We start from the raw sequence: 56,591 nt of genomic DNA, 5'->3' as shown, positions 1-56,591 counted from the left end.
TCACCGTCATCTGCAAGCCGGGCGCCCTGCCCGGCTTTTTTCATGCAGCGCGCATGAGCCTGCGCGCAACGGTACAATGGGCATCACTTCGCTGACGATGCTCTGCCATGACCGCTCCCCTTCGCCTCTCCAAACGCCTGATCGAACTCACCGGCTGCTCGCGCCGCGAGGCTGAACTGTACATCGAGGGCGGCTGGGTCACGGTTGACGGTGTGGTCGTTGACGAACCGCAGCGCAAGGTCACCGACGAAACCGTCGCCCTGCTGCCAGATGCCGTTGCCGAGCCACTGCTGCCGGTTACCCTGCTGCTGCACATTCCCAGCGGACGCTTTCCCGAACGCGCCGCCGAGGAGATCGGCCCGGACAGCCGCTGGCCGGATGATCGCGCCGAGCAACGTACCCTCAAAGGACACTTTGACCGCCTGACGCCCTGCATCCCCCTGCAGGCGGGCGCCGACGGCCTGCACGTGCTTACACAGGACTGGCGCACCGAGCGCAAGCTGCGCGAGGACCTGGCCAAGCTCGAGCAGGAGTACGTGGTAGAGGTCAGCGGCGAGCTGTCGGAACGCGACCTCAAGCGCCTCAACCATGGCCTGGTGTTCAACGGCACTCCCCTGGCGCCCTGCAAGGTCAGCTGGCAAAACGAAACCCGCCTGCGCTTCGCCCTCAAGAACCCGCTGCCCGGCCAATTGGTGTTCATGTGCAACAGCGTCGGCCTCAAGGTGCTGGGCCTCAAGCGCATCCGCATCGGCGGCGTGCCCATGGGCAAGGTTCCAGCAGGTCAATGGCGCTACCTGGGCGCCAAGGAACGTTTCTGAGCCACGCCCCTCCCTTTCACAGGGTTGCGCCAGGCTGGCGCGCCCGTCATCAGGAATACCCATGATCAACAACGATGTATTGCGCAGCCTGCGCTACATGCTCGACATCAGCGACGAACAACTGGCCGAGATCGTCGAGCTCGGCGGCTACGCGGTGAGCGAGGAGCAGATCGCCGCCGTGCTGAAAAAGGACGACGAGCAAGGCTTCCAGCCATGCAGCGATGAACTGCTGGCCCATGCTCTCGATGGCCTGGTGTACTTCAAGCGCGGCAAGGACGATAGCCGCGCGGCGCCCGCCCTGGAGTTGCCGGTGAGCAACAATCAGGTGCTGAAGAAACTGCGCGTGGCCTTCGAGCTGAAGGAAGACGACATCCACGCCATCATGCGCAGCGTCGATTTCGTGGTGTCGAAGCCGGAAATGAGCGCGCTGTTCCGCAAGGCCGGCACCAGCAACTACCGCCCCTGCGGCGATCAGTTCCTGCGCAACTTCCTCAAGGGCCTGACCCAGCGCCTGCGCGGCTGAGCAGCATGAACCATCAGGTTTCGCCCATTGGCTACGTGCGCTCCTGTTTCAAGGAGAAGTTCGCCATCCCCCGCCAGCCACAACTGGCGCCCGCTGCCCGTGGCGTGCTGGAGCTGTGCCCGCCATTCGACAGCGGCGACGCCGTTCAGGGCCTGGAGCAGGTCAGCCATGTGTGGCTGCTGTTCCTGTTTCACCAGGCGCTGGAAGACAAGCCACGCCTGAAAGTGCGCCCGCCGCGCCTCGGCGGCAATCGCGCCATCGGCGTGTTCGCCACCCGGGCGACCCACCGCCCCAACGGCATCGGCCAATCGGTGGTGAAGGTGGACAAGGTCGACAAGGATCGTCTGTGGCTGTCAGGCATCGACCTGCTCGATGGCACCCCGGTGCTCGACATCAAACCCTACGTGCCTTACGCCGACGGTGTGCCTGGCGCCTATAACCAGATCGCCACCGATGCCCCGCCGCAGATTGCCGTGCACTGGCAGGACGACGCCCTGGCCAGCGCCCGACACCACGCCCAGCGCCTGGGCGAGCCGCTGGTGGAATTGATCGAACAGTGCCTGGCCCAGGACCCGCGCCCGGCTTATCAGCAGCCTGCGCCGGAACGCCGCTACGGGGTACGTTTGTGGGACGTGGATGTGCACTGGCATTACCCGCAGCCGGGCTGTATTCGCGTGCTGGATGTGCAGGCGGAGTAGCTCACCGAGCCTCTCGCACCTGAAATATCCGCACGACCGCCCCGGGTATCGCTTCGCTCAACCACGGGCTACCCCCGTGGCCTGGCGTTGAGCGAAGCGATACCCAGGAAAATCCTGCAGACAACCGCGGCAACGGCCAGCGCTTCTTTTTAGCAGACGAAAAAAATCCGCAGCCATCGCTGGCTGCGGACTCTCGTTCGTCAGTCGATCAGGCGCCGGCTTTCTGCACGGCATCCTTGATCAGGGTCTGCAACTCACCCTTTTCGTACATTTCCAGCAGAATGTCGCTGCCGCCGACCAGCTCACCGGCTACCCACAGTTGCGGGAAAGTCGGCCAGTTGGCGTACTTGGGCAGGTTGGCGCGGATTTCCGGGTTCTGCAGGATGTCGACGTAGGCGAACTTCTCGCCGCAGCCCATCAGCGCCTGGGAGGCGCGAGCGGAGAAACCGCACTGCGGCGCATTCGGCGAGCCTTTCATGTACAGCAGAACGGTGTTGTTGGCGATCTGCTCTTTGATGGTTTCGATGATATCCATTAGGCACCTCAGAACTGGACTATCCGACTCGTGAGTCGATACGGTGCGCGCATTGTAACCAAAAGCCGAGCGCAATGCTCAGCCATGCTGCACGCGCATCGTGCCCTGCGATCAGGCCGCCACCACCTCCACGGGAACGCCATTGAGCGCGGCATTGCCGGACAGCGCATCGAGCAAACGCTCATCCGTCAGGTCATTGGCGCTCGCCCCTGGCGTCGCCTGGGCGATGCTCATCTGCACGCCCGGGCGACCATGGCCCCAGCCATGGGGCAGGCTGACCACCCCAGGCATCATCTCGGCGCTACCAAGTACCTCGACCTCCAGCATGCCGACCCGCGAACGCACGCTGACCCGCTGGCCATCGCTGAGCCCGCGTTGCGCCAAATCCTGGGGGTTCATCAGCAACTGATGGCGCGGCTTGCCTTTCACCAGCCGGTGATAGTTGTGCATCCAGGAATTGTTGCTGCGTACATGACGGCGGCCGATCAGCAACAGTTGGCCCTCGACCAATGCCGGCTGCGCCGCGAAACGCTGCAAGTCTTCCAGCAACAACGCCGGCGCGATCTGCACCTGGCCGTCAGGCGTTTTCAGACGCGCCGCCAAGTTGGGCTTGAGCGGGCCGATATCCAGGCCATGGGGATGATCCAACAGCGACTGCAGCGACAGGTTGAGCGGCGAGCACTCGCCGTACGGCCCCATCCGCAGGCCGAAGTCGATCATCTGCGCTGGCGGCTGCGTCGGTTTGAGGGTCGCGCCGGTCTGTGCGGCAAAGGCCTGCGCCAGGCCGACGAAGATCTCCCAGTCATCCAGTGCGCCATCGGGTTTGGGTAGCACGGCCGAGTTGAAGCGGGTGACGTTGCGCACCGCGAACAGGTTGAAGGTGGTGTCGTAGTGATCGTGCTCCAGCGGCGCGGTGGATGGCAGGATCAGGTCGGCGTAGCGAGTGGTTTCGTTGACGTACAGGTCCACGCTGAGCATGAAATCCAGCCCTTCGAGCCCGCGCTCCAGCTGGCGGCCGTTGGGCGTGGAGAGCACCGGGTTGCCCGCCACGGTGATCAGCGCCCGCACCTGCCCCTCACCGTCGGTGAGCATTTCCTCGGCCAGGGCGCTGACCGGCAGCTCGCCGCCGTACTCCGGCAGGCCAGATACGCGGCTCTGCCAACGATCGAAGTGCCCGCCGGACGTTGCCCCCACCAGGTCCACCGCCGGCTCGGTGCAAAGCGCCCCGCCCTCGCGATCCAGATTGCCGGTCACCAAATTGATCACCTGCACCAGCCATTGGCACAGGGTGCCGAATACCTGGGTCGAAACCCCCATGCGCCCGTAACAAACGGCGCGCTCGGCCGCGGCAAAGTCACGGGCCAGTTGCCGGATCGTTCCTGCCGGCACACCGCAGCGCGCGGCCATGCGGTCAGCGCCGAACGGGGCAACCGCGCCGCGCACCTCATCCAGCCCGGCGATTGGCAAATGACTGACACGCCCGAGGTTTTCCTCGAACAGCGTATTGAGCATGCCCAGCAACAAGGCGGCATCCTGCCCAGGGCGAATGAACAGATGCTGGTCGGCGATGGCTGCGGTTTCGGTATGCCGCGGATCGACCACGACCAGCTTGCCGCCACGAGCCTGGATGGCCTTGAGGCGCTTCTCCACATCCGGCACGGTCATCAGGCTGCCGTTGGATGCCAACGGGTTGCCCCCCAGGATCAGCATGAAATCGGTATGGTCGATGTCGGGGATGGGGATCAGAAAACCGTGGCCGTACATCAGGTGGCAGGTCAGGTGATGGGGCAACTGATCGACCGACGTGGCCGAGTAGCGATTGCGCGTTTTCAGCAGGCCCAGGAAGTAGTTGCTATGGGTCATCAGTCCGTAGTTGTGCACGCTAGGGTTGCCCTGGTAGACCGCCACGGCGTTCTGCCCATGGGCTGCCTGCACGGCAGCCAGGCGGCTGGCCGCGAACTCGAAGGCCTCCTGCCAAGTGATGGCTTCCCAGCGATCGCCGCTACGGCGCATGGGCTGGCGCAGGCGGTCCGGGTCATTCTGGATATCCTGCAGGGCCACGGCCTTCGGGCAGATATGGCCGCGGCTGAACGGATCGTCGCGGTCGCCCTTGATCGAGCGCACCTGGGGCGGCCCATCGGCAACCTGCTCGACTTCCAGCGTCAGCCCACAAATGGCTTCGCACAGGTGGCACGCACGGTGATGGAGGGTCGTGGTCATGGCCAGCCTCACTTTATTCTTGAGAGCCCATCATGGGCGCCGGCGCGGCCTCCTGCCAGCAGCTTCGATGCCGTGAATCGCGGGCCATCAGGGCCATGCATCAGGCCGGCGTAAAGGCCGGAAAGGCGCGTCACATCTGGCAATCCGGGCAAATTTGCGCCTAGGCGTCATTTACTTATAAGATCGGCGGCTTCCCGTTTCGTCGCACTGTGCGGCCCCCAGCCGCAGGTTCTCCCGTTTTTCCTCGAAAAAACAACCTGCGCCCTGTATGTCAAAAGGTAGTTAACGATGAGCGCAAGACACTTTCTCTCGCTGAAGGACTGCACACCGGATGAACTGGTGGGCCTGATCCGACGCGGCATGGAGCTGAAAGGCTTGCGCAACAGCGGCGTGCTCTTCGAACCCCTGCGCAATCGCGTGCTGGGCATGATCTTCGAGAAAGCCTCGACCCGTACCCGCGTATCGTTCGAAGCCGGCATGATCCAGCTCGGCGGCCAGGCCATCTTTCTGTCGCCGCGCGACACCCAGCTAGGCCGTGGCGAGCCGGTCGCCGATTCGGCCATCGTCATGTCGCGCATGCTCGATGCGATCATGATCCGCACCTTCGCCCATAGCACCCTGACCGAGTTCGCCGCCAACTCCCGCGTGCCGGTGATCAACGGTTTGTCGGACGATCTGCACCCCTGCCAGCTGCTGGCCGACATGCAGACCTTCCACGAGCACCGCGGCAGTATCGTCGGCAAGACCGCAGCCTGGATCGGCGACGGCAACAACATGTGCAACTCCTATATAGAAGCGGCCATGCAGTTCGACTTCACTCTGCATGTCGCCTGCCCGGAAGGCTACGAGCCGAGCGCCGCCCTGCTGGCCGAGGCCGGTGAGCGCGTGAAGATTTTCCGCGACCCACGCGAGGCCGTAGCCGGTGCGCACCTGGTAACTACCGATGTGTGGGCCTCCATGGGCCAGGAAGAGGAAATCGCCGAGCGCCACAAGCTGTTCGCGCCCTATCAGGTGAACCGCGCGCTGCTCGACGCGGCCGATGAGAACGTACTGTTCCTGCATTGCCTGCCGGCGCACCGTGGCGAGGAAATCAGCGTCGACCTGCTCGACGATCCACGCTCGGCCGCCTGGGATCAAGCGGAGAACCGCCTGCATGCGCAGAAAGCGCTGCTCGAATTCCTGGTCGAACCGGCGTATCACCACGCATGAGCCAGCCGATGCTGTTGAGCCTGCGCAATCTGGGTTGCGGCTACGGTGACCAGCGCATCGTGCAGCAGTTGAACCTGCACCTCAACGCAGGGGAAATCGGTTGCCTGCTCGGCCCATCCGGCTGCGGCAAGACCACCACGCTGCGCGCCATCGCTGGTTTCGAGCCAGTGCTCGAAGGCGAAATCGCCCTGGCCGGCGAGGTCATCTCCCGCCCAGGCTTCACCCTGGCGCCCGAGAAGCGCCGTATCGGCATGGTGTTTCAGGATTACGCCCTGTTCCCGCACCTGAGCGTGGCGCAGAACGTGTCCTTCGGCATTCGCAAGCAGCCCGACTGCGAGCAGGTGACCCGCGAATTGCTGGAGCTGGTCAAGCTCGACCACCTGAGCAAGCGCCACCCGAACGAGCTGTCTGGCGGGCAACAGCAGCGCGTCGCCCTGGCCCGCGCGCTGGCTACCAACCCGCAATTGCTGCTACTCGACGAGCCGTTTTCCAACCTCGACGGCGAGCTGCGCCGGCGCCTGAGCCATGAGGTGCGCGATATTCTCAAGGCCCGTGGCACCAGCGCGATTCTGGTCACCCACGATCAGGAAGAAGCCTTCGCCGTCAGCGACCAGGTGGGCGTGTTCAAGGCCGGGCACCTGGAGCAATGGGACACACCGTTCAACCTCTACCACGAGCCGCAGACGCCCTTCGTCGCCAGCTTCATCGGCCAGGGCTACTTCATTCGCGGCCAGTTGCTTGCGCCCGATGAGGTGCAAACCGAGCTGGGCCTGATTCGTGGCAACCGCGCCTATTCATGGCCAGTCGGCAGTGCGGTGGATGTGCTGCTGCGCCCGGACGATATCGTCCACGACCCCGAGAGCGCGCAGAAGGCCAAGATCGTCGGCAAGAGCTTTCTCGGCGCAGCCACCCTGTATCGCCTGCAATTGCCCACCGGCAGCCAGCTCGAGGCCCTGTTCCCCAGCCATGCAGATCATCAGCCCGGTGAGCAGGTAGGCATCCGCATCGCCGCCGACCACCTGGTGGCCTTCGCCGCGCCAGGCAGCGTGGCGGCGCCCTCGACGCTGGAACGGGCGGATTAGAGATATAGCTGGCCGCTGCTCACCACCCGGGCCTGCCCAGCGATCTCTACCCGCTCACCCTTCAGGCGGCACCACAGGAAACCACCCCGGACGCCGCCCTGGTAGGCGCTCAGTTCCGGCTTGCCCAGTTGCTGCGTCCAGTACGGCGTGAGGATGCAGTGCGCCGAGCCGGTGACCGGATCCTCGTCGATGCCCACCGCCGGCGCGAAGTTGCGTGACACGAAATCCACCGCCTCGCCTCTCGCGGTCACGATCACCGCCGGCCAGGGCAGCTGCGCCAACGCCCGTAAGTCGGGGTTGCAGGCGCGCACGGCCGCTTCGGACTCGAGCACCACCAGCAGTTGTGGGGCGTCGAGCACGGCAGCGGGCGTCTGCCCGAGGATTTGCGCCAGGCCGTCGGGCTCGGCGATTGGCGTCGGCGCATTGCACGGGAAATCCAGCACCAGACGACCGCCCTCGCGGCGCACCGACAGGCTGCCATTCACGTAGTTGAAATTGATGCGCTCACCCGGCTCGCCATGGCACTCGAACAGGGCATGGGCGCTGGCCAAGGTGGCGTGCCCGCACAGTGGGACTTCGGTGGTCGGCGTGAACCAGCGGATACGCCAGGCCGCGCCCTCTTTGACCACGAAGGCGGTTTCTGCCAGGTTGTGCTCGGCGGCGATCTGCTGCATCAACGCAGCGTCTAGCCAACGGTCAAGGCGATAAACCACCGCCGGGTTGCCTGCAAAGGGCTTGTCGCTGAAGGCGTCGATCTGGTGAAACGGCAGGGACATCGGAATTTCCTTGAAGATGACGGATGGCTCAGCATGCCTCTATCGCGCCGCCTGGCTGCGATACAGCGCGGCGCCAATACGGCGCAACAGCGCGATCAGGGCTGAGTATGGATGCCGTAGCGTTGCAGCAGGGCGTCGAGGCGACCGTCCTGCCGATAGCGCCGCACGCCTTCGTCGAAGATATCGCGATAGCGGGCACTGGAGGACAGCACGGGGGAAAAGGCGATGTAGATCGGCACGTCCGGCACCCGACAGCCAACCTGGACCAGATCATCGTGATTGCCGTGCTGGTCTTGGTACATGGCCATGATCCAGGTGTTCTCCAGCAGCGCGTCCAGGCGCCCCAGCTCGACCTTGCGCACGTTGAGTGCCAGCGCCTGCTCACCGGCAGCAAGCTGTAGCCGGTCGTGCTCCTTCTGGTAGCGGCGGATGTAGTCGTCCAGTTCCTGGCCGTAGCTGTAGCCGTTGATCACCCCCAGGCGAACCTTGGCGAGCGAATCCAGCCCGGTATAACGCCAGGTGCTGTCGGCCCGGGCGTAGAAACAGTTGCGGGAAATACCCGGCGCCGATTTGCCGAAGAGAAAGTCCGGCGCGTCGCGCACGCCGGCACCGACCAGCGCGTTGGCGCGCCCGCTGCGCACGTCCTGCACGGCACGTGCCCAGTTGGTGACGCGGTAGTCGACCTCAATGTCGGCCTCGGCGAAGATCTGCGTGGCCAACTCGACGAAGATGCCGGGGCGCTCGGCGTCCTGCGCGCAGTTGACCGGGCACCAGACGTCGGCCTCCATGATCAGGGTTTCCGCCCGGGCGCAGGCGCTGCTCAGCATCACAGCCGCCAACAGGCTTCTTGCCACCCAACCGACACCGTTCACCGTTTGCCTAGCCTCCTGCTATCAATGCGGCGCCAGTGTCGCCACGTCCTTTGTTACATCGCGCCGGCCCTGGCAGGCAGAGGCGACAACGATGCCGACAGTGCCAGTCTCTGGCCGGCGCTTCAAGCCTGTTGCGCAGCCGGTGGTCAAACTCCGGCCCATGGCCCCGAGCAGATCAGCGGCCGATATCGGCGAACTGTGCCTGGGTATGCTCGGCCAGAACCTCGGCGCTCAGTTCGACCTCCAGCCCACGCCGCCCGGCGCTCACGTAAACGGTGGAGAAATCGCGCGCACTGCCATCGATGAAGGTACGCAGGCGCTTCTTCTGGCCCAGAGGGCTGATGCCGCCGACCAGGTAGCCGGTCGCGCGCTGCGCGGCATCGACCGCCGCCATGTCCACTTTCTTCACGCCGGCAGCCTGTGCCAAGGCCTTGAGGTCGAGGCTGCCAACCACCGGCACCACCGCCACGAGCAGCTCACCCTTTTCACTGGCCGCCAGCAACGTCTTGAACACCTGAGCCGGCTCAAGCTCTAGCTTCTCGGCGGCTTCCAGCCCGTATGAAGCCGCCTTGGGATCATGTTCATAGCTGTGAATTCGATGCACAGCGCCAGCCTTCTTCAAGAGATTCAATGCGGGTGTCATGAAGGCTCCGACTGCAGGAAGACGACGTGCCGATTCTAGCGCTGCTGCCAGCGAAACGCTGCGCCAATCTGCGGCCGCCAAGGAAACTTGTTTCACAACGGAACCTATTACTCGCCAAACTGACCTATTGAACTGTACGCGCGATTGATATCGAAAATATGGAGCGTTTATACGGTTCGATTTTTGACAATGCGCTAAAACCGCATCTACTTTTTTCGATTACGAACATCCAGAGACCCTTATCCGATGGCAGTGGTGCAAAGGTCGCCCTATCCAGCAGTGGGCCGCCGTACCTGACACCAGCGCCAACAACAACAAAAATGAGGCTTCCCCATGACTATCGCGCTACAACAACCCTCGCTATCGGGCCAATGTATGGCCGAGTTTCTGGGCACGGCCCTGCTGATCTTCTTCGGCACCGGCTGCGTTGCCGCCCTCAAGGTCGCAGGCGCCAGTTTCGGCCTGTGGGAAATCAGCATCATCTGGGGCGTAGGCGTCAGCATGGCTATCTACCTGACCGCGGGCGTGTCCGGCGCGCACCTCAATCCGGCGGTGAGCATCGCACTCTGGCTGTTCGCCGGTTTCGAAAAGCGCAAGCTGCCGTTCTACATCCTCGCCCAGATTGCCGGCGCATTCTGTGGTGCACTACTGGTGTACACGCTGTACAGCGGGTTGTTCACCGAATTCGAACAGGCCAATCAGATGATCCGTGGCTCCCAGGCCAGCCTGGAATTGGCCTCGGTGTTCTCTACCTTTCCCAATCCGGTGTTATCTACCGGGCAGGCATTCATGGTCGAAGTGGTGATCACCGCGATTCTGATGGGCGTGATCATGTCCCTGACCGATGACAACAATGGCCTGCCGCGCGGCCCCATGGCACCGCTGCTGATCGGCCTGCTGATCGCCGTGATCGGCAGCGCCATGGGCCCTTTGACCGGCTTCGCGATGAACCCGGCGCGCGACTTCGGGCCAAAGCTGATGACCTTCATCATGGGCTGGGGCGAGATTTCCCTGACCGGCGGCCGCGACATTCCCTACTTCCTGGTACCGATCTTCGCGCCGATCCTGGGCGCCTGCATCGGCGCCGCGGCGTATCGCACCCTGGTCGCGCGGCATCTGCCCAGCGCGGTCGAAGCACCGGTGGCAGAACGCGCCGCCGACCGCGACATCAAAGCTTCCTGATTTCAACGGCGTGCCGATCGGCTCGCAACGCACGCCCATTTCGTTCGCTCACCTCAAGGCAATCGACATGACCGACAAGAACTACATCATTGCCCTCGACCAGGGTACTACCAGCTCCCGCGCGATCATTTTCGACCGCGACGCCAACGTGGTATGCATCGCCCAGCGCGAGTTCACCCAGCACTACCCGCAAAGCGGCTGGGTCGAACATGACCCCATGGAAATCTTCGCCACCCAGAGCGCGGTGATGGTCGAGGCCCTGGCCCAGGCCGGCCTGCACCATGATCAGGTAGCTGCCATCGGCATCACCAACCAGCGTGAAACCACCGTGGTGTGGGACAAGAACACCGGTCGACCGATCCACAACGCCGTCGTCTGGCAGTGCCGCCGCAGCACCGAGATCTGCCAGCAGCTCAAGCGCGACGGCCTGGAGCCGTACATCAAGGAGACTACCGGCCTGGTCACCGACCCCTACTTCTCGGGCACCAAGCTGAAGTGGATTCTCGACCACGTAGAAGGCAGCCGCGAGCGCGCCCGCAAGGGTGAACTGCTGTTCGGCACCATCGATAGCTGGCTGATCTGGAAGTTCACCGGTGGCAAGGTGCACGTCACCGACTACACCAACGCCTCGCGCACCCTGCTGTTCAACATCCACACTCGCGAGTGGGATGCGAAGATGCTGGAGGCGCTGGATATTCCCCGCGAGATGCTGCCGGAGGTCAAATCCTCATCCGAGGTCTATGGCCACACCAAGAGCGGTATCGCCATCGCCGGTATCGCTGGCGACCAGCAAGCCGCCCTGTTCGGTCAGATGTGCGTGGAGCCGGGCCAGGCCAAGAACACTTACGGTACCGGCTGCTTCCTGCTGATGAACACCGGCAACAAGGCGGTCCACTCCCAGCACGGCATGCTCACCACCATTGCCTGCGGCCCGCGCGGCGAGCCGGCCTATGCGCTGGAAGGCGCGATCTTCAACGCCGGCTCCACCATCCAGTGGCTGCGCGATGAGCTCAAGGTGGTCAACGACGCCTACGACACCGAATACTTCGCTGGCAAGGTCAAGGACAGCAACGGCGTATACCTGGTGCCAGCCTTCACCGGCCTCGGCGCGCCCTACTGGGATCCCTACGCTCGCGGTGGCCTGCTTGGCCTGACTCGCGGCGTGAAGATTGACCACATCATCCGCGCCGCCCTGGAATCCATCGCCTACCAGACCCGCGACGTGCTCGACGCCATGCAGCAGGACTCGGGCGAGCGCCTCAAGTCCCTGCGCGTGGACGGCGGCGCGGTGGCCAACAACTTCCTGATGCAGTTCCAGGCCGACATTCTCGGCACTCATGTGGAGCGCCCGGAAATGCGCGAGACCACGGCCCAGGGCGCGGCCTACCTGGCAGGCCTGGCCACCGGGTTCTGGAGCAGCCTGGACGAGCTGCGCGGCAAGGCGGTGATCGAGCGCGAGTTCGAGCCGCAACTGGCCGATGCGGACAAGGAGAAGTTCTACGAGGGCTGGAAAAAGGCCGTGGGCCGCACCCGCGACTGGCAGCCCCACGAAGAACAGAAGTGAGCCACAGCCCCGGCTGTCGCTGGCAGTGAGCAGGTTCGTGCGGCATCATGGTGCAATTCCGTGCGGCCCGAAGGACATTCAATGAATCTGCCCCCTCGCCAGCAGCAAATCCTCGATCTGATCCGCGAACGCGGCTACGTCAGCATCGAGGAGTTGGCCACCCAGTTCGTCGTTACTCCGCAAACCATCCGCCGCGATATCAATCAGCTGGCGGATGCCAACCTGCTGCGCCGCTACCATGGCGGCGCAGCCTACGACTCCAGCGTCGAGAACACCGCCTACGCGATGCGCGCCGACCAGATGCGCCAGGAAAAACAGCGCATCGGTGAAGCGGTTGCCGCACAGATTCCCGATCATGCCTCGCTGTTCATCAACATCGGCACCACCACCGAAGCAATCGCCCGCGCGCTGCTCAACCACAGCCACCTGAAGATCATCACCAACAACCTCAACGTCGCCTCGATGCTCGCCGCCAAGGACGACTTCGACGTGCTGCTCACCGGTGGCAACGTGCGCCGCGACGGCGGCCTGGTGGGCCAGGCGAGCGTGGACTTCATCAGCCAGTTCAAGGTCGACTTCGCCCTGGTCGGTATCAGCGGCATCGACGAAGACGGCAGCCTGCTGGATTTCGATTATCAGGAAGTGCGGGTTTCCCAGGCGATCATCGCCAACGCCCGCAAGGTGATTCTCGCCGCCGACTCCAGCAAGTTCGGCCGCAATGCGATGATCCGCCTGGGCCCGATCAGCCTGATCGACTGCCTGGTAACCGACCAGCAGCCAGTCGCCGGCCTTTGCCAATTGCTCGACCAACACAAGATTCGCCTCGAAGTCGTCTGACCCCCTCCTCTCCACCCGAGCCCCGGGCAACACGCCCAGGGCTCGGGTGCGTGTCATTTTTTATTCCTATTCGAACATCGGGCGAACCTTCCAGGCCCCCGAGCATCCTAATTATGTTCGTGAATTTTCATTCCAGCGCATTCCAGGGCGTTTTTTGATCGAACACCACTGGATGCGCCTCTAATCATGCGCTAGTATTTTCGAAAATGAACATTCATGTTCGATTTGAAAATGAAAACGCTATACGAGGCCCCGACGATGTCCACATCCAGCCTGTCCAACAGCCCGCTGTCCGAGGTTTACGATATTGCCGTCGTGGGCGGCGGCATCAATGGCGCAGGTATCGCCTGTGATGCGGCGGGTCGCGGCCTGTCGGTATTCCTATGCGAAAAGGACGACCTCGCCCGTCACACCTCGTCGGCGAGCAGCAAGCTGATCCATGGTGGCCTGCGCTACCTGGAGCACCACGAATTCCGCCTGGTACGCGAAGCACTGGCCGAACGTGAAGTGCTGCTGGCCAAGGCGCCGCACATCGTCAGCCCGATGCGCTTTATCCTGCCCCACCGCCCGCACCTGCGCCCGGCCTGGATGATCCGTGCCGGCCTGTTCCTGTATGACAATCTGGGCAAGCGCAAGGCGCTGCCACGTTCGCGAGGCCTCAGCTTCGGCGCCAACAGCCCGCTCAAGGCCGAGATCAGCAAGGGCTTCGAATACTCCGATTGCTGGGTCGACGACGCCCGCCTGGTGGTGCTAAATGCCATGGCCGCCCGCGAGCACGGCGCCCATGTGCATACCCACACGCGCTGCGTGAGCGCACGCCGCAGCAAGGGCGCCTGGGAGGTCGATCTGGAACGCGCCGATGGCAGCCGCTTCTCGATCCGCGCCAAGGCGCTGGTCAATGCCGCTGGCCCCTGGGTGGCGCGCTTTATCCGTGACGACCTGCAGCAGAAGTCGCCGTACGGCATCCGTCTGATTCAGGGCAGCCATATCGTCGTACCGCGCCTGTTCGAGGGCAAGGAAGCCTACATCCTGCAGAACGAAGACCGCCGCATCGTGTTCGCCATCCCGTATCTGGATCGCTTCACCCTGATCGGCACCACCGATCGCGAGTACCAGGGTGACCCGGCTACCGTAAGCATCAGCGAGGAAGAAACCACGTACCTGCTGAAAGTGGTCAACGATCACTTCCGCAAATCGCTCAGCCGTGACGACATCCTCCACAGCTACGCCGGTGTGCGCCCGCTGTGCGACGACGAGTCCGACGAGCCCTCAGCCATCACCCGCGACTACACCCTGTCGCTGTCGGCCCAGGGCGGCGAGCCTCCGCTGTTGTCGGTGTTTGGCGGCAAGCTGACCACCTACCGCAAGCTCGCGGAATCGGCACTGGCCCAGCTGGCGCCGTTCTTCCCGAATATGAAGGCGCGCTGGACGGCCGATGCCCCGCTGCCTGGCGGCGAGAACATGCAAAGCCGTGAAAGCCTGATCGAAGCCCTGCGCGCCCGCCACGGCTGGCTGAGCGCCGAGCTGGCGAGCCGCTGGGCCATCACCTACGGCAGCCGAACCTGGCAATTGCTCGACAAGGTGCAGAGCGAGAGCGACCTGGGCGAACACTTCGGCCACGACCTGTACGCCCGCGAAGTGGACTACCTGCGCGAGCAGGAATGGGCCACCGAGGTGGACGATATCCTCTGGCGCCGTAGCAAGCTGGGCCTGTTCCTGTCCGCTGCCGAGCGCAGCCGACTGGAAGCCTACCTGGCCCCCGCCGCACCTACGCTGCTTACATCTGCACCAGTTGCACATCCAGCCGATGCGCTTGCAGATGCGGCAGCACCGCGGCAAGCAACGGCGCCTTGAAACGCTCCTGAAAGCGGTGGGCCAGCCCGGGAATCAGGCGCAGCTCGCTACCGCGAATATGTGCAGCCACGTGCACGCCGTGCATCACTGGCAACAGCGGGTCGGCGGTGCCATGCACCACCAGAGTCGGCACCTGCAAACGATTGAGCAGGTCGACCCGGCTGCGTTCGGCGAGAATCGCCAGTAGCTGGCGCTCCACGCCCGCCGGGTTGAAGGCGCGGTCATAGGCGAGCTCAGCCTGGTGCAGCAACATGGCGCGGTCATCCACCACGGCAGGGCTGCCGAGCGCCGCCAACAGGTCGGCCTGCTGCTCCAGCGCCACTTCACGGCTCGGCGCCTCGCGGCGCGCCAGCAGGCGCAGCAACGCCGGGCTGGGAGCCGGCAATCCTTGAGCCCCCGAACTGGTCATCAACAGCGTCAGGCTACGCACCCGCTGGGGTGCCATGTCGGCGACATGTTGGGCGATCATCCCGCCCATGCTGGCGCCAAGTAGATGAAAATCCTCGATGCCCAGCGCATCCATCAAACCCAAGGCGTCGCCGGCCATATCGCGTAGCCGATAAGGCGCGCCAACCGACAGCCCGAGCCGGTAGCGCAGCACCTCGAAGGCCAGATTGGCCTCGGGTGCCTGAGTGTTCCAGCGACTCAGCCCTACGTCGCGATTATCGAAACGGATCACCCGAAAGCCCTGCTCGCAGAGTTGCTCGACGACGTCATCCGGCCAGTGAATCAACTGCCCACCGAGGCCCATGACCAACAGCAGGGCCGGATCGCTGCTACGCCCGATGCTCTGGTACGCAAGGCTCACATCGCCCAGCGCCACGCGCTCGACGTCCGTGCCGACCTTGCATGTTTCGGCCGCCAGAGACGACAGGCTGCCCAGCAGGGCAGCCAGAAAGATAACGATGCGCATGATGAATTCCACGAGCGAAAGGGCGAGTAGCAGGCAAGTGTTGCAGTGAAGGAGCACGGCGCGCTGCCACATAACGGTGACAGTTTGATGAAACCTGCCAAACGGACGCACGAGGTGCGACTCGACAGCAGGCCGACTCATGGGCGACACTCTCACACATGAATACTGCTCATCTTCCTGACTGAGCAGTTGAATACTTTGCAGGTAGCCTGATGCTCGAAATTCGTCACCTGAAAACGCTCCACGCCCTGCGGGAAACCGACAGCCTGGTCGATGCCGCTGATCGCCTGCACCTGACCCAATCGGCACTGTCGCACCAGTTCAAGGAACTCGAGGAGCGCCTTGGCATGCAGCTGTTCGTACGCAAGACCAAGCCGGTACGCTTCACCAGCGCCGGCCTGCGTCTGCTCCAGTTGAGCGACGCCGTGCTGCCATTGCTGCGCAGCGCCGAACGCGATCTGTCGCGTCTTGCCGGTGGCACGGCCGGCCGCCTGCACATGGCGATCGAGTGCCACAGTTGCTTTCAATGGCTGATGCCGACCATCGACCAGTTCCGCGATGCCTGGCCGGAAGTCGAGCTCGACCTGGCCTCGGGCTTCTCCTTCGCGCCCCTGCCCGCCCTGGCCCGTGGCGATCTGGACCTGGTGGTAACGTCGGACCCGGTGGAGCTGTCCGGCATTACCTATGTGCCGCTGTTCACCTACGAAGCCATGCTCGCGGTGGCCAACCAGCACGCCCTGGCCAGTCGCCCCTATATCCGCCCTGAAGACCTGCTGAAGGAAACCCTGATCACCTACCCGGTGGAGCGTGATCGCCTGGATATATTCACCCGCTTTCTGGAGCCCGCCGACATCGAGCCGGCCCAGGTACGCACGTCCGAGCTGACGGTGATGATGATGCAGCTGGTGGCCAGTGGTCGCGGTGTCTGCGGCCTGCCCAACTGGGCGCTGCACGAGTACAGCTCACGGGGCTACGTGACCGCCAAGCGCCTTGGCGACAAGGGTTTGTTCGCCACGCTCTACGCCGGCGTGCGCACCGACATGCTCGATGCGCCGTTCATGCGTGATTTCCTGCTCACCGCCAAGGACACTTCGTTCGCCAATCTCGAAGGCGTCAGCGTCGCCCGGCAGTAACCCCTTTCCACGGCAACACAGGGCTTCACCATGAAAATCAGCGACATCCCCTTTGGCGTCACCGACTGGAGCCAGATTCAGCCTACCGAACACGCTGGCGAAACCGGCATGGCCTATTGGCGCACCTGCCAGTTCGGCGCGCTGCGCGTGCGCATGGTCGAGTACACGGCGGGCTACCTAGCCGACCACTGGTGCCAGAAGGGCCACATCTTGCTCTGCCTAGAAGGTGAGCTGCACACCGAGCTCGATGACGGCCGCCGCTTCGTGATGACACCCGGCATGAGTTATCAGGTCGCCGATGGCGCCGAAGCGCACCGCAGCTCGACGAGCACCGGCGCTCGACTGTTCATCGTCGACTGAATCGGGCCGCCGACAGGTTACAGCCTCGCCGTTCTGCCGTTATGCTGGCGGTCGATTTCTGCGCCTGGAGCCCGTCATGATCAATGCCTACCGTCTGCCCGTTATCGCCGGTCTGGTTCTGCTGGGCGCCTGCGCCAGCCCCTCGAAAACCCTGCAGGTGCAGAAGCAGAGCCAGTGCCCGATCGTCCTGCACGCGGGCCAGCAGTTGATCCTCAGCCTGCCGAGCAACCCGACGACGGGCTATCGCTGGACGGTGCAGGAAGACGCGGCCGCGGTGCTCAAGGCCCTTGGCCCGGAAGTCTACAGCGCAGCCGAGGATTCCGACCTGGTCGGCGGCGACGGCCACTCCACCTGGCGCTTCCAGGCCACCGAGGCGGGTGAAGCCCAGTTGCTGCTGACCTACGCCCAGCCCTGGGATGCCAGCGCCGCGCCCGCCGACACCTTCGATTGTCAGATCCGCGTGCGCTAAGGATGCGGCTGCACGGCCAAACCCAGGCCGACCATCGCATCAGGCTCGTCACGAGGTTTGGCTAATCGCCGGACTTGGCTAAAATGCGCGCCTTTCCAGCGCCATGCAGACCGACCGTGAACAGACAGCCCGACCAACTCTTCGCCCAGCCACTGGATCAGGTGCCGGATTTCGTCTTCAACGAGGACGTGGCCCGGGTCTTTCCCGACATGATCAAGCGCTCGGTGCCGGGCTATCCGACCATCGTCGAGAACATCGGCGTTCTGGCTGGCCAGTTCGCCCAGCCCGGCAGCCTGCTCTATGACCTGGGTTGCTCGCTGGGCGCCGTCACCCAGGCGCTGCGCCGCCACGTACAGGTGGACGGTTGCCGGGTGATCGCCGTGGACAACTCCAGCGCCATGGTCGAGCGCTGCCGCGAGTACCTGCACGCCCAGGACGCCATGTTCCAGGAGCTGCTGCCGGTCGAGGTCATCGAAGCCGACATTCTCGCCATGGACTGGCAGCCCGCCTCCCTGGTGGCGATGAACTTCACCCTGCAGTTCATCGCCCCGGAAAACCGCCTGGAACTGCTGAGCCGGATCCGCAGTACCCTGCTGCCCGGTGGTGCGCTGATCCTCTCCGAGAAACTGCGCTTCGAAGACGAACAACAGCACGCCCTGCTCACCGACCTGCACATCGCCTTCAAGCGGGCCAACGGCTACAGCGAACTGGAAATCGCCCAGAAGCGTAGCGCCATCGAAAACGTCATGCTGCCCGACAGCCTCGAACAGCACCGCGAACGCCTGCAGGCGGCAGGCTTCAGCAAAGTGGTGCGGTGGTTCCAGTGCCTGAACTTCGCGTCCCTGGTGGCCTTGCCATGATGCGCCGTATGGATCTGGACGCCCTGCAGGCCGAGCTCGCCGGCACGCCCCTGCAGGACTGGAGCGCTGATTTGCCCGGGCAGATCGACGCCAAACTGGCCATCGGTCATGGCGACCTGCAGCGCTGGCATGCGGCTGTCGAAGCGCTGCCACAGCTGCAGACCGAGCAGATCGACCTGCAGCAGGACTTCCGCCTCGATGGCCATTGCGATGAGGCCACCCGAGCGGCGCTGGACAGTGCCCTGCGCGGCCTGATCCCCTGGCGCAAAGGCCCCTTCCATACCTTCGGCGTGCACGTGGACACCGAATGGCGCTCGGACTGGAAGTGGCAGCGCGTCGCCCCGCACCTGGATCTCAGAGGCAGACGCGTGCTCGACGTCGGCTGCGGCAATGGCTACTACATGTGGCGCATGCTCGGCGCCGGCGCCCGCAGCGTGGTCGGCATCGACCCGAACTGGCTGTTCCTCTGCCAGTTCCTGGCAATGAAGAACTACCTGCCGGATCTGCCCGCCTGGCACCTGCCGCTGGGTATCGAAGAGCTGCCATCGAAGCTGCTGGGCTTCGACACGGTGTTTTCCATGGGCGTGCTCTATCACCGCCGCTCGCCCATCGACCACCTGCTAGAACTCAAGGACTGCCTGCGCAAGGGCGGCGAACTGGTGCTGGAAACCCTGGTGGTGGAAGGCGACGCCCAGCAGGTGCTGGTCCCCGAAGACCGCTACGCGCAGATGCGCAACGTATGGTTCCTGCCGTCGGTGCCCGCGCTGGAGCTATGGCTGCGCCGCGCCGGGTTCCTGGATGTGCGCTGCGTGGACGTCAGCGTCACCTCGGTCGAAGAGCAGCGCAGCACCGACTGGATGCGCTACCAGTCGCTGCCCGAGTTTCTTGACCCGCTCGACCACCGCCGTACCGTCGAGGGCCTGCCGGCACCGCGCCGCGCCGTGCTGGTGGCACGCAAGCCCTGATAAAGGCTAGTCGGCGGCATCACCCTTGCGGCGCCATTCAGCCTGCCGCGCCGCGATCAGTGCAAGGGGCATCTGCGCCCCGGCACTGACTCGCCCGTGAGCACTTCCCAGGCGAATCTGCCCTGCGCGATCGAGCATCATCAGGCGGCGCATCTTGCGCCTCCAGCACCAGGCGAAATACCAGTCGCCCAGCCACTGCATCAGCTGGTGCGGGTCGGCACCCGGAGACCTGGCCAAGTTGGCGCGCTCGATATGTGCGGCGTGCTGTTCATTCGACTTCATGACAACTCTCCTCGACAGCGATTGCTCACCGGTTATCGGTGATTGCTTGCCGACAGCTTGAGCTGCGCTTATCGTTAATAAAATCGACAAATACATAACCATCAGTTAAGAAAATATTAACGACATGATGAACAGTCCATCGCCAACCAACATGCCTGGCGCATTGCCCCTATTGGAAAGCGATGTGCTGAAGACTTTCGTCGGCATTGCCGAAAGCGGCAGCTTCACCCGCACCGCCGCGCAGGTGTTCCGCACCACGGCTGCGGTCAGCCAGCAGATCAAACGCCTGGAGGAAACCCTTGGCCGCACGCTGTTTCTACGCGAGAGCCGCCGCGTGCGGCTCACGCCGGATGGCGAAGTTCTGCTCGGCTATGCCCGCCGCCTGCTCAAGCTCAACGAGGAAGCGGTGGCGCATTTCCGGGTGCCCAGCCTGGCGGGCACCGTGCGTTTCGGCACGCCGTTCGACATCGGTGTCGGCTCGCTGCCGGACCTATTGTCACAGTTCGCCCTCAGCCATCCGGCCGTGCAAGTCGATGTCTCGGTGGGTCGCAGTTGTGAGCTGATCGAGCGCCTGGATGCCGGCGAACTCGACCTGACACTGCTCAATACCGGTGATGCCGATGCCGATGACACCCGTGGCGAAGTCATTTGCAGCGAATCACTAGTGTGGGCAGGTCGAGAAGGCGGCCTGGCCGTCAAGCGCGACCCGTTGCCGCTTGCGCTGGCCAATACCGGCTGCGCCTGGCGTCGTGCCGCCCTGGACGGTCTGGACCGCCAGGGGCGCAGCTATCGCATCGCCTATTCCAGTGAACAATGCGCCGGCCAGGAAGCCGCACTGCTGGCCGACCTGGCCATTGCGGCCTTGCCCGCCAGCCTGGTCAAACCGCCGCTACGCCGCCTTTCTCAGCAGGAGCACGGCCTGCCGCCACTGGGCGCCTACCACATCAAACTACTGCGCGGCAGCAACCGTGGCGCGGCCGCCGAAGCACTGGCGGCGCAGGTGGCAGTGGCTTACGGCGCCATGCGTTAGCGCGACACAACGCTTTCGATCAGTTGCTTCATCTCGCGCACGGCTTCCTTGAAGCCGACGAACAACGCGTGGCTGACCAGCGCATGGCCGATGTTCAGCTCGTTGATACCGGGGATCGCCGCGACCGGCTCGACGTTGTGGTAATGCAGGCCGTGGCCGGCGTTGACGATCAACCCCAGCGACACGCCCAGGGCGACGCCTTCTCGGATACGCTGCAGCTCGGCAGCCGCTTCTTGCGGCGTATGCGCATCGGCATACCGCCCGGTATGCAGTTCGATGGCCGGTGCGCCGACGCGCTTGCTCGCCTCGATCTGCTGCGGGTCGGCATCGATGAACAGCGAAACCTCGCTGCCGACGGCCGCCAGGCGCGTTACCGCCGCGGCAATCCGCGCTTCCTGGCCGGCGACGTCAAGGCCACCTTCGGTGGTCAGCTCCTGGCGGGTTTCCGGCACCAGGCACACGTGCTCGGGGCGTATTTCCTCGGCGAAGGCGAGCATGAAGTCGGTCACGCCCATCTCGAAGTTCATGCGCGTCTGCATGACTTCCTTGAGCACGCGCACGTCGCGCTCCTGGATATGCCGGCGATCTTCACGCAAGTGCACGGTGATGCCATCGGCACCCGCCTCTTCGGCGTCCAGCGCGGCTTTTACCGGATCGGGATAGCGAGTACCACGCGCCTGGCGCAGCGTGGCGACGTGATCGATATTCACGCCCAGCAAAACACGGTTGGCTTCAGTCACGATTCGGCTCCTTGAGCGTCATGAACAATTCGCGGCTGACCAGAGGTCGGCCGCCGAGATGAGGGGCGAGTGCCTGGCGCATCAGGCGCTTGGCCGCGGCCAGGGCACCGGGCGTGCTCCAGTCTGCGTCGGCCATGGCCAACAGCTCGCTACCGAGAAAGGCCCCGGGCTGCCAATGGCCGATGGGCAGAAAGCCGCTGTCGGCCTCGAGCCGGTACAAGCCGTCGCTGACCACGGCATTGCCCTGCACGTCGCTGTCGAGGGCGAAACCATAGCCGAGTTCATCGAGCAGACGCCATTCGAACGCGCGCAAGATCGGCTCCAGCGGCCGACCCTGGGCCAGCGCCAGGATGCTGATGGCGTAATGCTCGAAGATCACCGGGTGCGGGTCTTCGGCGGGCAGCACGCGAATCAGCAACTCGTTTAGGTACAGGCCGCTGAACAGCGCCTCGCCGGTGAGCAGGTTGGGAATGCCAGCGGCTTCCAGGCGACCGACGTTCTTCAGCTCGCCGCGGCCGCGGGTTTCCAGCTCCAGGGGAATGAACGGCCGCGCCAGGCTGCCAGCCTTGCCCCGCGCGCCACGCAACACGGCGCGCAAACGGCCTTGCGGGGTCAGGAAGTCGACCAGCGCGCTGCTCTCGCGGTAGGCGCGGCTGTGCAGGACATAGGCGGGCTGGCTGAGCGCAAGCATGGGAAGAAACTCGCTGAGTTAGCCAGCCGCAGCGCGGCGGATGCCGGGTCAGATATCGTCGTAACCGAGCGAACGCAGGGCGCGTTCGTCATCGGACCAGCCACTCTTCACCTTGACCCAGAGATTGAGCATGACCTTGGTGTCGAACATCGACTCCATGTCCTTGCGCGCTTCCTGGCCAATGCGTTTAAGGCGCTCGCCCTTCTCGCCGATGATGATCTTCTTCTGGCCATCGCGTTCGACCAGGATCAGCGCATGGATATGCATGATCCGCCCTTCGCGCTTGAACTCCTCGATCTCCACGGTGATCTGGTAAGGCAGCTCGGCACCGAGCTGACGCATGATCTTCTCGCGTACCAGCTCGGCGGCGAAGAAACGCCCGGAGCGGTCGGTGATCTGGTCTTCCGGAAAGAAGTGCACACCCTCGGGCAGGCGCTCGCCTACCAGCTTTTCCAAAGCATCGAGGTTGTGCCCATGCTGCGCCGAAACCGGCACGATCTCGGCGTTGGGCAGTTGCTGCGCCAGCCACTGCAGGTGCGGCATCAGGTCGGCCTTGTCTTCCAGGCGATCGGTCTTGTTGACCGCCAGGATCACCGGCCCTTCGACGTACTGGACGCGTTCGAGCACCATCTGGTCCTCGTCGGTCCAGCGGGTGCGATCGACCACGAAGATCACCACGTCGACATCCTTCAGAGCCGACGAGGCGTTCTTGTTCATGTAACGGTTGATCGCCTTGTCGTTGTTCTTGTGCAGGCCGGGCGTATCGACGTAGATCGCCTGCACTTCACCCTCGGTCTTGATGCCGAGCATGTTGTGGCGAGTGGTCTGTGGCTTGCGCGAGGTGATCGCCAGCTTCTGACCGAGAATGTGGTTGAGCAGCGTCGATTTGCCCACGTTGGGCCGGCCAACGATGGCGACATAGCCACAGCGCGTTACGGGCGAATCAGTCATTGCCGTTCTCCACACCCAGGGCGATCAGCGCGGCAGTGGCCGCGACCTGTTCGGCGATCCGGCGGCTGGCGCCTTGGCCCAGGGTTTTGTCATTGAGTAGATTGACCTGACATTCGACCACGAATGTCCGGCAATGGGGTTCGCCCTGAATGTCGACCACCTCGTAACGCGGCAGCTCGCAAGCACGCGACTGAAGGAACTCCTGCAGGCGAGTCTTGGGGTCCTTGTTGGTGTCGACCAGGGTCAGGCCGTCCAGCTCGTTGGTCAGCCAGGCCAGCACGCGCTCGCGGGCGACGTCCATGCCGGCATCCAGGTAGATGGCACCGATCAGCGCTTCCAGGGCGTCGGCCAGGATCGAGTCGCGGCGAAAACCACCGCTCTTCAGCTCACCCGAGCCCAGGCGCAGGTACTCACCAAGATCGAAACCGCGCGCCAGCACGGCAAGGGTCTCACCCTTCACCAGGCGTGCGCGCAGCCTCGACAGCTGGCCTTCGCGGGCCTGGGGGAAGCGCTCGTAGAGCGCCTCGCCGGCGACGAAATTGAGGATGGCATCACCGAGGAACTCCAGGCGCTCATTGTTGCGTCCGGCAAAACTGCGATGGGTCAGGGCCAGGATCATCAGATCCTGGTCCTTGAAGCTATGCCCGAGCTGGCGCTCAAGGCGGGTCAACGAAACACTCACGGCATACGCACACGAAATTCTTTATCGAAATTAACCACCAGATCGATGTTCTCGATCAGGTGCTCACGTTTTTCATACTTGAGGTGGGCAAGAAATTCGTTGCCATCCTGGGTCACCTTCAGCGCGTCCTGCATGTTCAGGTCGCGGATGCTGTTGACCGTCATGCCACGGCTGACGTGGCTGTAGAAATCGCCCACGGTCCTGACTTCCTGCAGGCGGTCGGTTTCCACGGAGGTGATGATCTTTTCCATCGACATATAGTCGAGGTAATGCGGCACCACCTTGAACGCCGTGCTGGCCAGAAACGCCACGACAGCCAGTACCACCAGCCAGCTGACGATCGACAAGCCCTGCTGCGAGCGTGCGAATTTCATGTTCATCCCCAAAAGTATCCAGATAGTCCGATGCGCGTCGCGCGCATGACAAGACTATAGATAGCTGGCGGCGCCGTATTGAACGGCGCCGCAAATTTTCATCAGATCAGTGAATGAGTCCGACACGGGAGAAGTTCGGCAGGGTCTTGAACTTCGGGTCCGGCCAGCTCATCCAGATGGCAAACGCCTTGCCGACGATGTTGCGATCCGGAACCATGCCCAGCACGTCTTTAGGGATATTCGGGTCGTTCCAGTAACGGCTGTCGTTGGAGTTGTCGCGGTTGTCGCCCATCATGAAGTAGTGCCCTTCAGGGACGGTCCACTCCTTGCCGGGTTCGGCGCGGTAACGGGTCATTTCCTTGCGGATGCGATGCTCGACATCGCCCAGGCGCTCGCTGTACAGCGTGGCGCTGCCCAGGCTGCCGGGCTCCTCACCGATCAACTGCTCGGCAACCGGCTTGCCATTGACGAACAGGCGCTTGTCGCTGCTGTAGCGCACCTGGTCGCCCGGCAGGCCGATAACGCGCTTGATGTAGTTGACGTTGGGATCGCTCGGGTAGCGAAACACCATGACGTCACCGCGCTGCGGGTCGCCGACTTCGATCACCTTGGTGTCCAGCACCGGCAGGCGAATGCCGTAGGCAAACTTGTTGACCAGGATGAAGTCGCCCACTTCCAGGGTCGGAATCATCGACCCGGACGGGATCTGGAATGGCTCGACCAGAAAGGAGCGCAGCACCAGCACGATGGCCAGTACCGGAAAGAACGACTTGCCGTACTCGACCAGCAAGGGTTCCTTGTTGAGCTTCTCGACCACTGCGTCGTCGACTTGCTCGACCTTGCCCTGATAACTGGCGATCGCTGCACGACGCCGCGGCGCCAGAAATACCAGATCGAACAAGGCCAGGGCGCCGCACACGGCGACGGCAATGACCAGCAACAGCGGAAAATTGAATGACATAGGCCCTAGCTATCCAACTTGAGTACAGCAAGGAAGGCTTCCTGTGGAATCTCCACGTTCCCCACCTGCTTCATGCGCTTCTTACCGGCCTTCTGCTTCTCCAGCAGTTTGCGCTTACGGCTCACGTCGCCGCCGTAGCACTTGGCCAGAACGTTCTTTCTCAATGCCTTGACAGTGGTTCGTGCCACGATCTGACCGCCAATGGCCGCCTGGATCGCCACATCGAACATCTGCCGAGGGATCAGCTCTTTCATCTTCTCGGTCAACTGACGCCCTTTGTAGTGGGCGTTGTCACGGTGCACGATCAATGCCAGCGCATCGACCTTGTCGCCGTTGATCAACACGTCCAGCTTGACCAGGTTGGCCGACTGGTAACGGTCGAAATGATAATCCAGCGAGGCATAGCCACGGCTGGTGGATTTCAGACGGTCGAAGAAGTCGAGCACCACTTCGTTCATCGGCAGGTCGTAGCGAACCTGAACCTGAGTGCCGAGGAACTGCATGTCACGCTGCACGCCGCGCTTTTCGATGCACAGGGTGATGACGTTACCCAGATGTTCCTGCGGAACCAGGATCGTGGCTTGTACGATCGGCTCACGGAAATCTTCGACCGAGGACACATCCGGCAGCTTCGACGGGTTGTCCACGTAAATGGTTTCACCGGTCTTGAGCACGACTTCGAAAATAACGCTCGGCGCGGTGGTGATCAGGTCCAGGTCGTATTCGCGCTCCAGGCGCTCCTGGATGATTTCCATGTGCAGCATGCCCAGGAAGCCGCAACGGAAGCCGAAGCCCAGAGCGTCGGAGCTTTCCGGCAAATACTGCAGGGACGAATCGTTGAGGGTCAGCTTCTGCAGGGCGTCGCGGAAATCCTCGAAATCATCGGAGCTGACCGGGAACAGGCCGGCGTATACCTGCGGCTGGATGCGCTTGAAGCCAGGCAGCATTTCCACGTCGGGCGTCGAACTCAAGGTCAGGGTATCGCCCACCGGCGCACCGTGAATGTCCTTGATGCTGGCGATGATGAAGCCCACTTCGCCGGCTTTGAGGTCGGCGGTAGCCGTGTGCTTGGGATTGAACACCCCGACGCTGTCGACCAGGTGCACCTTGCCGGTGGACTTGACCAGAATCTTGTCGCCCTTCTTGACGCGGCCGTGGCGCACGCGCACCAGAGACACGACGCCCAGGTAGTTGTCGAACCAGGAGTCGATGATCAGCGCCTGCAGCGGCGCCTCGATCTCGCCGGTCGGCGCCGGAATCGCCTGCACCAGACGCTCGAGCACTTCATCGACGCCCATGCCGCTTTTGGCGCTGCACGCCACGGCGTCGCTGGCATCGATACCGATGATCTTCTCGATCTCTTCCTTGACGCGATCAGGGTCGGCCTGCGGCAGGTCCATCTTGTTCAGCACGGGCATGACTTCCAGGCCCTGCTCGATGGCGGTGTAGCAGTTGGCGACCGACTGCGCTTCCACGCCCTGCCCCGCATCGACGACCAGCAGCGCACCTTCGCAGGCCGCCAGCGAGCGGCTCACCTCATAGGTGAAGTCGACGTGACCGGGCGTGTCGATGAAGTTCAGCTGGTAGGTAATGCCGTCCTTCGCCTTGTAATACAGGGTGACGCTGTGGGCCTTGATGGTGATGCCGCGCTCACGTTCCAAGTCCATGGAATCGAGAACCTGAGCCTCCATCTCGCGCGCGGTCAGGCCACCGCACATCTGGATGAAACGGTCAGCCAGCGTCGACTTGCCGTGGTCAATGTGGGCAATGATGGAAAAATTGCGGATATGACTCAGGTCACTCACAGGACAACACTCGAAAAAGGGCGCAGGCGAATGCCTGCCGAAAATAGCCGCGAAGTTTACCCGAGTGGTTGCCCCCACGTCACGTCAGGACAAGCGCACGCGTGCAGTAATTGAGTGCCCGCTTGCCTTGCCTGCCTCGATTGACCGGGATTTGCTGGGCCACCTTCATGAGCAAGCGGTGAGATGGGCACAAAAAAGGGCGACTTTCGTCGCCCTTCAGCTGCTGACTTTGTTATTGGGCCAGACCTATTCGGCCAAGCCTACTCGGCCAGACCTACTCGGCCAGACCTACTCAGCCAGACCTACTCAGCCAGCTTGAAAGTAATGAAGCTGGCGCGGCCTTGGCGCAGCACGCGCATCGACACCGAACGGTTCTTCGGCAGCGATTGCGCCACCTCGGTGAAGTTCTTCGCCGAGCTGATGGCCTGGTTGTTCAGGTGAGTGATCACGTCGCCCGGACGCAGGCCGATCAGCGCCGCCGGACCATCCTGAACCTCGCGAATCACCACGCCACCACGCAGGTCCAGCGCTTTCTTCTGCTCATCGGTCAGTTCGGCAACGCTGACGCCAAGGCGGTTACTGCTGCGCTCGGCGCCTGGGGTCGCGCCTTCGGAAGCCTCGTCGCCATCATCGGCCGGCATGGTGCCAACAGCCATTTTCAGCGTCTTGCGCGAACCTTCACGGACGATTTCCAGATTCGCCTTGGTGCCCGGTTTCAGGGCGCCAACCAGATGCGGCAGGTCGGCGGACATGATGATCGGTTTGCCATCCAGACTGAGAATGACGTCACCGACTTGCAGGCCGCCCTTGGCAGCCGGGCCATCTTCGAGCACCTGGGCGACCAGCGCACCCGCGGGTTTCTCGAGCCCGAACGACTCGGCGAGATCCTTGTTCACTTCCTGAATCACCACACCCAGCCAGCCACGGCTGACCTTGCCGCTGGCCTTGAGCTGGTCGGCCACATCCATCGCCACGCTCATCGGAATGGCGAAAGACAGGCCCATGAAGCCACCGGAACGGGTGAATATCTGCGAGTTGATACCGACCACCTCGCCATCGAGGTTGAACAACGGGCCGCCGGAGTTACCGGGATTGATCGCCACATCGGTCTGGATGAATGGCACGTAGCTCTCGTTGGGCAGGCTGCGGCCCTTGGCGCTGACGATCCCGGCGGTTACCGAGTGATCGAAACCGAACGGCGAGCCGATGGCCAGCACCCACTCACCGACCTTGAGGTTGTCGGAATTGCCCAGTTTCACGGTAGGCAGGTCGGTCGCCTCGACCTTGAGCAGCGCCACGTCGCTGCGCGGGTCGGTACCGATCAGCTTGGCTTCCAACTCGCTGCGATCGGACAGGCGCACGATGATTTCGTCGGCGTCGGCAACCACATGGTTGTTGGTGAGGATGTAACCATCCTTGGAGATGATGAAGCCCGAGCCGAGCGACTGCGCCTCACGCTGACGACCGCCGCCGCCCGGCGCGCGAGGCTGCTGGGGAATGCTGCGCTCGAAGAACTCGCGGAACATTGGCGGCAGGCCTTCCAGATCCGGCACCGAAAGCCCACCGTTGCTGGCAACGGCATTCGGCACCTTCTGCCGAGTGCTGATGTTGACCACGGCAGGTGAAGCCGCCTCGACCAACGGAGTGAAGTCCGGCAGCTGCGCGTGCGCGGCAACCGACTGCCCCATCAGGAACACCGCGAACAACGCGGCAGCGTAATTTTTCAGGCTAGGCATCGACATTGCAGTTTCTTCCCCATCCAGAACAAACGAGGCCCCTAAGGGGCCATTGGTACAACAAGACAGCACATCGACCTTACTCAGCAGCCTCACCCGTTATGGCGTGGCATGCACATCGTCGGCACGCATCGACATGGCGACACGCTCCGCCGTTCCAAACGGAATTTCGCCCACCACTGTAACCATGACATCCCCGTCATCGGTTGTCAGTCGCCGGGATACGGCTACGGTTGGGCCGAGCTGGTTACGCGCATCCGCGACGGCGGCATCGTGCAAGGGCTCGAGAAAGACGGAAAAACGCGCCAGCCCGTCATCATAGACCAGGCAATCGACGCTATCGGCGGATACCGGGCTGGGCTGCCGGGTCACCGCGCTGAGATTGAAGCCGGGCGGCAACCATTCGGAACGCCAGGATTCTGCGGAAGGCGTGCGCGCCTTGACGACACGTACCGGCGCACAATTCGTGGAAGGCTGCAACACTGCAGCAGGCCGTGTGCCCGCCGTATCGAGCTGAGTGAACTGAAACCGTTCGAGCATCTCGCCGCGATCATTGACCAACAGCGACTTGAGTGGCAGCCCGGTTTCCTTGTCCACGTACAATTGCACACCATAACGGTGATGATCACGTGGAACCAAGCCGAGGATTACAGCCGAACGCCCAGCTACACGAGACTCGCCGCTCAAACGCAGCTCGTACCACTGTTCTATCTGTTTGGCATCGAGACCGTGAGCAGGCCAGGCCTGCTCGTCGACGACAGCAGAGGCGATCGGACCATTGACGCACTGCGCCTGGCCGTTGACTCGAAGCATTTCCTGGGGCGTGCCGTCGAGCTGTAGCAACCGTTCGCGCACAACTCCACCCGGCTCGACCTGACGCCAGATGCTGTGAGTGGAAAGATTACCGCTGCGTTCGTAAACGAAGGTGCCTTGGAAGCTTTGCTTGCTTTCGGCCTGACTCAGCCGCTGCAACCATCCCTGTGCATCAGCGGCCATGGCAGATGTTGCCGATAGACCGCCGAGCATCAGGGACGTGACGAGAATGGAGCGCATACGCGTCGTTCTTAACGCTCTTCTACACTCGCAGACCGTGCAAACGGCAGTGCGTTTTCAGCAGCGCCTGGGGCGGACTGCTGACCATGCTGACGCAGGTACTCAGGCAGACGCTGCTCGTGCCAGCCTTCACCTTCGGCAGAGACGGTCTCTACAGCCGGCTGCTCGTCCGAAGTCTTGAAGCCCGCCAGAATGGCCGGCCCCTGAGCTTGCGGCAGGGCAATGGACGGCTGATTCTGTTGCGCCAGTTGCGCACCAGCAACGTCATCCTGATTGTAGAAACGCACGCCGGCCAACACGGCAACCGTCACGGTCGCAGCAACGGCTACGCGTCCCAGGCTACGCCACGGACCACGTACGACCTTCTCCTGCGCAACTGGAGTGGCATCGTTTTCCAGAGCCGCGGAAACGGCTGCAGCGATGTCCAGTTTCGGCACGAGCAGATCCTTGTGCATCGCGGCGCGGGCTACTTGGTAACGAGACCAGGTGGCACGCAGTTCGACATCGTTGCTCGCACCGAGCACACGCCGAAGTTCAAGTTCATCCGCTTCGTTATCCATCACCGCGGACAGCGATTCCTGCAGGGCTTCACGACTCATAGCGGTTCCTCTCTTGGCTGTCGCCGCTGTCTCAGGCTTCCTGCAACAGAGGTTGCAGGGACTTATCGATGGCTTCACGCGCCCGAAAGATTCGCGAACGCACGGTACCAACTGGACACTGCATGACGCTCGCAATGTCTTCATAACTAAGACCATCAAATTCACGTAACGTTAGCGCCGTTCGTAAATCTTCTGGCAGTTGCTGGATGCTCCGATGCACGGTGGCTTCGATTTCATCCCTCAACAGGGCTCGCTCGGGAGATTCGATATCCTTGAGGGCGTGATCGCCATCGTAGAATTCGGCATCCTCTGCACTTACATCGTTGTCCGGCGGCCGGCGGCCACGAGAAACGAGATGGTTCTTCGCCGTGTTAATGGCGATGCGGTACAGCCATGTATAGAACGCACTGTCACCGCGAAAGTTTCCAAGTGCCCGATAAGCTTTTACGAAAGCTTCCTGGGCGACATCCTGAGCTTCATGGGTGTCGTGCACGAATCGCACGATCAACCCGAGAATCTTGTGCTGATACTTCAGCACCAACAGATCGAATGCTCGCTTGTCGCCACGCTGAACGCGCTCGACCAGCTGCTGATCTTCTTCCTGGGTTAGCATGAATACTCCTCGTTGAGCCCGTAGGAGGTCTGCACCTGCCAGAAGATCGATCTGCCGAAATAGACTCGAGTCATATGCAAAAGTTCTCTCCCCTACGAACAAGCTTCCCACAAAACATTTTTTGGTTTTGCACGAAACCACGCACCAGGGCCATGCCTGCTGCGCGAATTGTCTTTAGATCACCTGACGGGCCGAATCGAATCGTACAACCGCTTCGCTCACAGACTCGCCAGACACATGCCCTCTCCGGGGCGACTCCGCTATAGAACCCTGCCCCACGGCAAAGTTCAGACATGTTTCAGCGGAGCGAATGCAGCTCCACCACAGCGGCCAGCCGAGCAGGCATATCGCCATCCCGACACGATACACGTTCTGCGCCGGACTACCTACCGGGGCCGCTATTGTGCCGCCGGCTCCCTCTATATACTAGAGTCCGTCGAGCCCCTGCGGTGGTCCTGAAAGCCCCGCCGCGGGCATGGTCAGCTCACCTACCGACTATGCGATACGGGACGTGAGCGCTTCAGCGAAGCACATTCGGTGTCGACCAATCGCACCTCTTTTTGCTGCATGCCACTCAGTGGAATCCATAACAATGAGCCAACACTTTCAGCACGATGTTCTGGTTATCGGCAGCGGTGCCGCCGGCCTTACCCTGGCGCTAACGCTTCCCGACAATCTGAGCATCGCCGTACTGAGCAAGGGCGAATTGACCAATGGCTCGACCTACTGGGCTCAGGGCGGCGTCGCTGCCGTGCTGGATCACAGCGATACCGTCGACTCGCATGTGAATGACACCCTCAGTGCCGGGGCCGGCCTTTGCCGTGAAGATGCCGTGCGTTTTACCGTGGAGCACAGCCGTGAGGCGATCGAATGGCTGATCGAGCAAGGCGTGCCCTTCACCCGCGATGACGAGCACGACCGTGAAGACGGCGGCTTCGAATTTCACCTGACCCGCGAGGGCGGCCACAGCCACCGCCGCATCATCCACGCCGCCGACGCGACCGGCGCGGCTATCTTCAACACGCTGCTCGAACGCACGCGCCAGCGAGACAACGTGGTGCTGCTCGAACAGCGGGTGGCGGTGGACCTGATCACCGAACGCAAGCTGGGTCGTGACGGCCAACGGTGCCTGGGCGCCTACGTGCTGAACCGTCGCAGCGGCGAGGTGGACACCCACCATGCGCGCTTCGTGGTTCTGGCGACCGGCGGCGCGGCCAAGGTCTACCTCTATACCAGCAATCCCGATGGCGCTTGCGGTGACGGCATCGCCATGGCCTGGCGCGCTGGCTGCCGGGTCGGCAACCTGGAATTCAACCAGTTTCACCCCACCTGCCTTTATCACCCGCAGGCCAAGAGCTTTCTTATTACCGAAGCCTTGCGCGGCGAGGGCGCCCTGCTGCGCCTGCCCAACGGCGAACGCTTCATGCCGCGCTTCGACCCGCGCGAGGAACTGGCGCCACGGGACATCGTGGCCCGCGCCATCGACCACGAGATGAAGCGCCTGGGTGTCGACTGCGTCTATCTGGATATCAGCCACAAGCCAGCGGACTTCGTCAGAAACCACTTCCCGACCGTTTACCAACGCTGCCTGGAGTTCGGCATCGACATCACCCGCCAGCCCATTCCAGTGGTACCCGCCGCCCATTACACCTGCGGCGGAGTAATGGTCGACCAGGCGGGCCGCAGTGATCTGCAAGGTCTTTACGCCATTGGTGAAACCAGCTTCACCGGCCTGCACGGCGCGAACCGCATGGCCAGTAATTCACTGCTCGAATGCTTCGTGTACGCCCGCTCGGCCGCCGCCGACATCGTCGCCAATCTGGAGCACGTGACGATGCCGGCCAACCTGCCTTCCTGGGACGCCAGCCAGGTCACCGACTCGGACGAGGATGTGATCATCGCCCACAACTGGGACGAACTGCGGCGCTTCATGTGGGATTACGTAGGCATCGTTCGCACCACCAAGCGCCTGCAGCGCGCCCAGCACCGCGTGCGCCTGCTGCTCGATGAAATCGATGAGTTCTACAGCAACTACAAGGTCAGTCGGGATCTGATCGAGTTGCGCAACCTGGCCCAGGTGGCGGAACTGATGATTCTCTCGGCCATGGCGCGAAAGGAGTCACGCGGCCTGCACTACACACTGGATTACCCCGACCTGCTGCCCGAACCACGCGACACTATTGTGCGACCCGCCAACGCTGACGGCTGAATTTCAGGCGCACCCGCAGCCGCCGGTGCATGTCCTGCGGCATGGCATCGGCCGCGATGCACAGGCTTTTAGTGAGCCGGCTGCCCGGCATGCGAAAACGAACGATGACCAGCCACGGTAGCGCCATGCTGTCCGGCTGTAAGGTGATGGCCTGCCAGCGCCCTTCACGGCCCGCCACCTGCCAACCTTCGTCGTCGTGACGAAGGTGATTGAACACGGCCGAGTGGGTCAGCAGCACGTGCCTGGGCAGTGCCCAGCCGGCATGGCATGCACAACCCAGCACGCCTAGCAGACGCGCCCAGAGCGGGATATCGACGAGCGATAACGTCAGCAGCGCCAGGGCCTGGGCGCACAGGTAGATTTCCAGCAGCCGACGTGACGGCTGCCAGTGGCACTCGAACCGTTTACTTGGGCTGGACACGATCCAGGATCATGCGAACGATATGGCGCAGATCGGCATCCTCTGGCTCGCCGCGCTGCATGAACCAGCCGAACATGTCCTGATCCTCGCACTCGAGCAACTTGCGGTAGCGGGCACGATCATCCTCGTCGAGCGTGGGGTAAACCTCCTGCACGAAAGGCACCAGCAATACGTCCAGTTCCAGCATGCCGCGCCGGCTGTGCCAGAAGAGGCGATTGAGTTCAGTGGCATCGACCATGGGAGTGCTCCTCGAAAAAAGGCCGGCAGTATACCAATAGCCGCCGCTCGCATCAGCGTTGCGAGGCGAAACGCCGGACGGCATCTTTGCCTGTAGCTAGACGCTTGCCGCTGCTCTTATCATGGCAGCCTCATTCTTTACCCGCGATTGTCTCGACCATGGCCGATAGCGCTTTCTTCTGCCCGCTCACTCACGAAGGCATCCTCGCCGTGCGCGGCCTCGATGCAGGTAAATTCCTGCAGGGCCAGATCACCTGCAACATCAGCTACCTCGGCGCCAGCGGCTCGAGCCTGGGCGCTCGCTGCACGCCAAAGGGCCGTATGCTGTCGAGCTTTCGCATCGTCAGCGTAGCCGACGGTTTTCTCCTGGCCATGAGCCAGGAGCTGCTGGAGGCGCAACTTGCCGAGCTGCAGAAATACGCTGTGTTCTCCAAGGCCAAGCTGAGCGACGAGAGCGCCGCCTGGGCTCGATTTGGCCTGAGCGGCGCGGATGCCATCCTGCAAGCCTTGGGGCTGGACCTCGCAGCCGAAGCTGACAGCGTGGCGAACGCTGACGCGCTGCTGGCCATTCGTCTCAGCGACGGCCGCGCCGAGCTGTGGGCACCGGCCGAGCAGGCTCAAACCCTGCACGCACGCCTGAGCGAGCAGCTCACTGAAGCCTCGCTCAACGACTGGCTGCTGGCGCAGATCCGCGCCGGTATTGGCCAGGTGACCGGCACCACCCGCGAGCTGTTCATTCCGCAGATGATCAATCTGCAGGCCGTAGGCGGCGTGAGCTTCAAGAAGGGCTGCTACACCGGCCAGGAAATCGTCGCCCGCATGCAGTACCTGGGCAAGCTCAAGCGCCGCCTCTATCGCCTGCGCCTGGCTGGCGACCAACCGCCCGCGCCTGGCACCGAATTGTTCTCGCCCGTGCACCGCAGCGCGGTGGGCGAAGTGGTGCTGGCCGCCTCGAGCGCCAGCGGCGTGGAACTGCTGGCAGTCGTGCAGGAAGACGCGGCACTCGACGGCAATATCCACCTGGGCAGCCTCGACGGTTTACCGCTCGAGCTGCTCGACCTGCCGTATACGCTGGACAGCAACCGCGAAATCCAGCGCTGACGTACACTGCGTAGCGTCTGCCATCACTCCGCCAACAACGAGAATTTCATGAGCAAACTCGCCGAGAAAGTCCTGCTGGATCTGACCAGGGCCATCGACAACGATGAACTGGTGCTGCCCACCCTGCCCGAGGTCGCCCTGAAGGTTCGCGAGGCGGCGGAGGATCCCAACGTGGGCATCCCCGAGATGACCAAGGTGATCGGTAACGACGCTGCGCTCACCGCACGCATCATCAAGGTGGTGAACAGCCCGCTGCTGCGCACCAACCGGGAAATCACCGACCTGCAGATGGCCATCGGCCGCCTGGGCATCAACTACACCTGCAACCTGGCCACGGGCCTGGCCATGGAACAGATGTTCCAGGCGACCACCGATGTGGTCGACCGCAAGATGCGCGAAGTGTGGACCAAGAGCACCGAAATAGCTGGCATCTGCCACGTGCTGTGCCGCCATTACACGCGCCTGATGCCGGACCAGGCCACCCTCGCCGGCCTGGTTCACCAGATTGGTGTGCTGCCTATCCTGACCTATGCCGAAGAGCACAGCGAGCTGCTGGCCGACTCGATCAGCCTCAACCACGTGATCGAGCAGATCCACCCGATCATTGGCGACAAGATCCTGCGTACCTGGGAATTCCCGGAAATGATCGCCTGCATTCCGAGCCAGTACCTGAACTTCAGCCGCGACGGCGGCAAGGTGGACTACGTCGACATCGTGCAAGTGGCCACCCTGCAGAGCCACCTCGGCACTCCGCACCCTTACACCCAACTGGACTGGAGCCAGATCCCGGCGTTCGCCAAGCTCGGCATCAAACCGGATCTGGACATCCATGCCGTCGAAGACCTGTCGGCGGCCATGGATGCTGCCATGACCATGCTGCAGTAACCGCTCGGGGGCGAGTCTCGGCTAGCACCCGTTCAGCTAGCCTGCCTCACCACGAAACACCACGCGCACCAGCAGCCCATGGGGGCTGGCCTGATGCAGGCTGATATCGGCGCGGTGGGCGCGGCAGATCTCGCCGACGATAGCCAATCCCAGGCCAGCGCCCAGCCCCTGGGCCTGGCGTCGGTAGAAGCGCTCGAACACCCGCTCCCGATCTTCCTTGGGAATTCCCGGCCCATCGTCCTCGACCTCCAGCACACCCGGCTCCCTCACCCGCAGGATGACGTTGCCGCCGGCCTCGGTGTAGGCCATGGCATTGTCGACCAGGTTGCACAGCAGCTCATTGAGCAGCGTCGGCTCGCCGCGAATCCACACCGGTTGCTCGGCCTCCAGCGCCAGGGCGACGCCGCGCGAATGCGCCAGGGGCGCCAGAGCCATGCCCAGTTCCCGGGCCAGTTGGCTGAGGTCCAGGCGCAAAGCGCCGCCTTCGGCAATCGCCCGCGCACCGCTTTCGATCCGAGCCAATGACAACAGCTGGTTGGCCAGGTGAGTCAGGCGATCAGCATTGAGGGCGGCATCCTCGAGCGTCGCGTGCCAGATACGCGGATCCTGGTCACGCAGGCCCAGTTCGACGCGCGCCTTGAGCGCCGCCAGGGGCGTACGCAGTTCGTGGGACGCATCGGCGATGAACTGCGACTGCCGCTCGAACAGGCCGCGAAGCCGGTCGTTGAACTGATTCAGGGCGTTGACCAATGGCCGCAGCTCCCTGGGCATGTCCTCGTCCGGCAGCGGGCGCAGGTCGTCACTGCTGCGCGCGGCGACCGTTCTGCGCAGGCTTTCGAGCGGTCGCAATCCGGCGCTCACCGCCAACCAGACCAGCAGCAGCGCACTGAGCGACAACAAGCCCATGCGCCACAGCGTGCCCAACAGCAGGTCGCGGGTCATGCGTTCCCGAGCGCCCTGGGTTTCAGCCACGCGGATCTCGGCGACGCCACTGTAACCGGGCTCGCTGACCGGCTGCAGAAAACTGACAACTCGCACGCCCTGCCCGCGGTAATCGCCGTCGTAAAATTTGGCCAGCGCCGGATAGTCGTTGGTTCGTGGCGTATTCGGCGGCGCTGCGGGCAGGTCTTCATATCCCGAGACCAGCTCGCCCTTGGGGCCGAGCACCTGATAGTAGATACGCCCGGCGCTGTCGTAGGCAAAGGTGTCCAGAGCGATATACGGCACATTGGCGCTGAGCATGCCTTCGACGGCGTAGAGCCCATCGGAGATCGCCCGGGCCGACGCCAGCAAGGTGCGGTCGTAGGCCGTATCGGCAGCGTGGCGGGCACTCCAGTAGGCGGTCAGACTACTGACCAGAAGGATCACCGTGAACAGCACGGCCAGCCGGCGAATCAGCCGGCCACGCAGGCTGCCTGGCCTATCCACCCGTGGCTTCCAGCAGATAACCCAGGCCGCGGAAGGTAACGATGCGCACCGCACCACCCTCGAGTTTCTTGCGCAGGCGGTGGACGTAGATCTCGATGGAATCGGCGCTCGCCTCCTCATCCAGGCCGAACACCTGGGAGGCCAACTGCTCCTTGCTCATGACGCGACCAGGCCGGGAAATCATCGCCTCGAGCACGGCCTGCTCGCGGGAAGTCAGGTTCAGACTCTCATCCAGCAGCGTGAAGCGCCGGGTATCCAGGTCGTAGACCAGATCACCGCAGCGCAGATGCTGCTCGCCACCCAGCATGCTGCGACGAAGCAAGGCCTTGACCCGCGCTTCCAGCTCACTCAATTCGAAGGGCTTGGCCAGATAGTCGTCGGCCCCCAGGTTCAGGCCGTGCACGCGATCCTTGACCTCTCCGCGCGCCGTGAGCATCAACACCGGAATGGTCTTGCCGCGGGCACGCAAGCGAGCCAGCACCTCGAAGCCGTCCATGCGCGGCAGGCCGACATCCAGAATCGCCAGGGCGTATTCCTCGCTACCGAGCGCGAGATCAGCCGCTACGCCATCATGCAGAACATCCACAGTCCAACCCGCACTCTTGAGCGCTTGGGTGACGCTCGCCGCCAATTGCGGATGATCCTCGACCAGCAGAATTCGCACTGCAACCTCCACACAAACCATGGACTTGACCGCCATGTGTGGCGAGAGTTTACCGCTCGCGCACGAAGTTGGCAGTTACAGCATGCAAGGGCGACACATGTGCAACAACTTGCTGCATTGAAAGGTTGGTGAAAGGTTGCACTTCTAGGATCACTCCCCGGGCGGCTCGATCCTCCCATTCAGCGATTCGCACAGTGGCGTGCGATCGTGACAACAATAACAACGGAGTACCACGCATGCCGATCGCCGCGCGCCAGGCTATCTCGTCTTCGAGCTTTTTGAGCCTCGCCCTGCCGGCGGCCCTCTTCGCCTCGCTCGCCCAGGCGAACCTTCCCGAGCACTCCGTTTCCAACCTGGAAGGTCAGGCCCAGCCAGCCATCTATCATGCCGCCGAGCCAGCGCCCCGTGATCGATGTGAAGACGCTCCGCAGCTCGAAGCAGCCCAGCAGACCAACCAATATTCAGCCGAAAACGCCGTGGCCACCGAGCCGCCCGAGGCGGGCGAGCGCATCGCGACCCAGCGCGCAGCCAACGAACCAGGCGTAAACGCTCGTCGCCCGCAACCAGGCGCCCTATCTGACCAGTCGCAGCACGCAGCCGCGAACAGCGCTGCTGGCCATGCGGCCTACCTCCTCTCTTTCATCGCTTCTGCCGAACCCAGCATGGGCGGGCGGCAGACGAGTCACGACTTCAAAGCGCTCGGCGTTCCCGTCCTGCGCTCCCGTCCACTGGGCAGCCCCAGCGATCATGCTGAAGTGGCGGGCGCCGGCAGTGGCGACAGGCAAAGGGAACGTAACGTCGACTTGAAGCATGTGGCACGCAGCGCTGCCGCCCGGGAAGCAGGCAGTAGCCTGGCGCCCAAGGTACAGCGCTACCGCCTCGACCGATCTGCCGAGCATTCGCGCCAGTGCGCGTAGCGAGGCTCGCCCGCACCGTGCCACTGGCCGGTGTGCTGCTGGTTACACAATAAAGACTCCAACGGAGAACAACCGATGAAAACATCTCTGCGTACCATCCTGCTGACCGCCTCTTGCCTGATGCTGGCGGGTCAAGCATTGGCCGACGAGCCTCGTCGTCCCGAGTGCATCGCGCCAGCTGCCCCCGGCGGCGGCTTCGACCTGACCTGCAAACTGGCGCAGAGCGCGCTGGTGGAAAGCAAGCTGCTCAAGTCGCCGATGCGCGTGACCTACATGCCTGGCGGCGTTGGTGCGGTGGCCTATAACGCGGTAGTCGCCCAGCGCCCGTCCGAAGCGGGCACCATCACCGCCTTCTCCAGCGGCTCGCTGCTCAACCTCGCCCAGGGCAAGTTCGGCCGTTTCGACGAGAACGCCGTGAAGTGGCTGGCGGGCGTCGGCACCAGCTATGGCGCCCTGGCGGTACGCAAGGATTCGCCGTTCAAGACCCTCGATGACCTGGTCAAGGCCCTGAAGGAAAACCCAGGCAAAGTGGTCATCGGCTCCGGCGGCACCGTCGGCAGCCAGGACTGGATGCAGACCGCACTGATCGCCCGCGCCGCCGGTATCGACCCGCGCGAACTGCGCTACGTGGCGATGGAAGGTGGTGGCGAGCTGGCTACCGCCCTGCTCGGCGGCCACATCCAGGTAGCCAGTACCGACATCTCCGACTCCGTACCGCACATCGAAAGCGGTGACATGCGCATTCTCGCCGTGTTCTCCGAAGAGCGCCTGCCGGGTGACGTGGTCGCCAACATCCCGACCGCCAAGGAGCAGGGCTTCGACGTGGTGTGGCCGGTAATCCGCGGCTTCTACCTCGGCCCGAAAGTCAGCGACGAAGCGTACGCGTGGTGGAAGAACGCTTTCGATCAGCTGCTGGCCTCCGAAGACTTCGCCAAGCTGCGTGAAGACCGTGAGCTCTATCCGTTCGCCATGACCGGTGACGAGCTGGACGCCTACGTCAAGAAGCAGGTCGCGCAGTACAAAGAACTGGCCCAGGAATTTGGCCTGATCCAGCAGTAACACCCGCTCCGTATCCCTTACTCCGTCATCCTCTGGGCATTGCTCAGGGGATGCCTTTGTCATGCTCGAACGAGGACTTCCTCAATGTCACAACGCATTTTTGGCGTCGTGCTGCTGCTCGCCTGTGTCGCGCTGGGCATCGTCGCCTGGGGCTATCACGCGCCCTTCTCCTATGAGCCGGTGGGCCCGCGCGCCTACCCGATGCTGCTGCTGATCCTCATGGGTCTGGGCGCCATCTACCTGCTGGTCAAGAAACCTTCGAGCAGCGCCTCGCACAGCGACGAGCCGCCTCTGGACCGTCACGTGATCAGCAAGGTGGTCGGCTGCGTGGTGATCCTCACCATCTATGCCGCCCTGTTCGAACCTCTGGGTTTCGTGCCGGCCAGCCTGATCTTCGGTATCGCCATGGCCCGCCTGTACGAAGGCACCTGGGTCGCGAGCGTGATTTCCGGCGTCGTACTGGCCATCGGTCTGTACCTGCTGTTCGACAAAATCCTCGACGTACCGCTGCCGCTCGGCATCCTGTCCTCCCTGGAGATCTGATCCGTGGATACTTTTAGCTACCTGGGTCAGGGCTTCGGCGTTGCCCTGAGCCCCTACAACCTGTTCACCGCGCTGTGTGGCACCCTGATCGGCACCATCGTCGGCCTGCTGCCGGGCCTGGGCCCGATCAACGGCGTGGCGCTGCTGATTCCGATCGCCTTCGCCCTCGGCCTGCCGCCGGAAACCGCGCTGATCCTGCTGGCTGCCGTGTACCTGGGCTGTGAATACGGCGGTCGTATTTCCTCGATCCTGCTGAACATCCCGGGCGAAGCCTCGGCGGTGATGACCACCCTGGACGGCTACCCGCTGGCCCGTCAGGGCAAAGCCGGTGTCGCCCTGTCGATCTCCGCCTGGAGCTCGTTCGTCGGTGGCCTGATGGCAACTTGCGGTGTGGTGATCTTCGCCCCGCTGCTGGCCAAGTGGGCGGTAGCCTTCGGCCCGGCCGAATACTTCGTGCTGATGGTGTTCGCCATCGTCTGCCTGGCGGGCATGGCCGGCAACAAACCAATGAAGACCGCGATCGCGGCCTGTATTGGCTTGTTCCTGTCGTGCGTCGGCATCGATTCGAACAGCGGCGTGTACCGCTTCACCTTCGGCAGCCTCGGCCTGGCCGACGGCATCCAGTTCGTGGTGTTGGTGCTCGGTCTGTTCTCGGTCAGCGAGATCCTCGTGCTGCTCGAACGCACCCACCATGGCCAGAAGGCCATCGAAGCCAAAGGCCGCATGCTGTTCAACCTCAAGGAAGGCCTGTCGGTACTGGCCACCAACCTGCGCAGCGGCGCGGTCGGTTTCGGCCTGGGCATCCTGCCGGGCGCCGGTGCGACCCTGGCCAGCGCCGTGGCCTACATGAGCGAGAAGCGCCTGGCCCACAAGGACAACAAGTTCGGCAATGGTGACCTGCGCGGCCTGGCCGCTCCGGAAACCGCCAACAGCGCCTCGGCCTGCGGCTCCATGGTGCCGATGCTGACCTTAGGCGTTCCTGGCTCAGGCACCACCGCGGTGATGCTCGGCGCCCTGACGCTGTACAACATCACCCCCGGCCCGCTGCTGTTCCAGAACCAGCCGGACATCGTCTGGGGTCTGATCGCCTCGCTGTTCGTGGCCAACGTCATGCTCATCGTGATGAACGTGCCGATGATCAAGGTGTTCACCAAGATCCTTGCCGTGCCTTACTGGGCCCTGGTGCCAGCCATCGCCATCATCACCTCGATCGGCGTTTACGCCGTGCACGCCACCGCGTTCGACCTGTATCTGATGATCGGCATCGGCATCGCCGGCTACATCCTGCGCAAGATGGACTTCCCGCTGTCGGCCATCCTGCTGGGCTTCATCCTTGGCGGCCTGATGGAACAGAACCTGCGCCGCGCCCTGTCGATCTCCAATGGTGACCTGGGCATCCTGTTCGCCAGCCCGATTACCTGGGGCGTGTGGACCCTGATCGTGGCGATGATCGCCCTGCCGTTCTACCGCGCCTGGCGCAAGCGCAGCCAGCGCAAGGCCGAAGCGGCCAATGCCTGATAGCGTCGACCCGCAAGGCAACTCCAAGCACCTGCGCAACTGGTGGCTCACGCCGCTGGTTGGCGCAGTCGGTGGTTATCTGGCCAGCCTCATCGGCTGGCCTTTGCCTTGGGTGATCGGATCCCTGCTGGCAGTGATCCTGCTGCGCTGCAGCGGCGTACTCAGTCAGGAAATGCCCGGTGGTCGCCAGGTCGGCCAGTGGCTGGTGGCCGCCGGAATCGGCCTGCACTTCACCAGCGAAGTGCTCGAGCAGGTGCTCGGCAACCTGACGATCATCCTCTTCGGCGCCCTCGCCACCCTCGCGCTCAGCGCCATCGGCATTGCCGGCCTGCGCCGCTCCGGCGTGGATCGCGCTACGGCGTTCTTCGCCAGCATGCCCGGCGGTGCCAGCGAAATGGTCAACTTGTCCCGCCGCCACGGCGCCCAGCCGGCACGCATCGCCGCTGCGCACAGTGTGCGGCTGTTGATGGTCATTCTGCTGATTCCGGCGCTGTTCACCTGGGGCTTGCCGCCCACCGAACCCGTACCAGCCATGCCAGTGGACTGGTTCTGGCTGGCGATCCTGCTGCCTGCGGGTGCGCTGCTGGCCTTGCTTTGGCGACGGCTCGGGCAACCCAACCCGTGGATGCTCGGCCCGTTGACGCTGTGCGCCGCGGCCAGCGTGACCTTCGATCTGCATATCGGCATGCCCGGCTGGCTCGGTCAGCTCGGCCAGTGGCTGATCGGCTGCGCCCTGGGCTGTCATTTCGACCGGGCGTTCTTCCGCAGCGCCCCCAGCTTCCTCGCTCGGGTGGTGGTGTTCACGCTGCTGGCGATGATCGTCACGGCGCTGCTCGGTTCGGCCATCGGCTGGGTGAGCGGCATCGAGTCGGTTTCGCTGATGCTCGGCATGATGCCCGGCGGCATCACCGAACTGTGCCTGACCGCAGAAGCGTTGCAGCTATCGGTTGCCCTGGTCACGGCGCTACAGGCCCTGCGGCTGTTCCTGGTAATGTTCCTGGCCGAGCCCCTCTACCGCCTGTGGCAGCATCACTCGCCGCAGCCCTGATCTCTCCTGCCCGACTTAGCGTCGGGCTTTTTTTAGCGGATATGTCCACGCGCGTGCTGTCGACATGGCTGGCTTACTCTTGTTCAGGTGCCTACTGCGAGGAGTCGACATGTCCGCTTATCTGAAAAGCCTGCTCCTGCTGCTTGCGATCGGCCTGCTGGTCAGTGCCTGTGGCAAGGCCAGCCTGGTCTATCGCAACCTGGACTGGGTGATTCCCTGGCGAGTGAATCAGTATCTGGACCTCGACTCACAACAGAAAGCCTGGCTCAAGCCAAAGGTACAGGAGCACCTGGCCTGGCACTGCAGCACCGAGCTGCCGCGCTATGTGGACTGGCTACAGCGCACACAGGATCTGCTTCAGGAACCTGCGCCGGACGCCAGCCAACTGGAAGCCCAGATGATCGAAGCCGAGCAGGCGTTTCACGCCATCGTTCGGGAAACCAATCCCACGGCGGTTGCGCTGCTCGCCGATCTACGCCCCGAACAGGTCGAGCGGCTTTACGCACGCATGGAAAAAGACAATCGCGAAGACCGCCAGGAGTTTCTCGAACCGCCATTGCAAACCCAGATCAGCGAGCGCGCCGAGCGCCTGGAAAAGCGCCTGAAACCCTGGTTCGGCACATTCAACGAGATGCAGCGGGCACGCATCGGCCAGTGGGCCAGCGAACGCCGCGACCAGAACCGCCAATGGCTGGAGAATCGTACGCGTTGGCAGGATGAATTTCGCAGCGTGCTCGATCAGCGTGACGCCGAGGATTTCGCCCAGCGCATGAGCTATGTGCTGGAGAACCGTCGCGGCGCCCATGACGCACGGGCGACCCAGGCCTACGAGCAATCACGCCTGGCGATGGCCGCCCTGCTCAGCGACCTGCTGGCCGCTGCTGACGAGCACCAGCGCACCCGGGTGAACGAGCGCCTCGCGTCGTTGCAGAGCGACCTGGCCGGGCAGATCTGCTCCGGCTGATCAGCCCTAGTAGCCTGTTCACGATCTTCATGCCGGGCTTTATCTATTTTGACTGCAATGCGGCGGGAGCGGCCGTTATCCGATCCATTGTGGGAGCCGCTACCTCGCGGCGAATCGCTCAGGCACCGCCGAAATAGGCAGTCAGGCTGCAATCGTTTCGCCCCGAGGTCGGGGCTCCCACAGGTTGGTTTGAGTGTCTGCTTCTGCCTTGTAGCTGCCCGTGCGCACATCCAGAAAGATCGTGAACGAGCGTTAAGCCGGTGGCAGGCGCCAGTCGATTGCCGTCAGCCCGCGCTGCTCGAGAAACTTGTTGGTGCGGCTGAAGTGGCCATTGCCGATGAAGCCCCGATGAGCGGACAGCGGTGAGGGATGGGGCGAGCGCAGTACCAGGTGTTTGCTGGTGTCGATCAGCCGCTCCTTGCTCTGCGCATGGGCACCCCACAGCAGGAACACCAGATGGGGGCGCTGCTCGCTGACCACCGAAATGATCCGATCGGTGAACGGCTGCCAGCCCTTGGCGGCGTGGGAGCCGGCGTTGGCCCGCTCGACGGTGAGCGAGGTATTGAGCAGCAGCACGCCCTGTTCCGCCCAGGACTGCAAATAACCGTGGTTGGGAATATCGATATTGAGATCGCGCTTGAGCTCTTTGTAGATGTTCACCAGCGACGGTGGCGTGGCCACGCCCGGCTGCACCGAGAAACACAGGCCATGGGCCTGACCAGGGCCGTGGTAGGGGTCCTGGCCGATGATGACCACTTTCACCTGATCGAGCGGCGTGGAGTCCAGCGCGTTGAAGATCAGCGGGCCCGGTGGATAGATCTCCTTGCCAGCGGCCTTTTCCTGACGCAGGAAATCACCCAGGGCGCTCATGTAGGGTTTGTCGAACTCGTCATGAAGCGCCTGTTTCCAGCCGGCCTCCAGCTTGACCTTGTCTGCGGCGGACATGCCTGCTCCCGGTAATTCAATGAAACCGGCACGCTAGAGAAGCCTACAGACCAAGTCAAGGCGCCGCCCGATACTCAAGTTGGCGGCGGCGATTTCTGACCCAAAGGTGAATCGCACGGCGCAACGCTGAGCAACCTTTGGCGCTACAGTTAAGGCAACACCGCTGAAGAGGACGACTCATGAGTACGGCACTTGAACCCTACAAACCCGGCATCTTCGACCTGACCCACAAACTAACGGTGGAAAAGCACGGCCACACCGCCCTGCTCACCATCAACAACCCGCCTGCCAACACCTGGGACCGTGAATCGCTGATCGGCCTCAAACAGCTCATCGACCACCTGGACCGTGACGACGACATCTATGCGCTGGTCATCACCGGCCAGGGCGGCAAGTTCTTCTCGGCCGGGGCTGACCTGAAATTGTTCGCTGATGGCGACAAGGCCCGCGCCCGCGAGATGGCCAGCCGATTCGGCGAAGCCTTCGAACGGCTCAGTGCCTTCCGCGGCGTATCCATCGCCGCCATCAACGGCTATGCCATGGGCGGCGGCCTGGAGTGCGCCCTGGCGTGCGACATCCGCATCGCCGAGCGCCAGGCCATGATGGCCTTGCCGGAGGCCAGCGTGGGCCTGCTGCCTTGCGCCGGCGGCACCCAGAACCTGCCCTGGCTGGTCGGCGAAGGCTGGGCCAAACGGATGATTCTCTGCGGCGAACGGGTCGATGCCGACACGGCGCTGCGCATCGGCCTGGTGGAACAGGTGGTCGATACCGGCGAAGCCCGCGGCCACGCCCTGCTGCTGGCCGCCAAGGTCGCCAGCCAGAGCCCGGTGGCGGTGCGCGCCATCAAACCCTTGATCCAGGGCGCCCGTGAACGCGCGCCGACCACCTGGCTACCTGCCGAACGCGAGCGTTTCGTCGACCTGTTCGACGCGGCCGATACCCGCGAAGGGGTCAACGCCTTTCTGGAAAAACGCACGGCCAACTGGCGCAATCAATGATGCTCACCGGCAACAGCCTTTGGAAATGCTCATGAATGTAACCTTCGAAGAACGCCCAAGCCTGCATGGCTATCGCGTCGCCATTGCCAGCCTGGATGCGCCGGCAAGCCTCAATGCCCTCTCGCTGCCGATGATCGATGCCCTGCAGGATCGCCTGCGGGTTTGGGCCGAAGATGCCGATATCGCCTGCGTGCTACTGCGCGGCAACGGCAGCAAGGCGTTCTGCGCCGGCGGCGATGTGGTGCAGCTGGCCAAACAGTGCCTGGCCAGCCCCGGCGAAGCACCCGAACTCGCCGAGCGCTTCTTCGCCCGCGAATACCGCCTCGACCACTACCTGCACACTTACCCCAAGCCACTGATCTGCTGGGCCCATGGCCATGTGCTGGGCGGCGGCATGGGATTGCTGCAGGGTGCGGGGATTCGCATCGTCACACCAAGCAGTCGCCTGGCCATGCCGGAGATCAGCATCGGCCTGTTCCCGGACGTGGGCGGCAGTCACTTCCTCTCCCGCCTGCCGGGCAAGCTGGGCCTGTTCTTTGGCTTGACGGCCAGCCCTCTGAATGCCCGCGACGCCCTCGACCTGAACCTGGCCGACCGCTTCCTGCTCGACACCCAGCAGGACACTCTGATCGACGGGCTGATTCAGTTGAACTGGCGAAACCAGGCCGACCTGCAACTGCACAGCCTGCTCAAGGCACTCGAGCAGCAGGCCCGCGGCGAGCTGCCAGCCGCGCAGTGGCTACCGCGCCGCGAACGCATCGATGCCCTGCTCGACCAGGCCAACCTGCCACTGAGCTGGCAGGCCCTGGCCAATCTGGAAAAAGATGACGACGCCCTGCTCGCCAAGGCCGCCAAGACCATGCTTGGCGGCAGCCCGTTGACCGGTCACCTGGTGTGGGAGCAGATCAGGCGCGCCCGGCACCTGTCATTGGCGCAGGTATTTCGCATGGAATATGGCATGAGCCTGAATTGCTGCCGCCACCCGGAGTTCGCCGAAGGCGTACGGGCCAGACTGATCGACAAGGATCACGCCCCGCACTGGCACTGGCCGGACGTCAGCCAGGTGCCGCAGCAGGTGATCGCCGCGCATTTCGCCGCGCTGGACGATCACCCCCTGGCCGACCTGGCCTGATCGATCAACGCTCGCGCAGCGCCTCGGCGCGTGCGCGAATGATCGGTTTGAGCAGGTAGCTGAGTACGCTCTTCTTGCCGGTGATGATGTCCACCGAGGTGACCATGCCTGGGATGATCAGCAACGGGTGATCGTCGGTGCCGAGGTGGCTTTTCTCGGTGCGCAACTTGATCAGGTAGAAGCTGTTGCCTTCCTCATCGGTCACCGTGTCCGCGCCGATCTGCTCGAGCTTGGCCTTCAGGCCGCCGTAGATGGTGTAGTCATAGGCGGTGAACTTGACCACGGCTTCCTGGCCCGGGTGCAGGAAGGCGATGTCCTGCGGGCGAATGCGCGCCTCGACCAGAATGGTGTCGTCGATGGGCACGATTTCCACCATGTCGCTGCCCGGCTGGATGACGCCACCGATGGTATTGACTAGCAACTGTTTTACGATCCCCCGCACCGGCGAAGTGACCAGAGTACGATTGACCCGATCCTCCAGTGCCTTGCCGGTTGATTCGATCTTGCTGAGGTCGGTGCGCGCCTCGTTCAACTGAGTGAGCGCCTCGCTGCGAAAGCGCCCACGGGTTTCGTCGATCTTGCGCTCCACTTCCTTGATTGCTGCCTCGGCACGCGGGATGGCCAGGCCGGTCGCCTCCAACTGACCGCGGGCTTCCACCTCAGCGCGCTTGAGGCGCAGCACCTCGACCGGCGACACGGCGCCTTCGGCCACCAGCGGCTCGGACATGCGGATTTCCTGACGCAGCAACTCCAGGCTGTTACGGAATTGGCCCTGCTTGGACGCGTATTCGCGTACTTCCTGGCGACGCTGCGTCAATTGCTCCTGCAGCCCGGCGACCTCGTCCTGCAGCTGCTGCTGGCGGCTGAGAAACAGCGCCCTTTCGCTCTGCGCAAGGCCTGGTGCCTTGGCAGCGATGTCCTCGGGAATGGCCAGCTCGCGACCTTCGACCTCGGCGCTCAGGCGCTCGACGCGCATGGCCAGCGACAACCGATCGGCCTCGGTCTCACCCACGTTCGACGCGAAGCGCGTGTCGTCCAGGCGCAGCAAGGGCGTACCGGCCTCGACCACCTGCCCTTCATGGACGAACAGCTCGGAAACGATGCCGCCTTCCAGGTTCTGGATCTTCTGCACACGCGAGGATGGAATGGCCTTGCCGTCACCGCGGGTCACTTCGTCGACTTCAGCGAAGTTGGCCCACAACAAGCAGAACATCACGAAGGCAATGATGCCCCACAGAGTGAGGCGCAAAACCCTGGGCGCATCTTCGATGAGCGCCTTGCGAACCTCCGGCAGGGGTTCGTCGCCGACCTCGTCACGGGGGCCGAAATAAGAAGCGGCAGCGCGCATGAAGCGCTGGAAGGAGTCCTTAACTGACACTGATCTGCCCCTTCTTCAATGCCTCCATGACGCTCTCTTTCGGGCCGTCGGCAATGATGCGCCCACGGTCGACGATGACCAGCCGCTCCACCAGCGTCAGCATCGAGGCCCGGTGGGTGACCAGCAGCAACGTCTTGTTCTTGCTGATGGCAGCCAGGCGCTGCTTGAGGCGCTCTTCGCCGGTGTTGTCCATCGCACTGGTAGGCTCGTCGAGCAGCAGAATCGGCGGATCCAGCAACAATGCCCGCGCCAGAGCCACGTTCTGGCGCTGACCGCCGGAAAGATTCTGGCCGCGTTCACCGACCTGCAACTCGTAGCCGTTGGGGTGCAAACGGGCGAACTCGTGCACGCCGGCCAGCTCGGCAGCCTGCAGCACCAGTTCGTCCTCGACGTAACGCGCGCCCGAAACCAGGTTGTCGCGCAGGGTGCCGGCGAACAACTGAATGTCCTGGGGCACGTAGCCGATGTTGTAGCGCACGTCGCTGACATCCAGCTGGCGCACATCGATCCCGTCGACCAGCAAGCTGCCGGCATCGGACTGGTAAAGCCCGACGATCAACTTGGCCAGGGAGCTCTTGCCGGAACCGCTACGCCCGATGATGCCGACCTTTTCCCCGGGGCGGATCACCAGGTTGATGCTCTGCAAGGCGGCCTGCTGCTGATCCGGGTAGTGGAAGTCCAACTGGCGGAATTCGATGCCGCCCTGCAGCGTCTGGCGCTTGAGCGGGCGTTCGTCGGCCTGGCGCTCCTGCGGCAGTTCCATCATCTGGTTGACCGAATCCAGCGTCACGCGTGCCTGCTGGTATCGGATCAGCAGACCCGACACCTGTGCCAGCGGCCCCAGAGCCCGGGAGCTGAGCATGTAGCAGGCGATCAGGCCGCCCATGCTCAGGTTGCCAGCGATGATCTGGTAAACCCCCAGCACGATGATCACCACACCGGCGAGTTGCTGCAGCAACAGCGTCGAGTTCATCGCCAGGCTCGACAACATACGCGCCTTGAGCTCGAAGCGGCCCAGGGTGCCGATGGTCTGCTCCCAGATGTACTGGCGCTCGCTTTCCGCGTTATTGACCTTGATCGCATCGAGGCCGGCCAGGCTTTCGATCAGCCCGGACTGCCGCTCGGCCGCCAGGGCCATGCTGCGTTCCATAGTCTTGGCCAGCGGCTTTTGCAGCGCCCAGCCGATCAGCGCGACCAGCGGGAAAGCCAGGATGGGGATCCACACCAGATGCCCGCCCAGGTAGGCGATGACCGCGAGAATCAGAATGGTGAACGGCAGGTCGATGACGCTGGCCAGCGTCAGCGACGCCAGGAAGTCGCGCAGGCTCTGAAACTCGTGAATGTTCTGGGCGAAGCTGCCGACCCGTGCCGGGCGATGCTTCATCGCCATGCCGACGATGCGCTCGAACAGGGTGGCCGAGATGATCATGTCGGTCTTCTTGCCGGCCAGATCCAGGCACAGGCCGCGCAATGTCTTGAGCAGCAGATCGAAGATGAACACCCCGCAGATACCGATCGCCAGCACCCACAAGGTGGCCTCGGCCTGGTTGGGTACGACGCGGTCGTAGACGTTCATCACGAACAGCGGGGTGACCAGGCCGATCAGGTTGATCAGCAGACTGGCCGCGACGGCATCGATGTAAAGCCAGCGCGAACGCTTGAGGGTATCTTTGAACCACGAGCTGGCACGGGGAATGAGCTCGCCACGGGTGAAGTCGAACTTGTGCTGAGGCTGAGCGAAGAACACCCGGCCGCTGTAATCCTCGGCCAGGGTTTCGATGCTGACCCGTACCTCCCCGCCTTCCGTCTCGCTGGGCATGATGCGCGCCTGCCCATCGGCCTCCCAGCCAAGCAGCAGCGCACTGCGGCCGTCGCGCAGCAACAGCAGCGCGGGCAAAGCCAGTTCGGGAATCTTGTCGAGATTACGACGCAACCAGCGGCCCTGAAGGCCTGCGCGGGCAGCCGCCCGGGGCAGCAATTCGGCGCTCAGGCGCTGCTTGGGCAGCGGCAGCCCGGCAGTTAGCATGGCCCGGCTGACGGACTTCTGATGGAGACTGCACAACGACAGCAAACTATCCAGCAGTGGATCGTCGTAACGGTCACGAGGATCATTACGTGGCTGGGATGGATCAGGTTCTACTGCCACTGCACATTTACCCTTACCTAAAAAACCGAACTCTAGTTCATGTTGGGCAGTTGCACATTAGTCTTGATGGTATCCAGCGGCACGGAGGCCATCGGTGCAGAGATTCCCTGGCTTTTGAGCAGCGTACCGGTGGTGGCCTTGATGCGGTAATGGGTGAACAGTTCGGTAAAGCGAACTTCCTGCAGGCGACGGGCGGCGGTGAAGTATTCGTTTTCGCTGTCCAGCAGATCCAGCAGGGTGCGTTCACCCAGGCCGAACTGCTTCTGGTAGGAGTCGCGCACCCGCGAGCTGTGGTCGACGTACTGCTGGGCGATCGGCAATTGCGCACGGGCATTCTGCAGTGCATTCCAGGCCAAGCCGACTTCTTCGTTGAGTACGCGCAACGCATTGTTGCGAATGTCCATGGCCTGGTTGCTCAGGTACGCCCTGGAACGCACGTTGGCGCTGTCGCTACCGCCTGCATAGAGGTTGTAGCGCATGCGCACCATCGCCTGCCATTCCTTGTTTTCGCCGTCCACGCCATCGATGTTGTTGTTGAGGCCAGTGGACACTTCTGCGTCGAAGCGTGGGTAGTAAGTGCTTTTCGCCGCGGCGTACTGCGCCTCGGTTGCCTTGACGTCGGCCTCGGCCGAACTGATGTTGGGGTTATTGGCCAACAGCTCGTCACGGGCAGCTGTCAGGCTTTCGGGCAGGTGCACACCCATGCTGTCCGGCATGCTCAGATCGGCGGGCTCGCGGCCCACCACGCTCAGGTAGGTGACTTGGGCATCGGCCAGGTTGGTCTGTTCGGTCAGCAGGTTGTTGCGTGCCTGGGCCAGGCGCGCCTCGGCCTGATCGAGATCGGCCATGCGACCCACGCCGCGTTCGCTACGCAGGGAAATCTGATCGTAGATGCGCTCGTGGCTGCGCAGGTTCTCTTCCGCCAAGCGCGCCAGTTCCTGGCGCTGCAGAACATCCAGGTAAACCTGGGCGACTTCCAGCGCGGTGCGCTCGGAATTGGCCAGCAACGAATAGGCGCGGGCATTGACCGTGGCGCGCTGACGCGCGACTTCGTTGCGGGTGGCGAAACCGTCGAAGAGCATCTGCTGGACGGTCAGGCTGGACTCGGAGCGATTGAGCGTCCGGTAACCCCGGTCATCACTGGCGCGGGTACTGTTGTTCTCGGTACCTTCACGGCCATAACCGGCCTGCACGTCGACACGCGGCAGGTAACCTGCACGCGCTGCTTTCATGTCCTCCTCGACCGCCAGCCGCGCATTGATTCCAGACTGGATTTCAGGATGCACGGTGAGTGCGTTCTGCATGGCCTCGGTCAACGTCTGCGCCTGGGCTGAAACGGAAATGGCGAGGGCAAGAGGAAGCGTGGCAACGAAACGCATGGTCAGTAAATTCCCTGTTAAGGCCGGCATGTTTTATCGGTATAGATCAAGTCGCTGAGCAACCGGCCGAAGACTATCATTGCCACTGAACTTCAGTGTTTGGCAGAAGACAAAACAGCTGAAAATATCAAAGTGACATCAACGGGTCCGATTGTTTATGATCAGACCCGAAGGGTCAATACTCTGGCGGCAACCCTGGAGCAATAAATTTCCGCCAATTATATGACGCCATATTTTCAGCAGTATCCGCTATAAATCGGTATAGACGCATTTCACAGATTTTACCTCGCGCATGCGCATGGAGCTGGTTATGAGCAATTTCGCCGCCGTCATCAAATCTTTGATTGGCCAAGTCTTCGTTACCTCGGTCGACGGAGTTCGGCGTCAGGTATTTGAGGGGGACCGCATCTTCGCTGGCGAGCAGGTCACCACGGCCGATGGCGGCTCCGTGACGCTCGAGATGGCGAACGGCGAAACAGTCAAGCTCGGTGCCAACAGCTCCTGGCAAGCCGGCAATCCAGATACGCAGGATGCTGCCGAAGCCGCGCAGGCACCCACCAGTGAACTCGAGCAGGCCCTGGCGGCGGGCATGGACCCCACCGTCGACCTCGAACCGACCGCTGCAGGCCCTGGCGCAGGTGGCGGCGGTGGCAGCGCAGGTGGTGGCCATAGCGCTGTAATGCTCAGCGAGACGGCGCAGCGCGTCGATCCGACGATCGGTTTCCAGACTACCGGCCTGGGTACTCCGGGCTTCAACCTGATCGAGGATAACGACCCCGCCATTTTCACTGCCGCGGCAGCCACCGCCACCACTGCGCCTGACACCACCGCGCCAGTCGTGACCATCAGCATCGACCCGATCACTGGCGATGACGTGCTCAACAGCGCAGAGCTCGGTTCCGCCACGGTAAACATCACCGGTACGGTTGGCGGCGAAGCTCGGGTTGGCGATGCAATCACGTTGAACTTGGGTGGCAACGTGTATAGCGGCACGGTCATCGCGCTCGGCAATGGGGCGCTGGGCTTCAGCATTCCGGTCAGCAGCGCTGACCTCGGTACCTTCAGCAGCATCAGCGCAACGGTTAGCAGCGCCGATGCGGCAGGTAACGTCGGCACCGCCACGGCGAACCGGCCCTACACCGTCGATACCACTGCGCCGGTCATCACTGTCGATGCGCCGGCCGTCACCAACGACACCACGCCGACCATCACCGGTACTACCGATGCGCCGGTGGGCAGCACCGTTACGCTGACTGTCACTCAGAACGGTTCAAGCTTCACCGTTACCACGCCGGTTCTGGCTGGTGGCACTTACAGCGTCGAGCTTCCACAGCCGCTGGCTGAAGGTCCGTATACCGTTGGTGCCCAAGTGACTGATCCGGCGGGCAATACCGGCTCAGCAACTGACAGCGGCGCCATCGACACCACCGCTCCGCTGATTACCGTTGATGCGCCGGCCGTCACCAACGACACCACACCGACCATCACTGGGACGACCGATGCGCCGGTGGGCAGCGTCGTTACGCTGACCATTACCCAAGGCACAACCGTGCTGACCACCACGGCTACCGTGGTCGCCGGCGGGACTTACTCCGCCGATGTACCGGCTGGTCTGGTTGAAGGCCCGTATTCCGTTGAGGCTCAGGTGACTGATCCGGCGGGCAATACCGGTTCGGCCAACGACAGCGGTGCCATCGACACCACAGCTCCGCTGATCACCGTCGACGCGCCGGCCGTCACCAATGACACCACGCCGACCATCACTGGGACGACCGATGCGCCGGTGGGCAGCACCGTCACGCTGACTGTCACTCAGAACGGTTCAACCTTCACCGTTACCACGCCGGTTCTGGCTGGCGGCACTTACAGCGTCGAGCTTCCTCAGCCGCTGGCTGAAGGCCCGTACAGCGTTGACGCCCAGGTGACTGATCCGGCGGGCAATACTGGTTCGGCAACCGACAGCGGTGCCATCGACACCACCGCTCCGCTGATCACCGTCGATGCGCCGGCCGTCACCAACGACACCACGCCGACCATCACTGGGACGACCGATGCGCCGGTGGGCAGCACCGTTACGCTGACTGTCACTCAGAACGGTTCAACCTTCACCGTTACCACGCCGGTTCTGGCTGGCGGTACCTACAGCGTCGAGCTGACTCAGCCGTTGGCTGAAGGCCCGTATTCTGTTGAGGCTCAGGTGACTGACCCGGCGGGCAATACCGGTTCGGCCAACGACAGCGGTGCCATCGACACCACCGCTCCGCTGATCACCGTCGATGCGCCGGCCGTTACCAACGACACCACGCCGACCATCACTGGCACGACCGATGCGCCGGTGGGCAGCGTCGTTACGCTGACCATTACCCAAGGCACAACCGTGCTGACCACCACGGCTACCGTGGTCGCGGGCGGGACTTACTCCGTCGATGTACCAGCTGGTCTGGCTGAAGGCCCTTACACTGTCGATGCGCAGGTAACCGATGCCGCCGGCAATACCGGTTCGGCCAACGACAGCGGCGCCATTGCCACCACAGCTCCGCTGATCACCGTTGATGCGCCGGCCGCTACCAACGACACCACGCCGACCATCACTGGGACGACCGATGCACCGGTGGGCAGCGTCGTTACGCTGACTATCACTCAGAACGGTTCAAGCTTCACCGTTACCACGCCGGTTCTGGCTGGCGGTACCTACAGCGTCGAGCTGACTCAGCCGTTGGCTGAAGGCCCGTACACTGTCGATGCGCAGATAACCGATGCCGCCGGCAATACCGGTTCGGCGACCGACAGTGGCGCCATCGACACCACAGCTCCGCTGATCACCGTCGATGCGCCGGCCATCACCAATGACACCACGCCGACCATCACTGGGACGACCGATGCGCCGGTGGGCAGCGTCGTTACGCTGACTGTCACTCAGAACGGTTCAAGCTTCACCGTTACCACGCCGGTTCTGGCTGGTGGCACTTACAGCGTCGAGCTTCCACAGCCGCTGGCTGAAGGTCCGTATACCGTTGGTGCGCAGGTGACTGATCCGGCGGGCAATACCGGTTCGGCCAACGACAGTGGCGCCATTGACACCACCGCGCCGGTGCCAACCATCACACTCGATGCCAACATCACCGCCGATGACGTGATCAATATCGCCGAGTCGGGTCAGCAGATCCCGGTCACAGGCACTGTCGGCGGCGACGCAAAAGTTGGCGATACCGTTACCCTTACCATCAATGGCAAAGAGTTTACTGGTTCGGTCGTCGCCAATCCCAATGGCACCCTGGGTTTCAGCATCAGCGTCCCAGGCGCTGATCTGGTGGCTGATGCGAGCAAGACGGTCACCGCCAGCATCACCACGACCGATGCGGCCGGCAATATCGGCACTGCAACGGATACCGAAGGCTACAGCGTCGACACCACAGCACCGCTGATCACTGTCGATGCTCCGGCCATCACCAACGACACCACGCCGACCATCACCGGTACCACCGACGCACCGGTGGGCAGTGTCGTTACGCTGACCATTACACAAGGCACAAACACCTTTACCGTAAACACACTGGTGCTGGCGGGCGGCACCTACAGCATCGAACTGCCTCAACCTTTGGTAGACGGCCCTTATGCGGTTGATGCGGAAGTCACCGATGCAGCTGGCAACCCCGGTTCGGCCAGTGACAATGGCACCATCAACACCACGGCCCCATTGATCACGGTTGATGCTCCGACCATTACCAACGACACCACGCCGACCATCACAGGTGCCACCGACGCGCCTGTAGGCAGCACTGTCACGCTGACCATCACGCAGGGCACTAACACCTTTACCGTGGATACACCGGTGCTGGCTGACGGCACCTATAGTGTCGAGCTGCCTCAGCCACTAGCTGAAGGCCCCTACTCCGTTGATGCCGCGGTCACTGACGCCGCGGGCAATACTGGTTCGGCCACTGACAGTGGAGCAATCGACACCACAGCGCCACTGATCACTGTCGATGCTCCGGCCATTACCAATGACATCACGCCTACCATTACCGGTACTACCGATGCGCCGGTAGGCAGCACTGTCACGCTGACCATTACCCAGGGCACCAACACCTTCACCGTGGACACACCGGTGCTGACTGGCGGTACCTATAGCGTCGAACTGCCTCAGCCATTGGCTGAAGGCCCTTACTCCGTTGATGCAAAAGTCACGGATGCGGCGGGCAACACCGGCTCGGCTACCGACATCGGAGCCATCGATACTACGGCGCCGGTACCGACCATCACGCTCGATGCCAACATCACTGCCGATGACGTGATCAATATCGCCGAGTCGAGCCAGCAAATTCCGGTTACTGGCACCGTGGGTGGCGATGCGAAGGTCGGTGATACTGTCACCCTCACTGTGAACGGCAAGACCTTCACGGGTCAGGTTCAGGCGAACAACACCTTCAGCATCAACGTTCCAGGCGCAGATCTGGTTGCCGATGCCGGTAAAACCATCACCGCCAGCATCAGCACCACCGATGCCGCCGGCAATGTCGGCACTGCGACAGACACCGAAGGCTATAGCGTCGACGTCACTGCTCCCGTTCCGACCATCACGCTGGACG

The 56,591-nt window shown here is 63.0% G+C and carries 53 protein-coding genes; 27 read left to right on the top strand and 26 right to left on the bottom strand.

Annotated features, from left to right (window positions below; all coding sequences use genetic code 11):
* The first annotated feature begins 107 nt into the window (after positions 1-107).
* From BVH06_RS10890 to tsaA, 3 genes are all read left to right on the top strand, one after another.
* Positions 108-818 (top strand): rRNA pseudouridine synthase, encoded by a 711-nt coding sequence (locus BVH06_RS10890; protein WP_075934095.1) that lies wholly within the window; start codon positions 108-110, stop codon positions 816-818.
* Between the two features lie 61 nt (positions 819-879).
* Entirely contained in the window at positions 880-1,341 is a 462-nt protein-coding gene (locus BVH06_RS10885; protein ID WP_075934094.1) for a DUF1456 family protein, read from the top strand.
* 5 nt (positions 1,342-1,346) lie between these two features.
* Positions 1,347-2,039 (top strand): tRNA (N6-threonylcarbamoyladenosine(37)-N6)-methyltransferase TrmO, encoded by a 693-nt coding sequence (gene tsaA / locus BVH06_RS10880; RefSeq protein ID WP_075934093.1) that lies wholly within the window; start codon positions 1,347-1,349, stop codon positions 2,037-2,039.
* Positions 2,040-2,247: 208 nt separating this feature from the next.
* On the opposite strand, the gene grxD is transcribed toward tsaA, so the two are convergent.
* Positions 2,248-2,574 carry a Grx4 family monothiol glutaredoxin gene (grxD, locus tag BVH06_RS10875; RefSeq protein ID WP_070886621.1) on the bottom strand — a complete coding sequence of 109 codons (327 nt, stop codon included), beginning with the start codon at positions 2,572-2,574 and terminating at the stop codon, positions 2,248-2,250.
* Positions 2,575-2,685: 111 nt separating this feature from the next.
* Positions 2,686-4,794, bottom strand: coding sequence for a molybdopterin oxidoreductase family protein (locus BVH06_RS10870; RefSeq protein WP_075934092.1), 2,109 nt, complete (start codon positions 4,792-4,794; stop codon positions 2,686-2,688).
* Between the two features lie 288 nt (positions 4,795-5,082).
* Between BVH06_RS10870 and argF the strand changes: the two genes are divergently transcribed.
* Positions 5,083-6,003: an ornithine carbamoyltransferase gene (argF, locus tag BVH06_RS10865; protein ID WP_075931195.1), complete on the top strand. Its 921-nt coding sequence runs from the start codon at positions 5,083-5,085 to the stop codon at positions 6,001-6,003.
* Positions 6,000-7,085 carry an ABC transporter ATP-binding protein gene (locus BVH06_RS10860; protein WP_075934091.1) on the top strand — a complete coding sequence of 362 codons (1,086 nt, stop codon included), beginning with the start codon at positions 6,000-6,002 and terminating at the stop codon, positions 7,083-7,085. The genes argF and BVH06_RS10860 overlap by 4 nt, the downstream gene beginning before the upstream one ends.
* Here BVH06_RS10860 and BVH06_RS10855 read toward each other — a convergent pair.
* The 3 genes from BVH06_RS10855 to ybaK form a co-directional block, all read right to left on the bottom strand.
* Positions 7,082-7,861 (bottom strand): PhzF family phenazine biosynthesis protein, encoded by a 780-nt coding sequence (locus tag BVH06_RS10855; protein WP_075931197.1) that lies wholly within the window; start codon positions 7,859-7,861, stop codon positions 7,082-7,084. The genes BVH06_RS10860 and BVH06_RS10855 overlap by 4 nt on opposite strands.
* Before the next feature lie 95 nt (positions 7,862-7,956).
* On the bottom strand, positions 7,957-8,688 hold the full coding sequence (locus BVH06_RS10850) for an ABC transporter substrate-binding protein (RefSeq protein WP_256575167.1): 732 nt from the start codon (positions 8,686-8,688) through the stop codon (positions 7,957-7,959).
* Between the two features lie 220 nt (positions 8,689-8,908).
* The gene (ybaK, locus tag BVH06_RS10845; protein ID WP_075931199.1) at positions 8,909-9,376 is read right to left on the bottom strand and encodes a Cys-tRNA(Pro) deacylase; all 468 of its coding nucleotides are present in this window, start codon (positions 9,374-9,376) and stop codon (positions 8,909-8,911) included.
* A gap of 333 nt (positions 9,377-9,709) precedes the next feature.
* Between ybaK and BVH06_RS10840 the strand changes: the two genes are divergently transcribed.
* The 4 genes from BVH06_RS10840 (at position 9,710) to glpD (ending at position 14,813) form a co-directional block, all read left to right on the top strand.
* Complete coding sequence (locus BVH06_RS10840; protein WP_075931200.1) at positions 9,710-10,558, top strand: MIP/aquaporin family protein; 849 nt, start codon at positions 9,710-9,712, stop codon at positions 10,556-10,558.
* A 67-nt stretch (positions 10,559-10,625) separates the two neighbouring features.
* On the top strand, positions 10,626-12,122 hold the full coding sequence (glpK, locus tag BVH06_RS10835; RefSeq protein ID WP_075934089.1) for a glycerol kinase GlpK: 1,497 nt from the start codon (positions 10,626-10,628) through the stop codon (positions 12,120-12,122).
* 81 nt (positions 12,123-12,203) lie between these two features.
* Positions 12,204-12,959 (top strand): DeoR/GlpR family transcriptional regulator, encoded by a 756-nt coding sequence (locus BVH06_RS10830; RefSeq protein WP_075931202.1) that lies wholly within the window; start codon positions 12,204-12,206, stop codon positions 12,957-12,959.
* A 258-nt stretch (positions 12,960-13,217) separates the two neighbouring features.
* A complete protein-coding gene (gene glpD / locus BVH06_RS10825; protein WP_075931379.1) occupies positions 13,218-14,813 on the top strand; it encodes a glycerol-3-phosphate dehydrogenase in 1,596 nt (531 codons plus the stop codon).
* Here glpD and BVH06_RS10820 read toward each other — a convergent pair.
* On the bottom strand, positions 14,737-15,726 hold the full coding sequence (locus BVH06_RS10820; protein WP_075934109.1) for an alpha/beta fold hydrolase: 990 nt from the start codon (positions 15,724-15,726) through the stop codon (positions 14,737-14,739). The genes glpD and BVH06_RS10820 overlap by 77 nt on opposite strands.
* A 212-nt stretch (positions 15,727-15,938) precedes the next feature.
* Between BVH06_RS10820 and metR the strand changes: the two genes are divergently transcribed.
* The 5 genes from metR (at position 15,939) to cmoB (ending at position 19,513) form a co-directional block, all read left to right on the top strand.
* Entirely contained in the window at positions 15,939-16,859 is a 921-nt protein-coding gene (metR, locus tag BVH06_RS10815; protein ID WP_075934088.1) for a transcriptional regulator MetR, read from the top strand.
* A 30-nt stretch (positions 16,860-16,889) separates the two neighbouring features.
* Positions 16,890-17,219, top strand: coding sequence for a DHCW motif cupin fold protein (locus tag BVH06_RS10810; protein WP_075934087.1), 330 nt, complete (start codon positions 16,890-16,892; stop codon positions 17,217-17,219).
* 76 nt (positions 17,220-17,295) lie between these two features.
* Positions 17,296-17,688 (top strand): protease inhibitor I42 family protein, encoded by a 393-nt coding sequence (locus BVH06_RS10805; protein WP_075934086.1) that lies wholly within the window; start codon positions 17,296-17,298, stop codon positions 17,686-17,688.
* A gap of 83 nt (positions 17,689-17,771) precedes the next feature.
* The gene (cmoA, locus tag BVH06_RS10800) at positions 17,772-18,548 is read left to right on the top strand and encodes a carboxy-S-adenosyl-L-methionine synthase CmoA (RefSeq protein WP_075934085.1); all 777 of its coding nucleotides are present in this window, start codon (positions 17,772-17,774) and stop codon (positions 18,546-18,548) included.
* Positions 18,545-19,513 carry a tRNA 5-methoxyuridine(34)/uridine 5-oxyacetic acid(34) synthase CmoB gene (gene cmoB / locus BVH06_RS10795; protein WP_075934084.1) on the top strand — a complete coding sequence of 323 codons (969 nt, stop codon included), beginning with the start codon at positions 18,545-18,547 and terminating at the stop codon, positions 19,511-19,513. Before cmoA ends, cmoB begins: the two co-directional genes overlap by 4 nt.
* Positions 19,514-19,519: 6 nt before the next feature.
* Here the strand turns inward: cmoB and BVH06_RS10790 are convergent, their stop codons facing one another.
* Positions 19,520-19,795 (bottom strand): hypothetical protein, encoded by a 276-nt coding sequence (locus BVH06_RS10790; protein ID WP_075934083.1) that lies wholly within the window; start codon positions 19,793-19,795, stop codon positions 19,520-19,522.
* Between the two features lie 127 nt (positions 19,796-19,922).
* On the opposite strand from BVH06_RS10790, the gene BVH06_RS10785 reads away from it, so the two are divergent.
* Positions 19,923-20,825 (top strand): LysR substrate-binding domain-containing protein, encoded by a 903-nt coding sequence (locus BVH06_RS10785; RefSeq protein WP_075931380.1) that lies wholly within the window; start codon positions 19,923-19,925, stop codon positions 20,823-20,825.
* Here the strand turns inward: BVH06_RS10785 and pdxJ are convergent.
* From pdxJ to rpoE, 11 genes are all read right to left on the bottom strand, one after another.
* Complete coding sequence (pdxJ, locus tag BVH06_RS10780; RefSeq protein ID WP_075931210.1) at positions 20,822-21,565, bottom strand: pyridoxine 5'-phosphate synthase; 744 nt, start codon at positions 21,563-21,565, stop codon at positions 20,822-20,824. The genes BVH06_RS10785 and pdxJ overlap by 4 nt on opposite strands.
* On the bottom strand, positions 21,558-22,256 hold the full coding sequence (gene recO / locus BVH06_RS10775) for a DNA repair protein RecO (protein ID WP_075934082.1): 699 nt from the start codon (positions 22,254-22,256) through the stop codon (positions 21,558-21,560). The genes pdxJ and recO overlap by 8 nt, the downstream gene beginning before the upstream one ends.
* Positions 22,257-22,304: 48 nt before the next feature.
* Positions 22,305-23,207, bottom strand: a complete 903-nt coding sequence (gene era, locus BVH06_RS10770; RefSeq protein ID WP_075931212.1) for a GTPase Era — start codon at positions 23,205-23,207, stop codon at positions 22,305-22,307.
* Positions 23,200-23,889, bottom strand: coding sequence for a ribonuclease III (gene rnc, locus BVH06_RS10765; RefSeq protein WP_013792324.1), 690 nt, complete (start codon positions 23,887-23,889; stop codon positions 23,200-23,202). Before rnc ends, era begins: the two co-directional genes overlap by 8 nt.
* Positions 23,886-24,263 carry a DUF4845 domain-containing protein gene (locus BVH06_RS10760; protein WP_013792325.1) on the bottom strand — a complete coding sequence of 126 codons (378 nt, stop codon included), beginning with the start codon at positions 24,261-24,263 and terminating at the stop codon, positions 23,886-23,888. Before BVH06_RS10760 ends, rnc begins: the two co-directional genes overlap by 4 nt.
* Before the next feature lie 106 nt (positions 24,264-24,369).
* On the bottom strand, positions 24,370-25,224 hold the full coding sequence (gene lepB / locus BVH06_RS10755) for a signal peptidase I (RefSeq protein WP_075931213.1): 855 nt from the start codon (positions 25,222-25,224) through the stop codon (positions 24,370-24,372).
* 5 nt (positions 25,225-25,229) lie between these two features.
* Positions 25,230-27,029: a translation elongation factor 4 gene (gene lepA / locus BVH06_RS10750; RefSeq protein ID WP_075931214.1), complete on the bottom strand. Its 1,800-nt coding sequence runs from the start codon at positions 27,027-27,029 to the stop codon at positions 25,230-25,232.
* Positions 27,030-27,331: 302 nt separating this feature from the next.
* Positions 27,332-28,717: a DegQ family serine endoprotease gene (locus BVH06_RS10745; RefSeq protein ID WP_371915281.1), complete on the bottom strand. Its 1,386-nt coding sequence runs from the start codon at positions 28,715-28,717 to the stop codon at positions 27,332-27,334.
* A 147-nt stretch (positions 28,718-28,864) separates the two neighbouring features.
* A complete protein-coding gene (locus BVH06_RS10740; protein ID WP_075934081.1) occupies positions 28,865-29,818 on the bottom strand; it encodes a MucB/RseB C-terminal domain-containing protein in 954 nt (317 codons plus the stop codon).
* A gap of 11 nt (positions 29,819-29,829) precedes the next feature.
* Complete coding sequence (locus tag BVH06_RS10735; protein WP_075934080.1) at positions 29,830-30,417, bottom strand: sigma-E factor negative regulatory protein; 588 nt, start codon at positions 30,415-30,417, stop codon at positions 29,830-29,832.
* 31 nt (positions 30,418-30,448) lie between these two features.
* Positions 30,449-31,030, bottom strand: a complete 582-nt coding sequence (gene rpoE / locus BVH06_RS10730; protein WP_013792331.1) for an RNA polymerase sigma factor RpoE — start codon at positions 31,028-31,030, stop codon at positions 30,449-30,451.
* A 592-nt stretch (positions 31,031-31,622) separates the two neighbouring features.
* On the opposite strand from rpoE, the gene nadB reads away from it, so the two are divergent.
* Complete coding sequence (gene nadB, locus BVH06_RS10725; protein WP_075934079.1) at positions 31,623-33,239, top strand: L-aspartate oxidase; 1,617 nt, start codon at positions 31,623-31,625, stop codon at positions 33,237-33,239.
* On the opposite strand, the gene BVH06_RS10720 is transcribed toward nadB, so the two are convergent.
* Together BVH06_RS10720 and BVH06_RS10715 are read right to left on the bottom strand one after the other, a co-directional pair.
* Positions 33,208-33,660 (bottom strand): protein YgfX, encoded by a 453-nt coding sequence (locus tag BVH06_RS10720; RefSeq protein WP_075934078.1) that lies wholly within the window; start codon positions 33,658-33,660, stop codon positions 33,208-33,210. The two genes, nadB and BVH06_RS10720, sit on opposite strands and share 32 nt — an antisense overlap.
* Positions 33,644-33,898 carry a succinate dehydrogenase assembly factor 2 gene (locus BVH06_RS10715; protein WP_075931219.1) on the bottom strand — a complete coding sequence of 85 codons (255 nt, stop codon included), beginning with the start codon at positions 33,896-33,898 and terminating at the stop codon, positions 33,644-33,646. The genes BVH06_RS10720 and BVH06_RS10715 overlap by 17 nt, the downstream gene beginning before the upstream one ends.
* 158 nt (positions 33,899-34,056) lie before the next feature.
* Between BVH06_RS10715 and BVH06_RS10710 the strand changes: the two genes are divergently transcribed.
* On the top strand, positions 34,057-34,998 hold the full coding sequence (locus tag BVH06_RS10710; protein WP_075934077.1) for a folate-binding protein YgfZ: 942 nt from the start codon (positions 34,057-34,059) through the stop codon (positions 34,996-34,998).
* Between the two features lie 48 nt (positions 34,999-35,046).
* On the top strand, positions 35,047-35,883 hold the full coding sequence (locus BVH06_RS10705) for an HDOD domain-containing protein (protein ID WP_075934076.1): 837 nt from the start codon (positions 35,047-35,049) through the stop codon (positions 35,881-35,883).
* Positions 35,884-35,919: 36 nt separating this feature from the next.
* Here BVH06_RS10705 and BVH06_RS10700 read toward each other — a convergent pair whose 3' ends face one another.
* Both BVH06_RS10700 and BVH06_RS10695 read right to left on the bottom strand, forming a co-directional pair.
* Complete coding sequence (locus tag BVH06_RS10700) at positions 35,920-37,311, bottom strand: sensor histidine kinase (protein WP_075931222.1); 1,392 nt, start codon at positions 37,309-37,311, stop codon at positions 35,920-35,922.
* Positions 37,304-37,975 carry a response regulator gene (locus tag BVH06_RS10695; protein ID WP_075934075.1) on the bottom strand — a complete coding sequence of 224 codons (672 nt, stop codon included), beginning with the start codon at positions 37,973-37,975 and terminating at the stop codon, positions 37,304-37,306. Before BVH06_RS10695 ends, BVH06_RS10700 begins: the two co-directional genes overlap by 8 nt.
* A gap of 236 nt (positions 37,976-38,211) precedes the next feature.
* Here BVH06_RS10695 and BVH06_RS10690 point away from each other — a divergent pair, with 236 nt between their 5' ends.
* The 6 genes from BVH06_RS10690 (at position 38,212) to BVH06_RS10665 (ending at position 44,024) form a co-directional block, all read left to right on the top strand.
* On the top strand, positions 38,212-38,892 hold the full coding sequence (locus BVH06_RS10690) for a hypothetical protein (RefSeq protein ID WP_075934074.1): 681 nt from the start codon (positions 38,212-38,214) through the stop codon (positions 38,890-38,892).
* A gap of 75 nt (positions 38,893-38,967) precedes the next feature.
* On the top strand, positions 38,968-39,951 hold the full coding sequence (locus BVH06_RS10685) for a tripartite tricarboxylate transporter substrate binding protein (protein WP_075934073.1): 984 nt from the start codon (positions 38,968-38,970) through the stop codon (positions 39,949-39,951).
* Positions 39,952-40,035: 84 nt separating this feature from the next.
* Complete coding sequence (locus tag BVH06_RS10680) at positions 40,036-40,494, top strand: tripartite tricarboxylate transporter TctB family protein (protein WP_075934072.1); 459 nt, start codon at positions 40,036-40,038, stop codon at positions 40,492-40,494.
* A gap of 3 nt (positions 40,495-40,497) precedes the next feature.
* On the top strand, positions 40,498-42,012 hold the full coding sequence (locus tag BVH06_RS10675) for a tripartite tricarboxylate transporter permease (RefSeq protein WP_075931227.1): 1,515 nt from the start codon (positions 40,498-40,500) through the stop codon (positions 42,010-42,012).
* Entirely contained in the window at positions 42,005-43,060 is a 1,056-nt protein-coding gene (locus BVH06_RS10670) for an AbrB family transcriptional regulator (protein ID WP_075931228.1), read from the top strand. The genes BVH06_RS10675 and BVH06_RS10670 overlap by 8 nt, the downstream gene beginning before the upstream one ends.
* Before the next feature lie 109 nt (positions 43,061-43,169).
* Positions 43,170-44,024 carry a DUF6279 family lipoprotein gene (locus tag BVH06_RS10665; RefSeq protein ID WP_075934071.1) on the top strand — a complete coding sequence of 285 codons (855 nt, stop codon included), beginning with the start codon at positions 43,170-43,172 and terminating at the stop codon, positions 44,022-44,024.
* Between the two features lie 252 nt (positions 44,025-44,276).
* Here the strand turns inward: BVH06_RS10665 and ung are convergent, their stop codons facing one another.
* Positions 44,277-44,969 carry a uracil-DNA glycosylase gene (gene ung, locus BVH06_RS10660; protein ID WP_075934070.1) on the bottom strand — a complete coding sequence of 231 codons (693 nt, stop codon included), beginning with the start codon at positions 44,967-44,969 and terminating at the stop codon, positions 44,277-44,279.
* Positions 44,970-45,148: 179 nt separating this feature from the next.
* Here ung and BVH06_RS10655 point away from each other — a divergent pair, with 179 nt between their 5' ends.
* Complete coding sequence (locus tag BVH06_RS10655) at positions 45,149-45,967, top strand: enoyl-CoA hydratase (protein WP_075931231.1); 819 nt, start codon at positions 45,149-45,151, stop codon at positions 45,965-45,967.
* A gap of 31 nt (positions 45,968-45,998) precedes the next feature.
* Positions 45,999-47,099: an enoyl-CoA hydratase/isomerase family protein gene (locus tag BVH06_RS10650; protein ID WP_075934069.1), complete on the top strand. Its 1,101-nt coding sequence runs from the start codon at positions 45,999-46,001 to the stop codon at positions 47,097-47,099.
* Between the two features lie 4 nt (positions 47,100-47,103).
* Here BVH06_RS10650 and BVH06_RS10645 read toward each other — a convergent pair whose 3' ends face one another.
* Genes BVH06_RS10645 through BVH06_RS10635 form a run of 3 tightly spaced genes read right to left on the bottom strand, consistent with a single transcriptional unit; the run spans position 47,104 to position 52,008 of the window.
* Complete coding sequence (locus tag BVH06_RS10645) at positions 47,104-48,447, bottom strand: HlyD family type I secretion periplasmic adaptor subunit (RefSeq protein WP_075931233.1); 1,344 nt, start codon at positions 48,445-48,447, stop codon at positions 47,104-47,106.
* 19 nt (positions 48,448-48,466) lie between these two features.
* The gene (locus BVH06_RS10640) at positions 48,467-50,623 is read right to left on the bottom strand and encodes a type I secretion system permease/ATPase (RefSeq protein WP_075931234.1); all 2,157 of its coding nucleotides are present in this window, start codon (positions 50,621-50,623) and stop codon (positions 48,467-48,469) included.
* A 32-nt stretch (positions 50,624-50,655) separates the two neighbouring features.
* Complete coding sequence (locus BVH06_RS10635) at positions 50,656-52,008, bottom strand: TolC family outer membrane protein (RefSeq protein WP_075934108.1); 1,353 nt, start codon at positions 52,006-52,008, stop codon at positions 50,656-50,658.
* Between the two features lie 286 nt (positions 52,009-52,294).
* Between BVH06_RS10635 and BVH06_RS10630 the strand changes: the two genes are divergently transcribed.
* Positions 52,295-56,591: S-layer family protein (locus BVH06_RS10630; RefSeq protein ID WP_139315616.1), on the top strand; the 4,297-nt coding region annotated here is incomplete at its 3' end.

This window comes from Pseudomonas sp. PA27(2017), assembly GCF_001945445.1.
Taxonomy (GTDB): Bacteria; Pseudomonadota; Gammaproteobacteria; order Pseudomonadales; family Pseudomonadaceae; genus Aquipseudomonas.
This window is presented reverse-complemented; position numbering and strand designations above follow the sequence as displayed.

Excerpts from the sequence above, each read along its gene's own strand:
- recO (WP_075934082.1), bottom strand. The coding sequence starts at position 22,256 with ATGCTTGCGCTCAGCCAGCCCGCCTATGTCCTGCACAGCCGCGCCTAC.
- BVH06_RS10840 (WP_075931200.1), top strand. The coding sequence starts at position 9,710 with ATGACTATCGCGCTACAACAACCCTCGCTATCGGGCCAATGTATGGCC.
- BVH06_RS10890 (WP_075934095.1), top strand. The coding sequence starts at position 108 with ATGACCGCTCCCCTTCGCCTCTCCAAACGCCTGATCGAACTCACCGGC.
- BVH06_RS10830 (WP_075931202.1), top strand. The coding sequence starts at position 12,204 with ATGAATCTGCCCCCTCGCCAGCAGCAAATCCTCGATCTGATCCGCGAA.
- ung (WP_075934070.1), bottom strand. The coding sequence starts at position 44,969 with ATGTCCGCCGCAGACAAGGTCAAGCTGGAGGCCGGCTGGAAACAGGCG.
- BVH06_RS10665 (WP_075934071.1), top strand. The coding sequence starts at position 43,170 with ATGTCCGCTTATCTGAAAAGCCTGCTCCTGCTGCTTGCGATCGGCCTG.
- metR (WP_075934088.1), top strand. The coding sequence starts at position 15,939 with ATGCTCGAAATTCGTCACCTGAAAACGCTCCACGCCCTGCGGGAAACC.
- BVH06_RS10645 (WP_075931233.1), bottom strand. The coding sequence starts at position 48,447 with ATGCGCGCTGCCGCTTCTTATTTCGGCCCCCGTGACGAGGTCGGCGAC.
- tsaA (WP_075934093.1), top strand. The coding sequence starts at position 1,347 with ATGAACCATCAGGTTTCGCCCATTGGCTACGTGCGCTCCTGTTTCAAG.
- BVH06_RS10805 (WP_075934086.1), top strand. The coding sequence starts at position 17,296 with ATGATCAATGCCTACCGTCTGCCCGTTATCGCCGGTCTGGTTCTGCTG.
- cmoB (WP_075934084.1), top strand. The coding sequence starts at position 18,545 with ATGATGCGCCGTATGGATCTGGACGCCCTGCAGGCCGAGCTCGCCGGC.
- BVH06_RS10710 (WP_075934077.1), top strand. The coding sequence starts at position 34,057 with ATGGCCGATAGCGCTTTCTTCTGCCCGCTCACTCACGAAGGCATCCTC.
- BVH06_RS10850 (WP_256575167.1), bottom strand. The coding sequence starts at position 8,688 with ATGCTGAGCAGCGCCTGCGCCCGGGCGGAAACCCTGATCATGGAGGCC.
- BVH06_RS10760 (WP_013792325.1), bottom strand. The coding sequence starts at position 24,263 with ATGAAATTCGCACGCTCGCAGCAGGGCTTGTCGATCGTCAGCTGGCTG.
- BVH06_RS10790 (WP_075934083.1), bottom strand. The coding sequence starts at position 19,795 with ATGAAGTCGAATGAACAGCACGCCGCACATATCGAGCGCGCCAACTTG.
- BVH06_RS10820 (WP_075934109.1), bottom strand. The coding sequence starts at position 15,726 with ATGCGCATCGTTATCTTTCTGGCTGCCCTGCTGGGCAGCCTGTCGTCT.
- BVH06_RS10685 (WP_075934073.1), top strand. The coding sequence starts at position 38,968 with ATGAAAACATCTCTGCGTACCATCCTGCTGACCGCCTCTTGCCTGATG.
- BVH06_RS10655 (WP_075931231.1), top strand. The coding sequence starts at position 45,149 with ATGAGTACGGCACTTGAACCCTACAAACCCGGCATCTTCGACCTGACC.
- BVH06_RS10670 (WP_075931228.1), top strand. The coding sequence starts at position 42,005 with ATGCCTGATAGCGTCGACCCGCAAGGCAACTCCAAGCACCTGCGCAAC.
- argF (WP_075931195.1), top strand. The coding sequence starts at position 5,083 with ATGAGCGCAAGACACTTTCTCTCGCTGAAGGACTGCACACCGGATGAA.
- BVH06_RS10715 (WP_075931219.1), bottom strand. The coding sequence starts at position 33,898 with ATGGTCGATGCCACTGAACTCAATCGCCTCTTCTGGCACAGCCGGCGC.
- ybaK (WP_075931199.1), bottom strand. The coding sequence starts at position 9,376 with ATGACACCCGCATTGAATCTCTTGAAGAAGGCTGGCGCTGTGCATCGA.
- BVH06_RS10680 (WP_075934072.1), top strand. The coding sequence starts at position 40,036 with ATGTCACAACGCATTTTTGGCGTCGTGCTGCTGCTCGCCTGTGTCGCG.
- glpK (WP_075934089.1), top strand. The coding sequence starts at position 10,626 with ATGACCGACAAGAACTACATCATTGCCCTCGACCAGGGTACTACCAGC.
- BVH06_RS10735 (WP_075934080.1), bottom strand. The coding sequence starts at position 30,417 with ATGAGTCGTGAAGCCCTGCAGGAATCGCTGTCCGCGGTGATGGATAAC.
- BVH06_RS10705 (WP_075934076.1), top strand. The coding sequence starts at position 35,047 with ATGAGCAAACTCGCCGAGAAAGTCCTGCTGGATCTGACCAGGGCCATC.
- BVH06_RS10810 (WP_075934087.1), top strand. The coding sequence starts at position 16,890 with ATGAAAATCAGCGACATCCCCTTTGGCGTCACCGACTGGAGCCAGATT.
- nadB (WP_075934079.1), top strand. The coding sequence starts at position 31,623 with ATGAGCCAACACTTTCAGCACGATGTTCTGGTTATCGGCAGCGGTGCC.
- grxD (WP_070886621.1), bottom strand. The coding sequence starts at position 2,574 with ATGGATATCATCGAAACCATCAAAGAGCAGATCGCCAACAACACCGTT.
- BVH06_RS10690 (WP_075934074.1), top strand. The coding sequence starts at position 38,212 with ATGCCGATCGCCGCGCGCCAGGCTATCTCGTCTTCGAGCTTTTTGAGC.
- cmoA (WP_075934085.1), top strand. The coding sequence starts at position 17,772 with ATGCGCGCCTTTCCAGCGCCATGCAGACCGACCGTGAACAGACAGCCC.
- BVH06_RS10650 (WP_075934069.1), top strand. The coding sequence starts at position 45,999 with ATGAATGTAACCTTCGAAGAACGCCCAAGCCTGCATGGCTATCGCGTC.
- rpoE (WP_013792331.1), bottom strand. The coding sequence starts at position 31,030 with ATGCTAACCCAGGAAGAAGATCAGCAGCTGGTCGAGCGCGTTCAGCGT.
- glpD (WP_075931379.1), top strand. The coding sequence starts at position 13,218 with ATGTCCACATCCAGCCTGTCCAACAGCCCGCTGTCCGAGGTTTACGAT.
- BVH06_RS10740 (WP_075934081.1), bottom strand. The coding sequence starts at position 29,818 with ATGCGCTCCATTCTCGTCACGTCCCTGATGCTCGGCGGTCTATCGGCA.
- BVH06_RS10870 (WP_075934092.1), bottom strand. The coding sequence starts at position 4,794 with ATGACCACGACCCTCCATCACCGTGCGTGCCACCTGTGCGAAGCCATT.
- BVH06_RS10855 (WP_075931197.1), bottom strand. The coding sequence starts at position 7,861 with ATGTCCCTGCCGTTTCACCAGATCGACGCCTTCAGCGACAAGCCCTTT.
- era (WP_075931212.1), bottom strand. The coding sequence starts at position 23,207 with ATGACTGATTCGCCCGTAACGCGCTGTGGCTATGTCGCCATCGTTGGC.
- BVH06_RS10885 (WP_075934094.1), top strand. The coding sequence starts at position 880 with ATGATCAACAACGATGTATTGCGCAGCCTGCGCTACATGCTCGACATC.
- BVH06_RS10860 (WP_075934091.1), top strand. The coding sequence starts at position 6,000 with ATGAGCCAGCCGATGCTGTTGAGCCTGCGCAATCTGGGTTGCGGCTAC.
- BVH06_RS10745 (WP_371915281.1), bottom strand. The coding sequence starts at position 28,717 with ATGGGGCAGTCGGTTGCCGCGCACGCGCAGCTGCCGGACTTCACTCCG.
- lepB (WP_075931213.1), bottom strand. The coding sequence starts at position 25,224 with ATGTCATTCAATTTTCCGCTGTTGCTGGTCATTGCCGTCGCCGTGTGC.
- BVH06_RS10785 (WP_075931380.1), top strand. The coding sequence starts at position 19,923 with ATGAACAGTCCATCGCCAACCAACATGCCTGGCGCATTGCCCCTATTG.